The sequence below is a fragment of the Bacillus sp. RO2 genome (assembly GCF_012911845.1).
Lineage (GTDB): Bacteria > Bacillota > Bacilli > Bacillales > Bacillaceae_I > Sutcliffiella_A.
On the sequence record NZ_JAAXCU010000030.1, the window covers coordinates 1 to 57671 of the forward strand.

A 57671-nucleotide genomic window follows, 5' to 3' on the forward strand; every position below is an offset into this window, starting at 1 on the left:
CTAATAGAAGCGTTCTATACGCCCGAAACTCCGTCTGAAGAGGAGGAATTGTCTAATAGAAGTGTTCTATACGCCCGAAACTCCGTCTCAAGCGGAGGAACTGTCTAATAGAGGCGTTCTATACGCCTCGAAACTCCATCTGAAGCGGAGGAACTGTCTAATAGAGGCGTTCTATACGCCCGAACTCCCGTCTGAAAAGGAAGAACTGTCTAATAGAAATTCATAAGATGGGTACATTTTACTATTTATCCCTATTTCTGAAACTAATTAGCATCCCATCACGTATCAACAATAGGAAAACAAAGAGTTTATTAGAAAAATATAACTTTTTGTTAGTATTGTTATTTTTATCCTGTAAAGGGGTAAAAGAAAATAGTCTATATCACAACAGGGAACAGGAGAGGATTATGTGAAAGCTTTGAAAATGATGTTGGTGGGAATCCTGGCTGTCATGTTACTAACAGCTTGTGGCAACTCCTCCAATGGGGCCAGTGGGAATGTAGAGGGGAATGCAGAAGCGGAAGAGACGACTAGTGAGGAAACAACTAATGCGGCTACTGAGGTAGAGGAAGTGGATGCGACAGAAGAAACAGAAGAACAAGAAACGCTGACTGCAGAAGAAGTTCTACAAAAATCCACTGAAGCGATGGCTGGGCTTTCTAGCTACTCAATGGAAATGATCTCAGATCAGGAAATTTCTATGGCAAATGAAGAGACTATTAAAATGGTTACCACCACGACAACTGATATGTCTTTGAATCCAATGGCCATGTATCAGGTGACGTCCATTGAAGATGCCGATGGAATGATGGATGGCATGGAAAATGAATCGTATTTTTCTGAAGACGGTTTCTTCGTATACGATTCCATGGCAGGACAATGGTATAAAATGCCGGAAGAATTTACAGCCCAGTTAAACGCAATGTCCGAAATGCAAGGAAATCCGGCAGAACAGTTGGAGATGCTGAAAGACTACACCGATAAGATTACTATGACAGAAGAAGACGACCACTATGCATTGAATTTTGAAGGATCTGGTGAACAATTTAATGAAATGGCTGGAATGATCGGCGGTATGATGGGAGACGGCATGGGGGAAATGATGCAAGAAATGCTTTCCATGATGACAGTTAACCAATTAAGTTATTTGGTTCATATTGATAAAGAAAGCTTCTATCAAACAAAGGTTTTATTAAATATGGATATGGAAATGGAAGTTGACGGGGAAAAGGTGTCAAGCATACAGGTGATGGATTCAACATTAACGAACTTTGATGAAGTGGGAGAAATTACTGTCCCTCAAGAAGTTATTGACAGTGCACAGGAAATTACACAAGAAGATCTTGAACAAATGGAACAGCAAGGAAGCTAAAAAAAAAGAACAGGAGGAGCCAGTTTAAAGGTTCCTCCCTTTTTTACGTTATTCGCAATTTTACAGGTTGATAATCATAAAGTTTTCCTTCATAAATCCACTCTAGCCGGTCGCTTTGCCTAAAATCATCAGGGGTAACAAGGGAGGGGAGTTTATCCCATAACTTAATACCGGAGCGGTGAAGAACATCTGAGACGAACTGGGAACAGAAATAACTGGAATCAATTTCTACCGGCTCGTTTATAGAAACGCCGATCACGCCGAGCAAATTATAGAACCACTTTGTTTCTTTCTTTTGAAAGACCCCAATGATTCTCCGCATTTTTTCCACTTCCCGTTGAGTAACGGCCATTTTATATATTACACATGTTGTGCCGGGATACTTTCTATATGTTCCATTCTCTACATCTTCCCGAACAAAGCCGCCGTTAAAAGGGTTGCTTGGCCGTTTTCTGCCAAAGCTGTATAACTCTTTTAAATCACTGTCAAACGAAAGGGAGACATGATTATATGGTGCTTTCGTGTACTTCTTTATGGATTTGGTAAATAAGGTACCAGTATCAGTAAGTAATATGTATACATATGTATCTCCCAACATTCCCCACACCTTTGTAAGAATTATTTCTACTATTATATTATATAATTTCTCTTGACCAAAATTAACCATTAATTTCATAATAATAGGTAGATAGGGGGATTATTATGTTTATTTTCGAGAAAGAGGCAGTCATAACATTATTGGTTATTGCATTAGGATTAAGTGTGTTTAGTACGATCTTTTACATAGTAAAAAGGAATACAACTTCTAAGGATTTCTCAGATTTATCAGTGCGGGTAAAAACGTGGTGGGGAATGCTTGCAGTATTTAGCATTGCGACGTTGTTTCATCCAATGGTTTCTTTATTTGCCCTTATGTTCTTATGTTTTTTTTCATTAAAAGAGTATTTCTCGATCTTGCGAACCCGTAAGGTCGACAGGCAATTATTTTTATGGGCGTATCTCTCCATTCCCATTCAGTTTTATTGGATCTATATCGGATGGTACGGCATGTTCATCGTGTTCATTCCAGTCTATGTATTCCTCTTCTTGCCGCTTCCGAGGATACTTGGGAATGGAACAGTTGGTTTCCTTCGCTCCGTCTCCTCCACACAGTGGGGATTGATGCTCATGGTATTCGGCCTGAGTCACCTGGCATTTTATCAAGTTGCAACCCCAGAGTATGGTGCCAACCTTGTCTTATATTTGGTTGTGCTGACACAATTGCATGATGTGATTCAATATTTAATTTCGCTTTATATCGGAAAAAAGAAGGTTATCCCATCATCGAACCCTAACATCACGTGGGAGGGGTTTCTGATTTCCACTTTTGTGACAACAGGAGTTTCCTATAATCTATTTGCCTACTTAACTCCATTAAATGAATTGTTCGGGTTATTATCAGGTCTAATTATTAGTGTTGCATGTTTTGGAGGTAGTTTGGCAGTATCGGTTTTGAAGCGCGATCTGTTAGTAGGTGATGATGAGAAAGCATCTGTGCTGAAGAAAAGCTATCTAACGAGGGTGGATAGCCTTGCATACTCTGCTCCGATTTTCTTTCACGTTATCCGGTATTATTTTGATTTTATGTAGGTTTTTAGGCTTGTCTATAAAGGCGTAAAAGAAATACATCTTTTGAATCACATAATTTCACATCCCGCCTAATATTTTACAATAATAGGATATTGGGAGGATTGATGTATGAAGCTGCTTATTTTCTGTGATCCCGGAATTGATGATGCGCTAGCTTTAATCTATGCGCTACTTCATCCTGAAATAGAAGTACTTGGACTTGTATGCAGCTATGGAAATGTGGATAAGATCACTGCTGCCTATAATGCAGCCCATATTTTGCAATTGGCTGGCAGGATGGACATCCCAATATTCAATGGTGCGGAAATGCCGGTTTCTGGAGAACTTGCCAACTACTATCCTGAGATTCATGGAGAGGACGGTATTGGTCCTATAAAAGTGAAAAAAGGATCCTACCAATTTAGAATTCGTAACCTTGGTGAGGTATTTGAAATTATTAAGCGTAATAAAGATTTAGTCATTGCCGACCTAGGTAGATCGACCACTTTGGCTGCATGTTTTTTATTAAATAGGGCATTAATGGGAGAGGTTAAAGAGCTTCATATTATGGGCGGAGCTTTCATGGTCCCTGGAAATGTTACCCCTGTAGCCGAAGCAAATTTCTTTGGAGACCCGACCTCAGCCAATCTATTATTAGCTCACGGTAAAAAAGTTTTTCTTACTCCTTTAAATGTCACTCAAAAGGCAATACTTACGAATGATTATGCGGAGGCCCTTGAGTACTATACTAAAAATAAATTTAAAGAAATGTACATTCCGATTATTAAATATTATGCGAATGCCTATTCAAAACTGGTACCGGGAATAGAAGGTGCGCCATTTCATGATTTGTTAACGGTTTATTCTGCTGCTCATCCAGATAGGATGCAGTACTTGGCTAAAAAAGTGCATGTCGTTGTAGAAGGAAAAACACGTGGGAAATCATTTGCTGACTTCCGTCATATGGAAGTGGATAGTGAGAGTAACCATCACATCGCCTTAGGCTTCGACTATGAGCATTTTTTGCAAGAAGTTTTTCAAATATTAACAAGACCCTTATAATAAGAGAAGTTTCCACGATGGAAGGGGATAATAAAAGTGATTTCTGAAAAAGAAAAAATGCTCGCTGGCGAGTTGTACAAACCATGGGATTCAGAGTTAATGAAGGAAAGAGCCAATGCAAGAAGACTAAGTAGACTAATCAATGAAACTACAGAAACGCAAGTTGACCTGAGAGTAGAACTGCTTAAGGAGCTTTTCGGATCCACGGGAGAAAATGTCTTTCTCGAACCGAACTTCCGTTGTGACTATGGATATAATATTCATGTAGGGGAAAATTTTTTCGCCAACTTTGACTGCTGCATACTTGATGTGTGCAAAGTGGAGTTTGGTGATAATTGTATGCTTGCGCCAGGTGTACATATTTATACCGCAACTCATCCTATTGATCCAGTTGAAAGAAACAAAGGGCCTGAATACGGTATTCCAGTCAAAATAGGCAACAACGTTTGGATTGGCGGCAGTGCCGTCATTAATCCGGGAATCACAATCGGGGACAACGTGGTTGTCGCATCCGGCGCTGTTGTGACGAAAGATGTGCCTCCAAATGTAGTTGTCGGAGGAAATCCAGCCAGAATCATAAAAGAAATAGAAGTAAAATAAAGAATCTATCATTTTTCCTAGTAATCGTTGCATATAATGTAACGATTCTTCTTTTGTTTTTTATATTTGTATCATTGCTTTTAGTTTAGTTGCTGAACTGTACATACTAGTGTTTTTGGTAGGAGGGACGGTTTTGGAAAAAGAAGAGCATTCCTTATATGATCAACCAATAATAGCCTTTGGCTTGCCCATACTTATTATGCTGTTTGGAGTATTTTTGCTTGTGGAAGCACATAATTCAGGGAAACTGAAATATATCCCTGTGGTATTCATTCTGCTTGGGTTATCCGAAATTATCCGTGCTGTGATGAGACGGCATTACCGTCCGACGAAGAGGAAGCGAGCTGAAATTAATCAAAAAAGTGGACATGTTGCTTACATTCTTATGGCTACAAGTGTGGTATGTTCGGTGTTGCTTTTGATTATGGAGCGGATTTCGGTGGAGATGGTGTTGTATGTACAGTTGTCGATGGCGATAGTGGTATATCCGTTGTTAAAATTGATTTTACTAGTACGGCATTACTAAAGTGACGGGGAGTCCCGTCACTTTTTTAGTTGTTTGATGGAGTAAAATGTCCCTCTCCAGATGATGCCGCCTCTCTGAAAAGTGAGGATGGTTGCTCTCGCAATACTGTACATAAAAAGCAAGACAGTGATAGGGAAGACTGTTATATATATATTTGCCCCTTTTGCCATCTTGTTTGCTGTTTCGTTGTAAGCTAGAACTAACATTAAAATACTGAAAGCGTAAACCAGTTGAGTGGTTCCTGTCGTAATAAACAAGGCGATAAAAGGGAAGAGCTGTGATAAAAATAAACCGCTAAGGGCAAATAACACCATAAAGTAGCTGTAAAAGAGCCCTGCAAAGGTGTTCTTCTCCAATCCGATAAGTGCCGATCTCAGGTCAGGGTACCATTCTACTTGCAGGTGTTCCAGCGCCAGGGCCAAGTGTTGCTTCTTGCCGGCCGCCTTGATCTGCCTGCCAAGCATCAGGTCATCATCTGGTCTCATTTTAATATTTTTATGCGTCCCGATTTCCTCATAAGCATCTCTAGATAATAGGTTGAACGCTCCAATACCAATGGCAGACTTACTTTTAGGATCAGTGGATTTCCATGGCCTTTTAAAATAACCAAAACCAAAAAGGAAGAAGGAGACAAACGCATTTGTCCAGAAACTGCATCCTTTTAAATTTGGAGCAAGGGTTAAATGGTCGAGTTTCTTGTCTTGAAAGTATGTTAATGCTTTTGAGATGGTATCTCTTTTGAATAGAATGTCTGCGTCGGTAAAAAGGATATACTCGCCTTTACTTTGAAGGTATCCTTCATACAGTGCGTGATTTTTTCCGAGCCAACCATCTTCAAGTTGTTTAATATGAATACATTTCATTCTTGGTTCCGTTTTTGCCATTTGATCAATTATGGTGCCAGTCCGGTCAGAGGAGCGGTCGTTCACAACAATCCATTCTATATTGGAATACGTTTGCTGAAATTGAGACTGCAGACTTGCTTCGATATGCTTCTCTTCATCTTTTCCCGCAACGATGATGGAAAGAAGGGTACCGCTACTATGCAAACTTTCATCTACTTTTACATGTTCTAGTTTTGCAATTTTCTTCATACCTATCTTTGCATCCAGCCATACAGAAAACCAGAACAGAAAGGTAAATATAGCTAGATAGAGCATCACGGACCTCCAGTAGTTGATTATTGTATTTTACCAGAAGGGTAATAGAAAAAGCACCTCATGAGGTGCTTTAAGATGTTATACTGTTTGTTTGTTAACTGTCCATGGAAAAGGATCAGGAAGTGAAGACCAATCTTGTTCGAATTCTTGTGGAGTCAATAGACAGCTGTCCAGCTCTCTTGTCAGCTCCCCACGGTCCATATCCAAACCAATCAGGACAAGCTTTGTCATTCTATCACCGAATTCAGGATCCCATTCCTCTAACAAGTGTGGATTCTCCTTTATCACGACTTCTTGTTCCAATTTTGGAAGCGATGCTACCCAATAGGATACCGGTTGTAGTTGAACAGATGGCCCTGCTTGGGAAAAGAGAAGCGCTACATTGTTTCTAGTAGCACACCACACAATCCCTTTGGCCCTTACAACTTCTTCAGGAAGAGCCGCATACCACTCACTGAAACGCTGGGAATGGAAAGGTAGCCTACGCTGATAAAGAAAGGAGGAGATTCCGTACTCTTCTGTCTCTGGACTGTGCTGTTGGTGACCAGCTTGAAGCTCCTTCAACCAGCCAGCAGATGCACTCGCTTTGTAGAAATCGAATTTTCTAGTGTTCAATATAGAAGATGGAGGAACATTGGAATTTGTAGATCTAATAATAGTTGCCTCAGGTTGGAGTGTTTTTAGAACTTTCTCCAATTTTTCCAACTCTTCTTCTGATACAAGGTCACATTTGTTTAAAATAAGTACATCACAAAACTCAATTTGGTCAATTAATAAATCTGCAATCTCCCTTGTATCTTCCTCACTCATTGCCTCTTTTCTGTCTAAAAGGCTGTCTCCAGACTCAAAATCATGCCAGAAACGATAAGCATCCACAACCGTCACCATCGTATCCAGCCTGCAAAACTTGGTTAAATCAATGCCAAGCTCTTCATCAATATAAGAAAAAGTTTGGGCAACCGGTACCGGTTCACTTATTCCTGTTGATTCAATTAAAATGTAATCAATATCACCGGCAGTAGCCAGTTTTTCCACTTCTACAAGCAAGTCCTCTCGAAGTGTACAGCATATGCAACCATTGGACATCTCCACCAGTTTTTCGTCTGTGCGAGAAAGGCTCCCACCCTGCCGTACCAACCCAGCATCAATGTTCACTTCACTCATGTCATTCACGATGACCGCCACTTTCAATCCATCTCTATTATGTAATATATGATTTAAGAGGGTCGTTTTACCGGCTCCTAAATAACCGCTTAGAACAGTGACAGGTATTTTATTTATCGTCATTTTAGCTATCTCCTTTAATTTGTAAATAGTAATGATTACGATTTATATATTATCTTAGTATCATTGCGATGTAAAGAGATTATGGTTCTTAAGCTTTGATAAGGTAGAATATAGTAAAAAAAGGTTGTGATAGGGATGATCTGGTTATTTTTTATCAGCTTTACCGTTCTTGTCGCTATTTTCTTCTATTTTCTAAATCTATCATTAAAAAAACATCATGAAATCTATGGCAGCAAGTTCGTGCGTCCCTCCATGTGTGTATCATGCGGCAGGGAATTCCTTAATAATGCTTCTAATTTCTGCGATGGTTGTAAAAGTAGAGGATGATTCTAGAAATAGAATCATCTTTTTATATTGCCCTTCTAATTTCTATCAATAAGGCATACAAATTAGATAGAAAGGAGGGGGGAAAGATAGAAACAACTAAGCGTTCTGGATTTTTTCTATTTATAAATAACACCGTCCTATTCATGTTGATCTTATTCATTGTTATTTCTACCATTACAAGCCTTTTATCTACTAAACTCTCCTCTGAGTATATTGGCAATATATTAAGAAAGGTACAGTCTACTGAACTTTACCTAAATGCCATTCAATCACAAAATCATTATCTGACAGGTAAGGATGTTGAAGTTCCCAAGCTCCCGATTTTGGAGTTAACGTTTGAACTCGCAACCAATTTAAAGCCTTATGATATCAGAAGTTTTCTAGGAAATGAGATTCCTGGTTTTTATGCTTATGACACCCAGTTCTACGTAGCAGGAAAAGGGACTGATTATACAGATATCCCGTTTGAATCAGTAGCACCAATGGAAGTATTGTTAAAGGAGAGAGAGATTGCGGAGGAAATGCTTCTTGTTGATGAAAAAGAGGATGAGCCAACCCCTGCACCGGAAAAGTCTATGGATGAAACCGTTGTGCATATCTATCAGTCTCATAGTTGGGAATCTTTCCTCCCGCTATTAAGGGGAGTAAGTGAACCGGATGATGCAACGAGTAATAATCCTGAGGCCAATGTTATAGCAGTTGGAAAAATGCTCAAAAACGAACTTGCTGATAAAGGAATAAAAGCGAATCAGGATACAAGAAATGTTCCAAAGGACCTTGCTGCAAGAGGATGGAATTACAACCACTCCTATCAATATTCTAGAGAAACTGTGAAAGCTGCAATGACATTTAATAGTGATGTGGAATTTTTAATTGATATTCACCGTGACGCTTTACGAAAAGACAAGACAACCGAAATGATAGATGGAAAAAGCTATGCTAGACTTTTGTTTGTGGTGGGGACAGCTCATAAAGGATATGAAAAAAATTTAGAATTTGCAGAACGAATCCATAATGCTATTGAGAAAAAGTATCCGGGTCTGAGCAGAGGAGTCATTCCTAAAGGGAAATCAACTGGAAATGGTTTATATAATCAGGATCTCTCCAACAGGGCCATTCTTTTAGAAGTTGGCGGGGTGGACAATAACCTGGAAGAGGCGCGTAACTCCATTAAGGCATTTGCAGATATTTATAGTGAAATTGTATGGGAGGAAAGGGAAGCAGGAGAGTTTTGATAAAGGAGTGAGTGGAATCAAATATGCATTTTTTTGGCTAGTAGTTATGTTTGTGGCTATTGTCATTTCGTTTAATTATTTTCACTGGATTGCTACATTAGCGTCTTTTTTGGCCGGTGTAATCGTTATTTCTATATCATTGTTTGAGGATTTTTATATGGCAAAATAAAGGGGCGGATACTGTTCTGCTCTTTTTTGATTTTCAACGAGTTTGAGGTTTGGTTTTACCAAAAGCGGGGTTGGGTAATAAGATTTGTCTTTTTTGTGCAGCACAGATTATGCTTCTACACTTTAATCTCTACCTTCTACCTCGAATTTTCGACCTTCTACATTTCCCGGACTAGCTTCTACATTTCCCAGCCGTACTTCTACCATAAATATCAAATTTTATACAATCAGGCTAATTTCTCTTAACTAACTTAAGATTCATATACGCTATTCCATCTCTGTTAAAGGAATTTACATATTTTTGTAGAAATAAAAATACAACAACCAGTTAGGAGATGATTTATTATGTGTGGGATTTTTAACTAAACATGAACAAAGAGATGTTTGCTTGCCGACAGAACGGCAGAAATTGAGAGAGGCGATATACAAGGACTTAGTTCAAGACGCAAACATTCTAGCATTTTTCTACGGAGGTTCTCTTGCTAAAGGCAATGAAGACTTGTACTCCGATTTAGATCTTCGTATTGTTGTGGAGGACTCTGTCTATGAAACTTATCGTTCCAATAAAAAAGAACGCGCAACAAACTGGGGTGATGTGTTATATTATGAAGATTTTCCGTGGGCAACATATTCCATCGCTCATTTTCGTTCTTTTATAAAAGTGGACACATTTTATTACCGGCAATCTGATTTGCAACCTTCTCCTTATTTGAAGTACCTTTTGATTGAATATGATCCTAATAAGATTATCTCTCAGATAAGAGACAAGTCCCAATCAATAGACTATCAATTTTCAGAAGAAGAATTTGAAGTATGGCGAGGCAAGTTCTTTGCTTATCTGCATGAAGTATATCGAGGGGTTCAACGTGGTGAGTATAATTATGCTTTTCAGATGGTTAATTCCTTAAGCTATTCCATTGTAATCGGTTGGTATGTAGAAGCAGGTGAAGTTCCTAACTCATTTGGGGACTGGTCTAAAGTTGAAGGCCCGAGAAGTCCACTGAGTGGAGGGCAGCTGAGCCTACTAGAACAATGGGATACTAAATTGCGAGATGCGAAAGAATTGATTACTATTGCAAGGAGTCAGACAGAAGAGTTTATTCGAATCCATTGTGTTCTTGCTGAGAGAGTAGGTGCTCCAGTAAATCTAGACTTGCTACAAGAAATTATAGACAAAGTTTTATAAAAATAATAGCCACCAAATTGCAGCATGTGCTATAGCATGTTGCTTTTCTTACGTTTTAGGGAATAGTATCTGTGAGCAATTCATTTGCTATCCATTTATGCATTTGCAATAATGCACACAAAAGTAAGGGAGAGTGTTATCGATGAAAGTAACTGTAGTTGGAGCTAACGGACAGATTGGAAAACAACTCGTGCATTTTTTAAAAAAGGAAGATGGATACACTCCTATCGCGATGGTACGGAAAGAAGAGCAAGCAGATAATTTTGCAAAAGAAGGTATTGAATCAGTATTGGCTGATTTGGAAGGTCCAGTAGATGATCTTGTGAAGGCTTTTAGTGGCAGTGATGCGGTGGTATTCACTGCAGGTTCTGGAGGAAGTACAGGATCAGATATGACATTATTGATTGACTTGGATGGAGCGGCGAAAACGGTGGAAGCAGCTGAAAAAGCTGGCATTTCCCGTTATGTAATGGTAAGTGCATTTCAAGCTGACAATCGGGAAAACTGGAATGATGAGCTTCGTCCCTATTATGTCGCCAAACATTATGCGGATAAAGTGTTAATGGCGAGTGGCTTGGACTACACTATTGTACGACCAGGTGGTTTAGTCAATGATTCAGGTACTGGCAAGGTGGAAATTGGGGATAATATTGAACCTGGTTCCATCGGTAGAGAAGATGTGGCGAAAGTATTGCTTGCGGTATTGGGTGCAAAAAACACATATGGCGCTTCCTTTGACGTTGTTGGTGGTGACAAAAGTATAAAGGATGCTGTGAGTGGCGTTTAATTAAGTAAAAGACTGTCTCAATGGATGAGGCAGTCTTTTGTGTGCTACATAGCGCATCGAGTTAGAGGGTGAAAAATAATACGGGTTCATATTGTCAAACAGATGGGGCAACATACTCCTTTATACCACATTATCATTCTTTAATTTTTCCTAAAAAAGCCTACCAGCCATATCAATAAAGGAAAGCCTAATCCGAAAATTAACGTATACAATTCAAAAACCGGTGTAAATTCAATTAAGTATGAAGAGTTTGGAAAAATAATTAAAGATAAGACAAAGAGGATGATTCCTATGGGAAAGGTCAAGCGTTTGTAATCTCTAATTTGTAATGTCTGAGCAAGCCCTGACGTGCAAACATAAGTAAGAATGGTTAGCTTAATAAAAACAGTTATAAACCAAATTAATGCCATCATTGCTTCAATCCGCTGAAAGAATTCACCGATATTTATTCCTTTTGTCAAGTCATAGCTTGGGTAGACACTTCTTGTTGTTTCATTCACTCCCATCACTAGCACAGAAAGCATGGATACAATAATTAGTATTCCCCCTCCTATCAACGTTCCGAGTAAAAATCCACTTTTCCTATTTTCAGGTTTATTCGTATAAGGAATGATCATTAAGAAGACAATCAATTCCAAGAAAGGAAAGGTGAGCAGTGAAATAGATGCTCTAAAGATAGGTATAAACCCAAATTCATATACAGGCTGTATGTTTTGAATTTCCATCTTAGGAGAAATAGTGAAAAATAGAACCAAAAACAGGATGATGAGGAATGGCAGAAACACTTCCGATGCTCGTGCAAAAACCTCTAGGCCTAGTCGAACAGCATAGAGTACTACTGCCAGAAAAAGAATAAGAATAGCATCAATCGGTGTTTCCACTATCATTACAGTTGTCATAAAATCTCCGATATCTCTTAATACAAAACTAGCCAATAATAAGGTGAAACAGGTAAAAAATATAAGAGACACCGTTTTTCCAAGCCACTTTCCCAATAGTACCTCTAAGTATTGTGCTAGGTTTAACCCATTAAATCTTTGCGCAATCGAGCAGTAAAGCAATACAGTCAGAAGACCCATTCCCAAACCAAGGATTCCTGCAATCCAACTGTCTTGTTTTGCGCTAGATGCTAAAATGGAAGGGATTATTAATATAGCGGTACCAATAGTATATAGGGCGACTAAAATCGTAAATTGTCTATTGCTTATTTTCCCTCTTTCCATTGAATCCCTCTTTAATTTAGATTATATTCATTCACGAAAATAGTACGAATCTCAACTTAATAACATTCAAAAATTTAATATTTTTTTACTTAATGGTTCTAGTAACACTTTTATCAAGTCCAACGGGGTGGGAATTTGGTAATTCAGTCCATATATAATCCACAATGAAAAACCGATACTTAACAGAATAACAAATATCCAGAATTCCTTTTTGTTCTGTTTCCTTTTTTTCCACAATATTTTTCCGTCTAAGCTGATTATAAGAAGGGTTGATGCTATTGCAATAATGATGCTCCACATTATTTTCACCCCTCTAATTCATTAATAAAGGAATTCGTTCTTTTGCCAAATTTTCTGATGGACACTTCCACTTCGATATTTACTCTCATATCTGAAAAATGTTCATCCCAATTGTTTTTCACGGTTTTCCAGTATTTCGGATCCGACCGATGCATGTCTAGTCCAAAACCGAATATATCTAGGGCATAACCTTTTTGTGCAACGTGGATTGACTGCATCATGACGTCTTTTATATCTTTTTCCGTTAGCTTTTCGAGGTCTTTAATAGTTTTTTGTTTGGTTAAATCCACAGGACAACTTATTTCACCAATGTTGCCCTCCGCTTTTAAAGTAAGATTCATTTCTGGATGGTTTGCTTTTACGTTGCTCTTTCTTTTTTGGCTTGTCCGAAGTAACTCAATGGAAACGTGACCATTTTCTCCACCAGGGCAGGGAACTACCACGATTGTACTTTTTACGTTGCCATTTATATAATTAACTCCTTTGCTTTCATCTTCGCTTAACCACCCTTGTAGTTTGTCTTTGTCAAAGATAGAAAAGCTTGTAAAACGTAAGCGGGCAGGAGGGTCGCTTGATTGTACATTTTCCATCAATTTTCCTGACTGGTAGTCTCCTATAATTTCAATGCCTGTAATGACAGGTTGTTTGCCTGGAACAACCAACTCTTCAATCAACTCTCCAAGTGTAACTGCCAAGGTTGGAGCCCAAACATCTTGTGAAGTTTCTAACTTGATAAACATGTTTTGAGCAGGTATTTTTTCTACTGGTGGCATAACAGATAATATGTCTGCAGCTTTCGAATTTTTCGCTATCAATATATAAAAATCTGAACGCATTTCTTGATCTCGCACTAAAAGATCGAGTGATTTGCTGAATCCTTCTTTTGCTAACTCTTCTCCTATTACGAGAACACGTAGGTGAGGATAGAAGGTTTTACGTGGTGCTGTCGTTGTTAGTTTTCTAATCGCTTCAAAAATTGTTGCTCCTTTTTCTCGATATACCACAACAGGAGCCCTTGTACCACTGCCTTGGAGATTAGAGATTTCTGCAGGATTTACTAATTGTACCGTTGCAACGAATTGTTCCCCCTCTTTATCTATCCCCATTGCGACAGCTATCCCAAGTTCACCTAATTCCCTGTTATTCCAACACCCTGATGAGAAAAGAAGAAAAGGAATGGAAAATAGAATAAAAAAAACACTTTTTTTCATTAACCTTCACTCCTTTGTCCAAGTTGACTATTCTTCTTGGTAACTTCATTTTCTCTGATGGAATTTTGTTTACTGACAAGTCTAGGCCTGGTATACCTTTTCCAAGTTGGCATTCTCCATAATGTATCTTTTTGATCTTCCTTTACAAACGGAGCAATTGGAGTCAGGAAAGGTACTCCAAAAGACCGAAGACTGCATAGGTGGAGGGTAAGGAAAAACAATCCTATCGTAATACCGTATAATCCGAAAGTAGCGGCAAATATGATAAAACCAAAACGGAGAATCCTAATGGATATACCCATGCTAAAAGAAGGTAGGATGAAATTGGATATGGCAGTGATAGAGACGACAATAACCATGGTCGCAGAAACAATTCCTGCTTCTACGGCGGTTTGTCCTATAACCAATGCACCTACAATAGATACAGTCTGGCCAATTGCTTTTGGTAGTCTTAGACCTGCCTCCCTAAGTATTTCTAGGGTGACCTCCATCAATAGTGCCTCAATAACAGCAGGAAAAGGCACTCCTTCTCGTTGTGCGGCCAAATCAATCAATAACGTAGTAGGAAGCATTTCCTGATGAAAATTTATTAATGCAATATAAAGTGATGGACCTAGCAACGAAACAAAGAAAGCTAACACCCGGAGCATCCTTAACAGTGTTGCAATATCCCATCTCTGATAGTAGTCTTCTGCCGATTGAAAAAATTGAGTAAACAAAGCAGGTGCCAATAAAACAAAGGGTGTGCCGTCTACAAAAATTGCTACTCTCCCTTCTAGTAGTCCTGCAGCGATAACATCGGGACGTTCCGTATTATAGAGAGTGGGAAAAGGGGTGTATGTTTCATCCTCAATCAGCTCTTCTATATAGCTGCTTTCCAAAATGGAATCTATCTCAATTCGTTTGATCCGACTTCGAACTTCTTCCACAATTTTCTCATTTGTAATTCCTTCTATATGAACAATAGCAATATCAGTTTTTGTTATCTTGCCAACTTGGAGTTCTTCAATTCTTAGGGAGGAATCCTTTATCTTTCTGCGAACAAGTGAAGTGTTTGTGCGTAAGGTTTCGGTAAATGATTCTTTCGGTCCTCTTACCACATTTTCTGTGGAAGACTCGGTGACCCCTCTTTCCTTCCAACCACTGACATTTATTTTGAGCCCAGAAGTTACCCCATCTATTAGCAGTATTGCCCCTCCACAAAGAATGGCACTTTCCATATCCTGAAGCTGATACAATTCTGTTGTTTCTGCAATGGGAATGGATGTGTTTTTTAAAAGTGTTGCAACATCGTCCTTGTCTAATGAATCTAAAGTTACTTGGCTGTCTTTCATCTGAAACATGAAGGCATCCAAAAGATCATCCATCATTTGTCTATCTACAAGTCCATCTAAATAAATCATACCTATTTGAAGCTTTTTATCTTCTCCAAATTTAATTTTTCTAATGACCAAATCAGAACTATTTCCATATAAATCCTTAAAAGTAGCCAGATTCCGCTCTAAATTTTCATGTAACGCTGAAGAGTCGAGGTTTTTTTGCGGTAATTCCATTTGGTCATTTATAGATGTTGATTTTCTGGATTTTTTCTTGAAGAAGGACATAGAAATCGCTCCAGGGTTTTTTTTGTAGTTTGCCAAAATCCTACCGAATTATTCATAGAAATTAGCAAGTTTCATTTTCTGTGTTCATGGAAATTCCACAAAATTTATGACCACACATTAAATGCTTTTTGAATTGAATTATTAATTCTCCAAAAATAGTAAACATAATCTATCACTATTCCGTCTAATATATAGATGACGATAAAAGAAAAAGGAATAATGAAGATGAAAACAAAAAAGAGAGTGACATTTGTGTTGAAAATGGTTGCTGTTGCCCTGGCAATTTACGTCATCATCGTCCATTCCCTTATCTATCAAACTGCTAAGCAAGAACCCCCAAAAGGTGTAGATTACCTGATTGTCCTTGGCGCAAGAGTGAAGGGAGAAATGATGACGAAGGCCCTATTGTTCAGAGTGGAAGCAGCGCTTGAGTACCTTGATGAAAATCCAAACACGAAAGTCATTGCATCAGGCGGTCAGGGACCTGGAGAGGATATTACAGAAGCTGAGGCAATGAGGAGATTTTTTGTTGCTAATGGGATTGAAGAGGATAGGATCATTTTGGAAGACCGATCGACCACCACTTTTGAAAATTTATCTTTTTCGAAAGCACTGTTGGAAGAAGGGGCTTCTGTTGCCATTGTAAGCAATGATTTTCATATGTATCGGGCATCCGTTATAGGAAAAAGACTGGGCTATCCTGAGGTACACACACTTGCTGGGAAGACTCCTACCATTGCAATTTTTAAGTTATGGTCACGGGAGTATTTTGCAGTAGCAAAGACGTGGTTGGTTGATAAGTAGTAGAAGATGTAATGGACCATAAACTTGTAGTAAGTAAAGCAATCATAAATCCCTGCTGAAACCTCCATAAAAGGAGGTTTTTTCTATGTACACTTTCCTATATAATAAGCAGTACTAGAAATAATGAGGTGACAGCATGCTATATATACTTTCACAATTGGGATTCAGCTTTATAGCAGCGGCAGGTTTTGGAGTTCTTTTTAATGCACCTAGAAGGGCTTTGGTCCATTGCGGCACGGTTGGGATGATTGGCTGGATTTTTTACATAGTTTTGGCCGATGCCGGGGTGGATCCGGTGGTGGCTTCGTTTGTTGGGTCGTTTATGGTGGCGCTTGTGGGTCATATTATGGCGAAGCGGTTCCGGATGCCCATGATAATATTCAGTGTTGCTGGGATCATTCCGCTTGTACCAGGTGGCTTGGCGTACAATACAATGCGGCAAATTGCGGAAAATGATTACCTTGGAGCAATTCCTTTAGCGGCAAAGGCATTTATGATTTCAGGTGCTATTGCAATGGGGCTTGTGTTTGCTGAGGTCATCATGCAGGTTATCATGAATATCGTAAAACGAGTATCTGTGAATACAAAACGTGAGGTGAGCTAGGTGACGAAGGAAATGACAGAGCGGGAAACGGAGAGAATTCTGGAAGTCTGTCTGCTTGCCGGAAGAATTATGATGGAAGGGGGAGCAGAGACGTACCGGGTAGAGGATACAATGACAAGGATTGCTGCTGCATACGGTATTACAGAAACGCACAGTTTCGTTACACCTACCGGTATCATTGTATCGCTTCAAGGAGACAATCCTACTCGATTAGTAAGAATAAATTCTAGAACCACAGACTTAGAAAAGGTCGCACAAGTGAACCAGATTTCTCGTAAAATTGCTGCTGGACAGCTGTCTGTCAAAGAGGCTCATCAATCGCTAATCCAATTAGAGGAATCACATCTGCTTTTTCCAATAAGTTATCAGATCCTCGCTGCGGCCTTTGTAAGCGGCTCTTTCCTAATAATGTTCAAGGGAGTATGGACGGATTTCCTACCCGCAATGCTAGCGGGTGGTTTGGGTTATTCTGGTTTATTATTGATACAACATTACACGAGGGTTAAGTTTTTTGCAGAGTTTTTCGCTTCACTGATTATTGGGCTTGTTGCACTGGGGATGGTTACGTTTGGATATGGGATGGAGTTAGACAAAATTATCATTGGTTCTGTTATGCCATTGGTTCCTGGCCTCCTTATCACCAATGCTGTTCGTGACCTGATGGTGGGGCATTTCGTTTCAGGATTATCTAAAGGAGCAGAGGCGCTTTTTACAGCCTTTGCTATTGGTGCAGGTGTGGCGGTAGTATTCCTCTGAGCCGCCAATCAAACCTCCTCCAAAACAATGGAATATATTTCTCATTACAGACATGACAAGCAATTAACAGTATATTTCGTTATTTTACAATAATTACTTGTTTTCAAAGAGCGGAAAACATATTAGATTAATAGTATGAAAACTTTACAGAAAGTCCTCATAACTTTGTCGGTTGTCGCACTAGTCTTAGGTGGAAATTCAGCTGCCTTCGCAGCTACTACTCACACGGTTCAATCCGGTGATACGATGTGGAAGATTGCGGTGAAATATCAAGTTGGAGTATCCGAACTGATCGCTGCGAATTCTTCTATTAACAATCCTGACCTAATCTACCCAGGTCAAAGAATTACTATTCCAGAAAAAGGGGAGGGGCAAACGCAAGAAGAGCAAGTTGCTAAATTAGTAAACCAGGAACGTGCTAAGTATGGGTTAAAGCCTTTGAAACTTAACTGGGAGTTATCCAGAGTCGCAAGATATAAATCTCAAGATATGATTGATAAAAGATATTTCAGCCACACATCACCAACATATGGATCTCCATTCGATATGATTCGTAACTTTGGTATTTCTTACCGATCAGCAGGTGAAAATATTGCTGCTGGGCAAAAAACACCACAAGAGGTCATGAATGCTTGGATGAACAGTGAAGGGCATCGTAAAAATATCTTATCCAGCCAATATACGGAAATAGGAGTGGGCTATGCGAAAGGTGGCCAATATGGTCATTACTGGACGCAAATGTTCATCTCTAGATAAATCGAAAGGCGGTACTCCACAAGATGGTACCGCCTTTTCCTATGAAAATTTTAATTCCGCTCCATCTTAATCTGAAACTTATAACGGTCTCCTCTATAAACGGATTTGACTAGTTCAAGGGGTGTTCCATCATGAAGAAAAGTGTTCCGTTGAATATATAGCATTGGATGATCTTTCACAATATTCAATAGTTTCACATGTTCTTCTGAAGCCTTAACTGACTCTATCACTTGTTCAGCATGTGTTATTCGAAGTCCCAGCTTATCTTCTACATAAGAATATATAGAGGCCTTAACCTCCTCCTCTGTGAGGCCTTTTACCAAGTTTGCAGACAGATAGTTTGTTTCAAGGGCCATTGGTTCCCCGTCTGCAAGACGAATTCTCTTTATTTCATATACAGGTGCATATTCGCTAATCTTTAGTTCATTTGAAATAAAACTATTTGCAGGTATTAATTCAAAATGAATAAGTTTACTAGTTGGCTCCATGCCGCGTTTCTTCATATCTTCTGTAAAGCTTGTCAAACCTTGAAGGGGCTGTTCGATTTTTTTTTCAGAAACAAAAGTGCCACTTCCTTTTTTTCGATAAAGAAGACCTTCATTAACAAGGGAATTGATTGCCTGTCTTACCGTCATTCTACTGATTCCATAGCTCTCAGCGTATTCCCTTTCTGATGGAATGGTTTCACCAGGCAAGATGAATCCAGCTTCAATCTGGTTTTTGATATGTGATTCTAATTGATAGTAAATGGGAATAGGCGATGTTTTATCTATCATTTAGGATATTTCGCTCCTTTCAAGCAATGATACTGGAAGTGTCCAGGACCGATTGGTCTGCTAGGATCTTCACACTTGGGTGCTTCTTCAGAATAGAAGCGGGGAAGTTCTCCGAAATCTCTCCGTACAACAGTTGCTCAAATGCTTCTCTTTTGTTGGCTCCGGCTACAAGAAGAAGGATTTCCTTGGCATCCATGATAGAGTCGATTCCCATTGTGATGGCATGTGTCGGTACATTTTCTATATCCTTAAAGAACCTAGAGTTAGCCTTTCGAGTAGAGTCAGTCAACTCCACAACATGAGTCCTGCTCTCAAATGAAGTACCTGGCTCGTTAAAACCAATATGTCCGTTTGCGCCAAGACCTAAAATTTGAAGGTCAATTCGCCCGTGTTTCTGTAATTTCTCTTCATATAAACTACATTCTATTTCTGGATGAGCGCTCATTCCATTCGGGATAAACGTTAATTCATGTTGAATGTCAATATGCTGAAAAAGATGTTTCTCCATAAAGGCATAGTAGCTGTTAGGATTTTTACTGCTCATCCCCACATATTCATCCAAATTAAAAGTGGTTACTTGACGGTAGCTTGTACCCATCGTTATATGGTCCTTTATTAAATGCTCATACATGCCAGTTGGAGTGCTGCCTGTGGCAAGGCCAAGCACAGTATAAGGATTTTCTCTAACTTTCTTTGACACATAAGATGCGGCTTCCATACTTAACGCCTCATAAGAAGGTGTGGTGATGATATCCATGCTTTTACTCTCCTTTATATGAAAGATTCCCTTTACAAAAGGTCATTTTTACTTGCATTTCTTCATCTAAAATAACAATGTCTGCATCCTTTCCGATCGCGATGCTACCTTTTCTATCCCACACCTTCAGTCGTTTGGCAGGGTTAGCGGATGCCATTTGGATCGCTTCCTGGATCGTGCAATCGGAGAATTTTTTCATGTTCCTAACAGCGTCATTCATTTTCAGGACACTTCCAGCTAGGGTTCCATCTTCAAGAAGGGCAGTATGATTCTCCACAAACACTTTTTGGCCTCCAAGCTCATACTCTCCATCTTCCAACCATTTTGCCCTCATCGAATCTGTTATCAATAGGATGTTATCCACTCCTTTTGCAAGAAACGTTGCTTTTACCATGGCAGGATGAATATGAATGCCGTCTGCAATCATTTCCAAAAAAAGTTTAGGATGAGCCAAGCCGGCACCAGCGACGCCTGGTTCACGATGATGACTTCCCCGCATTCCATTAAAGAAATGAGTAATATGCTCGGCTCCAGCTTCCATTGCTTTTACTACCTCGGTATATAAAGCGTCGGAATGTCCGATGGAGGAGATGACTCCGGTATCGGAAAGGTATTTGACCAGTTCCAAACCATCTCTTCCCTCAGGTGCCAACGTAACAACTTTAATATGATTCCCAGACTCTGACTGAAAATGACGAAATATTTCTACAGAGGGCTCTAATATATGGGCAGGTGGCTGAGCACCTGCACGTTTTTCATTGATAAAAGGTCCTTCAAAATGTACACCCAATACTTCGCTCCCAACATGATTCAAGTGTTGACTAGAGATGAAACTATTCACATTCTGTAAAGCTTTCTCTAGAGCCGATTTTTCTTGCGTAATGGTGGTCCCTAAAAAACTAGTGGTTCCCTCTTTTGGTAGAGTCTTTGCCATGGTCATAATACTATCCCTTGTTGCATCCATCACATCTGCACCATTTAGGCCGTGGATGTGGATGTCAATAAAGCCAGGTGAGGCATATAAGTTTTCCGCTAAATGAATTTCTGGCAAATTTTCATCATTAGAATAATGGTTGATGGAACCAAAGTCAGTGATTTTCCCTTCTTTGATGATCAAATATCCATTCTTGATTATTTCCTCTCCCGTAACTATCTTCATAGAGAGGAGGGAATAACTATTTGGTTGAAAAGCCATGTCAGTGTCCTCTTTTCCTACATATTATATGTTTAGCTTAGCAAAAAAATGTCTAGTTGTATATACCAATTTTCGTATTGGTATATACAATTCTTATCACCTAAATTCCAAAATAATTCTATCCATTTTACTTATGAAATAATATACTATTAACAGAATAAAAGCATAGAATACTAGAAAGGTGAATCATCATGAATAACTTGTCTATCCATATAAGAGATGCTGTTTTAGAAGACCTACCAATAATAGTTTCCATCTATAATTCAACCATCGAAAGCAGGATGGTGACGGCAGATACTTCTCCTGTCACAGTGGAAAGTAGAAAGGAATGGTTTGATAAACATAATGAAAAAAGACCATTAAAAGTAGTGGAAATAAACAATCAGATCTGCGCCTGGATCAGTTTTCAAAATTTTTACGGTCGTCCAGCCTATCAGGCAACAGCAGAGGTAAGTATCTATCTTAGCGAAGAAATCAGAGGGAAGGGACTAGGGGAAAAAATATTACAAATAGCAATGGAAGAGTGTCCAGCTCTCCAGATTGAGAATCTATTGGCATTCATTTTTGCGCATAATGTCCCAAGTATAAGATTGTTTGAAAAGTATGGATTTGAAAAGTGGGGATACCTCCCTGGTGTCGCGGAACTTGATTCTGTAAAAAGGGATTTGGTGATTATGGGGAGAAGAATAGTAAAGTAGGGGGAAGTAGAATGAAATGGAAATGGGTGCTCGTCATTTTCACAGGCATACTACTAGTCACAGGAACACTTCTTGCATTTAATGAAGAAGTAAGGGGAGCGGTGAAATTAGCATTGACCGGTTCACCAATTGTAACTCTTACCTCAGCAGAAGATTCCACAACAGTCATGGCGAAAATGGATAATGGTGCAGGGCTTCAGGATGTTCTCGCCCATGTTGAAGAAGATGGCTGGGAATTTGAAGAACAACTAGGTTCTACCTTTCTTTTTTCAAAAGGGGATGAGAGCCTCGTGATTATGTTGAAAATGTGGACAAACCAATATATCGTAGCAGAGATGACAGAAGGGTAGGGAGATCATGCTAAAGCCGGTACCAATGCTCAGAACGGAACGTCTTCAATTAAGAAGTCTAACATTAAGAGATTCAGATGTTATTTTTTCTTATTTTTCCCAACCGGAAATGACGAAATTCTATGGTATGGAACCTTTCCAGACAAAAATAGAGGCAGATAAATTTATTAAAGATTTCATTGATGATTATACAACTCTTTATAGATGGGGAATCGTCGAGAAGGAAACTAATAGCCTCATAGGAACATGTGGTTTTCATGCAATTTCGGAAAAGCATCAACGTGCAGAAATAGGCTATGAAATAGATATTCCTTATTGGGGAAAAGGTTACGCAACAGAGGCCATAGGAGCACTGGTTCATTTCGGGTTCGAGGGGATGAATTTCCACCGTATCGGTGCAAACGTCTATCCCGAAAATGTCGGCTCTAGAAAGGTTTTAGAAAAAGTAGGGTTTACTCATGAGGGTCTTTTAAGGGGATATCTATATCAAGGTGGCAAATTTCATGATGCAAATGTATTTTCCATCCTTAAGGAAGATTATGAACAATAAAACTGAAAGAATTACAGGTCGGAAAAACAACTTTCCAACCTGTAATTTTTTTTTAAAAGATTAAAAAAAATTTTTTAATCCTTTGATTTCCGTTCCAGGCGCTTCGCTTGACTGCGGGCGGTCCGTGAGCCTCCATCCGCCTGAGGGGTCTCACCTGCCCCTTCCTCCCACGGGCGACTACGCGCCTTCCACTCCAATCAACAAGGTAATATCATCCACCGTGAAAATATTTCCATTAAGTCCTTGAAATTTTTAGCTGTGGATTGGAGCAAATGGCGGAGACTCCTGAGGGAGATAGCGCTAGGTGGAGACCCCGCAGGCTTGCCGAGGAGGCTCCAGCAGTGCCCCTAGGAACGCGAAGCCATTTGCGGAATGGAACAGCGGCGATGAACCAATCAACACAGGTTTTAAGGATTTGACGGAATACCGAAAATAAATTTCTGAAAAATCTATTTGTTAGAATATACTGTAAGTTTTTCTGTTATTATTATAAGATAGTAATTAGGTTGGCTTGGCATGCATTTAGGAACAAAGGGGGCATGTATATGTATCAAATAAAACGTTTGAGTGAGTGTACATTGAATCAAGCACTTGAGGCTTGGAACAAGGGTTTTGAAGGTTATTTTTTTGATGCAACCATGGATGTGGACCGATTTGCTGCTAGATTGGGTCAAGAAAATATATCCGCAAGCTTATCCATTATTGCGTTTGACGGTTTGGAACCTGTAGGGCTTTTATTAAGTGGGTACAAAAAGATTGGGGAAGAACTTGTTGCTTGGAACGGAGGTACAGGGGTAGCTTCGACTCATCGTAGAAAAGGGATTGGGAAGCTGTTAGTAGAAAAAGCCTGTGAATTGTATAACGAAAAAGGGATACATGCAGCAACTTTGGAAGCTATCTCAAAAAACAGACAAGCAATCGCACTGTACGAATCAAAAGGTTATCAGATTGTAGATCATGTGGTACACCTGTCCCAAGAGACGTCACTTGAATTTAATGACTCATTGGAATATTACCCTGTATATACATCGGCACATGATGCTCAGTATCTATCAAGTTATCATCATGATACACCATGGCAAAGTCAATGGTGGTGCATGAAAGATGGTTTGACGTTGCAAATACTGGGTACTGATGGCGAAACTGCTGCATATGCAATGTTCAAAAGGCAATATAGCCCTGATGGGACCTTAAAGGCCATTGTAGTCACCCATTGCTTTTTAAAAGAAGAACAGAAAGAACCAGAAAGAGTATTGGAAGCTTTATTCTTTCATCTTTTTCCACCGACTGTTGCCCCTTACCAGTGTACGGTAGCATTTTTTCAAACGTCCAATAACATGGTGTATGACTATCTTATCGACAAAGGTTTTTCGATGAAGGTAGAGCAAGTTTGGATGAAGAAGACAATAGCAGCTGCTGTGGACACAGGGCATAAAAGTTAAGAAGATAGAGTCGAATTTTACATATTGTTTTAATTTTGGAGGGAACATTATGATGGTTGAAAAGTTTTTAGATGAACAAAATGAACAGTTTCAGAAACTATTAAAAAAATCCACCCACGCTGGCTGGATGGCACAAACGACTGGAGAAAAGAAATGGGCAGAGGAAGCCGGTAAAGCTTCCAGTGAATTCAGCCTTTTTTATGCCAACCAAGATCGTTACAATCAGTTGAAATCATACCTGCAAGATCCAGAACTTTCATTGGAACAAAGAAGACAGTTAGAAATCCTCGAGTATGGAATGAAAGAAAATCAATTGGACAAGGAAACAATTGAAGAAATGTCTTCTATGTCCTCTGAACTAAATTACCTTTTTAATACGTACTTGCCTGAAGTGAATGGAAAAAAGTTATCCGCCAATGATATCAGAAATATTTTATTGAATAGTACAGACAGCAAGGAGCGGGAAGACGCTTGGAAGGCAAGCAAAGAAGTAGGTCAAGTTGTGTCGGAAAAGCTGTTGGCACTAGTGAAAAAGCGAAATGAAGCGTCAAGGAAATTAGGCTATGATAACTATTATGAAATGTCGTTTGCCAATCAGGAACTAGATTAAGAAGAAGTTTTTTCTATGTTTGAAAATCTAGTAGAACAATCGGATTCTACTTATCGTAGTTTGAAATGTGATTTAGATAACGAACTAGCCAAAAAATTTGGAGTGAAAGCGGAAGAATTACGACCATGGCATTATGTGGATCCATTCTTCCAGGAAGCGCCGGCAAACGAACAAACGAATCTGGATCAATTTTTCAAAGGGCAAGATCTAGAAAAATTGACTGCAGACACGTTTGATTCCATGGATATGCCAATTGAAGGACTGTATGCTTCTTCTGACTTAAATCCTCGTGAAGGAAAGAACCCTACTGCGTTTTGTATGGATATGAACCGTGAGGGGGATATTCGGGTACTATGCAACAATCTAGATAATACGTATTGGATGGGGACCATGCTTCATGAGTTTGGACATGCAGCGTACAATAAATATGTAAATCGCGATCTTCCCTATTTATTAAGAAGCTTCGCGCATATCTTAACAACAGAGGCCATTGCCATGTTATTTGGAAAAATGACGGAAAATAGAGAGTGGCTATCAAAGTTCTTGAAATTAGACGATGCAAAGCTTGATACATTAATGCCGTCCCTTGAAGAGCATGAACAATTGAAAATGCTTATATCCGCAAGATGGATTATCACATTTGTTTTCTTTGAAAGAAAGCTATATGAAAATCCTGATCAGGACCTTAACGCTCTTTGGTGGGAAACAGTGGAAAAGATTCAATTGCTTCATCCACCTGAAGACCGTAGCAATCCGGATTGGGCGGCAAAGATTCATTTCACACTGGCACCTGTTTATTATCAGAACTACTTGTTGGGGGAATTGACTGCTGCACAACTCTATCAGCATATCAAAAACAATGTATCTGATGAGTTCTTCTCCCTTAAGGTAGGAGCATTTATCCGTGATGAATTCCTGGCACCAGGAGCAACCTTCCATTGGAATGAAAAAATTGAAAAAGTGACGGGCGAGCCACTAAACCCAGACCACTTCATAAAAGCCTATTGTCACTATGAAAAAGTGAATAACTGATCGTTTAGGGTAAGTAGATATCTCCTCTACTTACCCTATTTTTTGTTAAGCTTTTATGACTTTTCTAACAAATCCTTAATTTTGCATGAAAATCCAATGAAATTAATATAAACTAGTAGATAGTGAGATTTTTCGAGTTTTTATGACATAACACTACACCGACAATAGAGAAACTAGAAAGGTATGTCTTCTTTTATGATAAAAAAATTACAACTATGTGTCATCTTCCCATTACTTTTTATGATTTTTGGGAATACGGTAGCAGTCCAAGCAGAAGAACCTGGAGACTTATTTAGTGAGTCCGTTATATTAATAGATGCAAAATCTGGTCATATTCTTTATGAAAAAGACAGTAAACGTGAAATGTATCCGGCCAGCATCACAAAAATCGTGACTGCTATCATTGCAATAGAAGAGGGGAACCTTCAGGATATAGTCACGGTAAGTAAGAATGCAAGGGACCAAGACGGATCAAGAGTATATTTACTTGAAGGGGAAAAGGTAACCCTGAAGAAGCTAGTTCAAGGATTGATGATCAATTCTGGTAACGATGCAGGTACTGCCATAGCAGAACATTTTGATGGCAGTGAAAAAGCTTTTGCAAAAAGAATGAATACATTTTTGAAGGAAAAAGTAGGCGTTGAGGATACAAATTTTACCAACCCCCATGGATTGTTTCACCCTGAACATGTGACAACTGCACAGGATATGGCAAAGATTGCCCAATATGCAATGAAGAATGAAACATTTAGAGAGATTGTCGGGACAAAAGAAATGGAGTGGATTGGTGAAGGATGGGAGACCACATTGTACAATCATCACCGATTATTATGGGATTACAAGGGAACAACTGGAGTGAAAAATGGATATGTGCCTGAATCAGGTCATACATTGGTTACTTCAGCCCAAAGGGATGGAATGGATCTCATTGTGGTAACCATGAAGGCAGCTTCAAAATATTACATCTACAAAGATACCATGACTTTAATGGATTATGGTTTTGCAAATTTTATTACAGATGAAATCAATAAAGGTGAAATGGTCAAAGATGCTGCTGGCAGAGAGTACATGCTTGCGAAAAATGTGCATGTAGCAAAAAGGGATGATGAAACGGTTAGCTTGCGTGTAAACAAGGACAAGGATTTGGTTGTGAAAATCGGCAACCGTAAACACGTGGAAGAAAACGTGTTGGTTGAACAAGAAAGAAATGATTTGACTCCTGTTCCTACTGCTTCTTCATCAAATTCCACCGATCAATCAGGTGGAAAATCAAGTACAAAGAGCAGTGTGGGTTCTACTATTTTTATTTTCGTTGCACTATTAATCTTCTTTTTTGTTATGAATGGGCTGCAAAGAAGAAGAAGGAGAAAGAAAATGCAACAACGTTACTCTGATTCTCTCGTTTATTCTAGAAGAAGCAGTTATTATAGGTAATCGAAACAGCGGAGCATCCTGAAAGAATATCAGGTTGTTCCGCTGTTTTGTATTAGAAAGAGGGTAGAGTATGAATAAGGGTTTGGCGAGTTGTCCAAAGATTGTATATAATGGAGATATGTAGATAATAGGAGGGATAGATCATGCCGAGAAAAGAGAATGCGCTTAATAAAGAACTGGTTGAATTATTGCAAGGGGAGAAAATTGTGTCCTTGATTACAACAGACAAGGATAGCAACAAACCTAATTTAAGCATCGTGTCATGGTTGGTCGCACATGAAGATGGTAAGACGATTAAATTTGCTTTAGGCCACAAGGCAGAGAGTGCATTCAACATTCAAGAGAACCCGGAATTGATTTTAGGTGTTGTAGGAGCCGGAAGCTGTTATTCCATTAACGGTAAGGGATCTGTATCTGAAGTTATTGATAAAACAATGAAGTATCGCGTTGTGACCGTTGAAGTTGAGTCTGTGGAAGATGTCATTTTTTATGGCGGAAAAATAACGCAAGAACCCGACTATGTGAAAACATACGACGAAGACCTTGCCAAAAAGTTAGATGAAGAAGTTTATGCGCTTTTGAAAGGCTGATGTAAGGCTTGATGGGGCTGTCCATATTATGAGGGCAGCCTTTTCTATTTGCCTTAAAAAATCTTTCAAAGTTAATAGAAACATAGAAAAGTCATTCATTTCCATATATAATAATAGAATACTAAATTTTTCTAAATGAAAGGGGTTTCTATGAAAAGTTGGTTTAAATCGAACAAACGCAAACTCCTTCCCTTTGTGGCTGTTTTTCTTTTAGCCGGAGCACTAATAACTTACTATGTGTACACGTCCCCATTCCAGCAAACAGGATCGGCAGGGGGACATGAGAACCCAGGGACATTATCAACATCAAACAAGATTTCAGTTGAACAAGAAAATCCATTCAATCACAAGAAGAAACTGAATGAAGTCCATGTTGCTAATTACATTCATTGGATGTCTCATCAAAAGGTTAAAGCGGAAAGTAAATGGACCCACTATAAGATGACCCCTGAAAGAATTGATTGGCTATTAGAAAAAGTCCAAGAAGCCGAGTATAAACATGAAGAAGTGTATGTGGAAATTCTAACAAAATGGCAGAACGGTGATTTTTCCACTGCAGACCTAGATCATAATAGGGTCTGGTCCTTGCTTAATGGGACGATTGGTAAAGCAACTGGCGTAATGACGGAAGAAGAAGAAAAAGAATACTTAAAAAACCCAACTATCAACTTTAAATAATGGCTACAACATCACCTTATGGTAAAATGATGGGGAATTCACATGAGCCCACTGAAAAACTGATAACGGAAAGTTTTTAATGATTCCTAGCTGGTGATTGGAGCAAAAGGCGAAGACTCCTCGAAAATGCTATGCATTTTCTTCGTGCGATGTTTCGCTGCCGAAGCCATTTCCGGAAAACAGCGGTGTCTAAACACAGTTTTAATGACTTTTTCAGTGGCCTCATTCGCATAGGGGTGGTTATTTCAGATGAATGGAATAAGAAGTTTTGCAAGAACACAAGAGCAAGAGCTGATGGTAAAAAAAGCATCTTCTTTGGCTTCGGACTTTTATACCCGCGCTGGCCTGTATGATCAGAATGCTGAATTTCCTTTTGAAAATTTTCAAGCACTTAAGGATGCGGGTTTACTGGATCTTACCATACCAAAGGAATACGGTGGAAAAGGTGCAGGGTTGTATGAGTTTGTATTACTGCAGGAAACCATTGCACAAGGTGATGGACCAACGGCTCTGAGTCTTGGATGGCACTTGGGTATCATGATGAACGAAGGGATAAATCAATCATGGCCGAAGGAAATTTATTATAAGATTTGTGGGGATATTATACAACACAAAAAATTGATTAACAGTGCGCATAGTGAAAGAAAGACTGGCAGCCCTGCAAGAGGAGGGAAGCCTGAAACAGTTGCCAAAAAGCTCTCCGGAGGCGGTTGGCAGATTAACGGAAGAAAAAATTTCACTTCCCTAGCTCCTGTTTTGGATTATTTCATTATCTCAGCAAGCATAGAAGGAACGGATGATGTAGGAGAGTTTCTACTTCCGCGCGAACTGAAGGGAATCTCTATAGAAGAAACGTGGAACTCTATGAGTATGAGAGCTACAAGAAGTGATGATTTGGTGTTAACGGATGTAATCGCAGATGAACAGGTACTTTTATATATAAAAAAGAAAAAAACACCGAAACCACAAGGATGGCTTCTTCATATACCTGCATGTTATTTAGGCATAGCCATTGCAGCACGAAATGAGGCTGTATCATTTGCCGATTCCTACCATCCAAACAGCCTACCTCATCCGATAAAAGAAGTACCTAAAGTAAGGGAAAGGGTAGCCAGGATGGATACGGAATTGATGACAGCACGTCATTTGTTATACAGCGTGGCTAGATTATGGGATGAAGAGCCTGATAAACGCAATGATCTGATTGGTGAACTAGCGACAGCCAAGCTGGTTGCAACAAACAGTGCCATCTCTATTGTAGATGAAGCGATGAGGATTGTTGGCGCACAAAGTCTACATGCAGAACATCCTCTTCAACGCCATTACCGTGATGTCCGGGCAGGATTACATAACCCTCCTGCAGATGAGATTACAATGGAAATGCTTGCAAAACAGGCGTTTTTAGAGAATACAGACTGAAATAAAAGAGAGTGATTTTATGCACGAAAAAGCTAACAAAGGTAAAGGTGACTGGCGCTATCCCATTGCACATAAAGAAGCATGGATTGGGGTTGCGCTGGTTCTTTTCCATTTTGCTTGGTGGTACGGATTTGCTTATGGTTTTGGATCAAAGCCGGTTGACACCTATACATATATTTTAGGTTTTCCCGCATGGTTTTTTTATAGTTGTATACTAGGTTTCATTATCATCATAATACTCGTCATTCTAGTGGTCAGGTTTTTGTTTTTGGATCTTCCTTTAGAGACAGATGAAGAAGGAGATCGTTGATGAACATACAAGTGATTATTCCTTTGTTAATATTTCTGATTATTATTTTCCTGATTGGAGTGTTTGCCTCCAGGAAATTAGCTAATTCCTCTTCATTTGTACAGGATTATTTCCTTGGAGGAAGAGAGCTTGGAGGACTGTTACTTGCGATGACCATGGTCGCGACGTATGGAAGTGCCTCCAGCTTCATTGGAGGACCTGGAATTGCTTACCATACAGGTCTCGGTTGGGTGCTATTGGCCATGATACAGGTGGTGACAGGATATTTTGTTTTAACGATCTTAGGAAAGAAATTCGCTATTGTAGCACGGAAAATGAAAGCCATCACACTGATCGATTTTTTAAAAGAAAGGTATCAGAGTAAATGGGTCGTGTTATTATCGGCCTGCAGCATCATTCTTTTCCTTTTTTCCGCCATGGCAGCACAGTGGATTGGAGGAGCAAGGCTCATCGAGTCGATAACCGGTCTTTCTTATACCTCTGCGTTGTTTGTATTTGCTGCTTCCGTACTGGTATATGTAATCATCGGTGGCTTCCGTGCGGTGGCCATTACTGACGGTGTGCAGGGAATTATCATGGTCATCGGGACGATAGTCATATTGGCAGGTACCGTCATTGCCGGTGGAGGCATACCGGCAATTATGAGCGATCTCTTGAAGGAGAATCCTAATCTTATCACTCCTTTTGGAGCGGATGGGTCATTAACGCCATTATATGTATCATCTTTTTGGATCTTAGTAGGGGTTGGAGTAGTTGGACTTCCTCAGGTGGCTGTCAGAGCCATGTCATATAAAAATTCCAAAGCTATGCATGCAGCATTGATAATTGGTACAGTCGTTGTTGGGTTCATCATGCTAGGGATGCACTTGGCAGGTGTGTTTGGAAGAGCGGTATTACCTGGCTTAGATACACCAGATACAGTTATGCCTCTATTGGCCCTCCATGTCTTGCCAGGATGGTTGGCAGGGATTGTCTTGGCAGCTCCTATGGCTGCCATTATGTCGACGGTGGATTCTCTATTGTTGATAGTGAGTTCTTCCATTGTAAAAGACGTATACTTAAATTATATGCGTCCTGACGCACCAGAAAAAAATATCAAGCGTATAAGTATAGGAGTAACAGCGGTCGTAGGTGTACTTGTGTTCTTTATGGCGATTGATCCACCTGCATTTCTCATTACCTTAAACCTATTTGCATTCGGTGGGTTGGAAGCAGCCTTTATTTGGCCGGTTGTATTGGGGCTTTATTGGAAAGGTGGCAATGCGGTTGGTGCCCTGGCATCTATACTTGTAGGGGTAATTTCCTACATTTATATTACTTTATATTTTCCAGATGCATTTGGGATGCACAGCGTTGTAGTACCAGTCATACTTTCTCTTGCGGCCTATATTTTATGTAGCATTATAGGTAGTGATAGAAAGAAGCAGGAACACCAAGAAATTATTAATAAATACTTGCTTTAATAAAAGAGTAGGAGTTTAAAATGAACAAGCTAAAAAAGCTTTATATTAACAGTATAGACAAAGCTAGTAGCTTCATGAGGGAAAGCAAAAGGCAGCTGGTGATCAGTCTCCTTCTTTATATCTCCGTTTTTGTTGTCGTATTAAGTTATTTTTTCTTTACGGGTGCAGGAAAGTGGTTTGATATACTTTTGATTACAGGTACTGCTGCATTGGCATTAGTCTTAGGGATAGGGATTACGCTGATCCTCTTTAATATATTAAGAAGTTTACCTAGATTTCTTGTGTCAGTCATCATAGCTTGCATAGCTGTAATATACAGTGTTGGCGCTTTTATGGGCCCATTCTTCAGATTAATGGGTTTTGCCGTAATGGTACTCGCCTTACTATTAGGAATCACCGTATTTCTTTATCGTAAACGGAAAAAAGCACTTTTTCTCTTTTTTAGTTTCCTTACGATAGGCTTGCACGTAGCCGCTATTTATCTTGCAGTTACAGATGGAAAAGAAGGCCCTTGGTCACTTGAGGTAGGAGAAGTCACCACTACTTTAACAAATCCAGCCGAGAGTGGAAGTGCCAAGGTTCAATTTTTTACATATGGCAGTGGCAAGGATGAACGAAGGGAAGAGTATAAAGATGTTAAATATGAAACCCAAACTGTCAATATGACATCGTTTGTTTCACAACCTAAAGGATTGAATAAATGGTATAGAGAATGGTTTTGGGGCTTTGATTTATACAATGCTCCGTTGAATGGGCGAGTGTGGATGCCTAAAAAAGAAGAGGAAGGTGCATATCCTCTTGTATTAATCGTTCATGGTAACCATAATATGGCTGATTTTTCAGATGGAGGTTACGCTTATCTGGGAGAAATGCTGGCAAGTAAAGGGTATATCGTTGCGTCGGTCGACCAAAATTTCATCAACTCTGGGAAAACAGGTCATATCGGCTGGGATAATGCTGGGAGGGCATGGCTGTTATTAAAGCACTTGGAACTTTGGCAGTCCTGGAACGAAGACAAAACACATGCGCTTTACAATAGAGTAGACATGGGCAATATCGCTCTCATCGGCCACTCCAGGGGTGGAGAAGCTGTCAGTATTGCGGCTCTTTTTAATGAACTTGACAGGTTTCCGAACAACGCAAAAGTGAGTTTGAACTTTGATTTTTCCATAAAATCATTGATTGGTTTATCGCCTGGTGATGGTCGATTCAAACCGGGAGATCAGCCAGTCAGTCTGCAAGATGTGAACTATCTTACTCTCCAAGGAGGAAATGATACCGACCATACAAATTACCTTGGAATGAGGCAATTTCAGCGTGTTTCTTTTTCAGAAGACTTTGACGGGTTCAAAAGCAGTGTGTATATCTATGGGGCCAACCATGGCCAATTTAATTCAGATTGGGAAGTGGATCAGCCAAGCCCATATTGGTGGTTTATGAACCGAAAAGAAATAATGGAGCCTGAAACTCAACGAGAAATCACCAAGGTATATGTTTCTGCTTTTCTTGACGCCACGCTAAAAGGAAAACGTGATTACCGCGGAGTCTTCTCAGATAAGGAAATTGCTTCGACGTGGATTCCAACCGATCCTCTTCGTGTGCGTTATGAGGATCGTGATTTTCAACCTATTGCCACATTCGAAGAGGACGTGGATGTCACAAAGACAACCCAAAATGGCGGACAGCTACAAGGGTACAATCTTCGCATCTGGAAAGAAATTAATTTACTTCAAAGAAACAAAGAACAGCAAAATAATCAAGTAGTAAAGTTGGGTTGGACGAATAAAAATAGTCGATTTACCATCAAATTGCCTGAAGATGTTGCAAACAATTTTTCAGAACAGACAGTATTAAAGTTTGATGCAGTTCAGGCCCATCCATCAAGGTATGAATTTTATCATATTGACCTACCCGAGGGATATAAAAATAAACCGATTCCTGTATCAGTAAGTGTCAAAGCAAAAGGGACGGGTAATTTCGATGGCAGAGTAAGAAAAACCATTTATATCGAACCTACTTATACGACTACTTTGTACCGTTTTGATTGGTGGAACGAGCGGTACGGTAATCAGTTTGAACATATGCTTCAAACATACGGTATCCCATTGAATTATCTACAAGAGAACTTTCCAGACATAGATTACACTCAGATAGAAGAGGTTATTTTTGAATTTAATCAGACCGACAGTGGTTTAGTTTTCATAGATAACATCGGCTTTAACAACTAATTAATGAATAAAAATACCCACTCTCCCTCATAGTAATTAAAGAATCATTACACAAGGGGGAGAGTAGATTGAACTTGAAAAAAATCATCATACTGCTACTTCTCTCCATTCTTCTTCAACCTCAAAATATATTCGAGTCAAGTACTCTGACACCACTTTCCATTAATCAAACAGACGCGCCAACATTTCTTTATGAAATAGAAAAACCTAAGAATACTAACATTGTTTCGCTGCCATTACTTGTTCATTTCATTGATGTCGGACAAGGGGACGCGATCCTATTGCAAACCCCCAATGGATCAAACGTACTTGTAGATACTGGCCCAAAGGATTCCTCTAAAAAGCTGCTTGCTTATTTGAAAAAAGTAAACGTGAAGTCCATTGATTTATTAGTTATCACTCATCCTGATTTTGATCATATCGGAGGAATACCGTCTTTATTAGAAAAGTTACCTGTCAAGAAAATATTAGACAGCGGTAAGGCGCATACAACATTAACTTTTATTCAATACAAACAATATGTCTGGAACAATATTGTCCCCGTACAATATGCCAAGGAAAAAATGAAATTGGACATTGATCCAGAGTTGAAAATCAAAGTGTTAAACAGTGGGTCGGAAGAAAAAGAAACCAACAATGCGTCCATCGTCCTTCATATAAAATATGGGGAGATGAAATTTCTTTTGATGGGTGATACGGAGGAGCAAGAAGAAAAGCGAATGAGTAGGAAGTACAACCTGCAATCGACAATATTGAAAGTCGCACATCATGGTTCTAATAGCTCATCAACAGCTTCATTTTTGAAGGATGTTCAACCTAAAATAGCCGTAATATCCGCCGGAAAAGATAATGATTTTCACCACCCCCATTTGCCAGTCTTAAACAGATTGATTGAGAGCGGGTCGGATATATATAATACTGCAGAATCTGGGAGCATCGTATTTTCAACAGATGGAAAGTTATTATTCGTCAATAATCGTCCCTGGCTTTATGCCAATCAGCAAAAGCAAGAATCTAAAAAATCAATTGTCATCACTGATTTGGATGTTAAAGAAGAAATGGTCACATTAGAAAATAAAAGTGCAGAAACAGTTGACATGTCCTTTTGGAAATTAGTAAGCAAAAAAGGTTATCAAACGTATGATTTCCCTGAAAATTATAAGCTCCAACCAGGAGAAACCATTTACATTGCTTCTGGCGCACATAAACAACATTTCAAAAAATATATCCATTGGCTGAGTGACCATTTATGGAATAATAATGGAGATAAAGCCCAGCTATATGATGATCAAGGAGATTTAGTGGATGAATATGAAGCAGGAGTGAAGGACGAATAGGTTTCAATAGCTTCGAATTGTGTTATGTAAGTAAAAAAGATATTATTTTCAAAGAACACAATGCGAGGAGCCTTACAATTGAAAAAATTAAAAAAACCAGTACGTCTTACACTAGCACTTATCATAAGCCTATTCTTATTTATGCTCTATATTCACACTACAAAGGAAGAAGTTATAGCCTCAGCAGTAAAGGAAACAAATCAAAATGGCGTATCATTAAGCCTGCAAAACCCTTATGTCATGCCCATTAAAGTTTACAGGGCCTCCATGATGGACAGCAAAGAAAACGAGTTGCCCATCACGGCTTATAGCATCAAACTTAATGGAGTGTATTCTGGTAGTGACTCTAACGTGGATCAGGCATTCATGTCTACTCAAACAGAGGAGTTTGAAGAATTGAAGGAGGTTACCATTCCAAGTGACACTTCCAAAAAAGAAGAAATTTATAGCATATATATCACTGACCCAAAAAGTAAAGGAAGTGTAGAAGCAGCAGAAAAAGTCGAAATCACCTTCAAAATATTCTCCTTCCTCCCAATAACGACAACGATATCACTCTAAACACTGCTTAATCTGCAGTGTTTTTTGTTTGGAGTTGAAATCATAAAATCCGTTGATCTCCTTTCCAGGCGCTTTGCTTGCCCAGTGGAAAGCGCAGCCATTCCCGGAAAGGAACAGCGCCGTTTATTGAAAAAACCTGGCACATTGCAGTGTTTTTTGTTTGTACATTAAAGCACTGAGTAAATTAAGGGCAGTAGGGGAAAATAAAACAACTTATGACTGTTTTTAAAGGTGTTTAACGTAATAAAGAGAGGGAATGTACATAATGGAGATTGCCAATTATAACTACCTATACAACTGGATGGTTTTAAGTTCAATCGCCGATCCCCGCTGGTGGTTATTGTTCACATCTATATTTCTCCCATGGCTAATATGGTGGTGGATAGTAGATAAAAAAAGGATGTTCGAAATTCTTGCTTATGGTCTCTGTTGGGCTACAATGGCAACGTGGCTTGATTTACTTGGTACCGAATATGGCAAGTGGAGCTACCCCTTTAAATTAAACACAGACATTCAAACGTTGCTTCCAGCAGATATAGCTGTTATACCGGTTATGTATATGCTTCTATATCAGTATGCGTCTACTTGGAAAACATTTGTCATAGGAAGTGTGCTTTGTGCAGCAATTTTGTCTTTTATTTTCGAACCACTGTTTTTGATGCTAGACATGTTGGAATTAAAAGAATGGTCACACACGAAGTCTTTTTTCGCCTTTATTTCTTTAGCAATAGCGACTAGATCACTTTTCTATTTAATAAAAAAGAAGCAGACTACTTTTTAGTTGACTAACATGTATATACAAGTTAAACTTAATACCGCTAGCATGTATATACAAGTTGTTTAGTGAATGTAAGCGTTTTTTCGTTGAATTAATAAAGTTAAACCCATAAAATACTAATTATTTTGGAGGGATTATCATGTTCAAAAAGCTTTTCGGAATGAAAGATACCACACAGACTCAAACAGAGGAAACTATCTTTGCTCCTTTAAGCGGAAAAGTGACGGAGCTAAGCGATGTTCCAGATCCTACGTTTTCTCAAAAAATGATGGGAGATGGGCTGGCAATCATTCCAACGGAAGGTGAGGTAGTTTCGCCTGTCGATGGAGAAATCGTACAGTTCTTCCATACAGGACATGCAATTGGCATTCGTTCGCTGACAGGTGCGGAAATATTAATTCATGTAGGACTGGAAACGGTGTCCATGAATGGGGAAGGTTTTGAAGGGCATGTAAAAGAAGGAGATAAGGTGAAAGCGGGTGACAAGCTGATTACTTTTAATATCGACCTTATCAAAGAAAAAGCTTCTGATATCATTACTCCAGTTGTCATCACAAATGGAGAAAATGTGGAGATACTCGAAAAGATAGCAAGTGCAGAGGCAGTGAAAGGACAAACGGAATTTTTAAAAATTAAAATGAAAAATTAAATGAAGTAGAATCTTAATATAAAAAGAGAAGGCATACAGGAGGAAACAGATATGGACGTAAGAAAACAGGCGGAAGAAATTGTCCAAGCCTTAGGGGGAAAGGAAAACGTAAGTGCAGCCACACACTGTGTGACTCGTCTCCGTTTGGCTTTGCATGACGAAAGTAAGGTAGACCAAGAGGCATTAGAAAGCATAGATGTGGTGAAGGGTTCTTTCTCCACAAATGGTCAGTTTCAAGTTGTTATCGGACAAGGAACTGTCAATAAGGTTTATAAAGAATTTGTAGACATTACTGGTGTTGGAGAAGCTTCTAAAGATGAAGTGAAGAAGGCAGCCGAATCCAATTTAAATCCGCTCCAGCGTGCAATAAAAACATTGGCCGATATTTTTATTCCAATTCTACCCGCTATCGTTACAGCAGGGCTACTAATGGGGATAAATAATTTATTAACAGGTCCGGGTATTTTCTATAATGAGCAATCTGTCATTGATGTTCATACCGAATGGGCCGATATTGCAAGTATCATTAACCTGATAGCGAATACTGCATTTGTCTTTTTGCCGGGTCTAATTGGTTGGTCGGCAGCAAAACGATTTGGCGGAAGCGAGCTTTTAGGGATTGTGCTCGGACTTATGCTTGTGCATCCCGATTTACTTAATGCGTGGGGGTATGCAGAAGCACAGGAAGATGGAGCAGTTGAAACGTGGAAATTCTTCGGATTAGAAATTGAAAAAGTCGGATACCAAGGACAAGTATTACCTGTTCTTGTAGCAGCATTTGTACTGGCTAAAGTGGAACAATTTTTATCCAAACGTGTAAGTGACGCGTTTCATATGCTAATTGTCCCACCAATTACCTTATTATTGACTGGTTTTGTAACGTTTGTCGCAATCGGACCTGTTACATTCGCGATCGGTAACTTCCTGACGAACGGATTTGTCGGAATCTTTGATGCTGTTCCCGTGTTAGGTGGACTTATATATGGTGGTTTATATGCACCTTTAGTTATTACAGGGATGCATCACACGTTCCTTGCCGTAGATTTCCAACTGATTGCAACAATTGGTGGAACATTCTTATGGCCTATGGTTGCCCTGTCTAATATCGCACAAGGGTCAGCTGCCTTTGCGATGATGCTTGCGACGAAAGATGAGAAGTTGAAAGGTTTGGCATTAACATCTTCCATTTCTGCTTGGTTGGGGATTACGGAACCAGCAATGTTTGGTGTTAACTTACGTTTCCGCTACCCATTCTTTGCGGCAATGATTGGATCTGCCATTGCGGGTATCATCATTACTATCGCAGGTGTAAAGGCTCCTTCTATCGGGGTAGGCGGAATACCAGCATTCTTCTCCATTATGGCGGAATTCTGGCCAATCTTCTTCCTTGGTATGGGTATTGTATTAGTCGTACCATTTGTCATTACTTTTTTAGTTGCAAAAGTGAAAATGAGAAAAGAAGCGTAAAGATTGTAAAAAGGGGTCTGACCCCCTTTTTGCAATTTTTTCAATTATGAAGGGAGAGCTTGATAGATGAACCATTCTTGGTGGAAAGAAAGTGTCGTGTATCAAATTTATCCTCGTAGTTTTATGGATTCTAATGGTGATGGGATAGGAGATATTCAAGGAATAATCATGAAGCTTGATTATCTAAAGGAACTTGGTATCGATACCATATGGCTTTCTCCTGTTTATGAATCTCCTAATGATGATAACGGTTATGATATTAGTGACTACATGAAAATAATGGATGAGTTCGGAACAATGGATGATTGGGATGAGTTGTTACAAGAGGTACATATTAGAGATATGAAATTGATCATAGATCTTGTGGTCAATCATACTTCTGATGAGCACGAGTGGTTTGTGCATGCGAAAACATCCAGAGAGAATCCATATCGTGATTATTATATTTGGAGGGACCCTAAAGTAGACGGCAGCGAGCCGAACAACTGGGCATCTAATTTTGGTGGATCTGCTTGGGAATACAACGAAGAAACAAAAGATTATTACCTGCACTTATTTTCCAAAAAGCAGCCAGATCTCAACTGGGAAAACGAAAAGCTTCGGGAAGAAGTGTATCGTATGATGAAATGGTGGCTGGATAAAGGAATCGACGGTTTTAGAATGGATGTCATCAACTTCATTTCCAAGGTAGATAGCATGCCTGATGGAGAGATGGTACCCGGGAAAAAATATGTTTCGGGAAGCAAGTTCTACCGTAATGGCCCGAAGATTCATGATTATTTAAAAGAAATGAATGAAAAAGTTTTATCTCACTATGATGTCATGACCGTCGGAGAGATGCCAGGTGTCACTCCAGATCAGGCTAAAGATTATACAAGTGAAGAAAGAAATGAATTGAACATGGTATTTCAATTCGAACATATGGGATTGGATAACGGTTCTAATGGAAAGTGGGACGTGCAGGAACTGAATTTGATTGAACTTAAACAGAGTTTATCAAGGTGGCAGTACACTTTAGCAGAAAGTGGCTGGAACAGTCTCTATTTTAATAATCATGATCAACCAAGGTCCGTTTCGAGATTTGGAAATGACGAAAAATACAGAGTAGAATCTGCTAAAATGCTGGCTACGCTTCTTCATATGATGAAAGGTACTCCATATGTCTACCAAGGTGAAGAAATTGGCATGACAAATGTTAGGTTTGATTCGATAGATTCTTATAAGGATATTGAAACGCTGCAGGCTTATTCTGACCTGAAAAAACAAGGGTGGAGTGAACAGGAAGTGATGGAAAGCCTATCTAAGAAAAGTAGGGACAATGCCAGAACGCCAATGCACTGGAGTGATGAGGAGAATGCTGGCTTCACTGCCGGAAAGCCATGGTTAGCCGTTAATCCTAATTACAAATCTATCAACGTAGAAGCTGAAAGAAATAATGAACATTCTATCTTTAACTATTACAAACGTCTGATTCAATTAAGAAGGCAGAATGAACTGATTGTATACGGAGATTTTCAATTGATACTTGAGGACGATCCTTCGATCTTCTCTTATGTTAGAACCTTTCAAGACAAAAAGCTACTTGTGATTTGCAATTTTTATGACAAGGAGCCTATTTTCAAGTTGCCAAAAGGTATTAACTTTATGACCAAACAACTTTTACTCAGCAACTATACGGTGAAAGAACAAAGTAATATAGCTGAATTTACTATGCAGCCATATGAAGCAAGAGTTTATTTATTGAACTAACGTTAAAATATATCGAATAAAGAGGTGTATGAAAATGAGTAAAATAGAACAAGAACCATGGTGGAAGAGGTCTGTTGTTTATCAGATCTATCCAAAAAGCTTCAATGATACAACTGGAAACGGTGTAGGAGACATCCAAGGAATTATTGAGAAGCTTGATTATTTAAAAGAACTCGGAGTGGATGTTATTTGGTTGACTCCCATTTACAAATCACCGCAGAAAGATAATGGCTACGATATCAGCGACTATTTTTCCATTCATGAAGAATATGGAACAATGGAAGATTTCGACCAGCTTTTATCGGAATCTCATGATAGAGGAATCAAAGTTATCATGGATATTGTCGTGAATCATACTTCCACAGAGCATGAGTGGTTCCAGAAATCTAAAGAACAGAAAGATAACAACCCCTATCGCGACTTTTATATTTGGAAGGACGGCAAGCAAGATGGAAGAGAACCGACAAATTGGGAATCCAAGTTTGGTGGGAACGCCTGGAAATATGATGACAAAACTGGTCAGTGGTACTTGCACCTATTTGATGTGACGCAAGCAGACTTGAATTGGGAGAATGAAGAAGTTCGGAAACAAGTCTACGATATGATGACCTTTTGGTTTGAAAAGGGAGTGGATGGTTTTAGGTTAGATGTGATCAACCTTATTTCCAAAGACCAAAGTTTCCCTGATGATGACGGATCGGTGCCCCCAGGTGATGGCCGTAAATTTTACACGGACGGACCAAGAGTTCACGAATATATGAACGAAATGTACGATAAAGTATTTTCTAAATATGACAGTATGACAGTAGGGGAAATGTCGTCGACGACAATCGACCATTGTATTAAATACACTCGACCTGATCGAAATGAGCTCAGTATGACATTTAACTTTCACCATTTAAAAGTAGATTACCCTAATGGAGAAAAGTGGTCTGTTGCGGATTTTGATTTCCAACAGTTGAAGGATATTTTGTCTACATGGCAAATTGAGATGGAAAAAGGCGGCGGTTGGAATGCCTTGTTCTGGTGTAACCATGATCAACCTCGTGTCGTTTCCCGATATGGTGATGATGGCAAATTTCACAACAAGTCAGCAAAAATGCTTGCTACAAGCATGCATATGATGAGAGGTACCCCTTATATTTATCAGGGGGAAGAGTTCGGAATGACTAACCCCGGATTTGTTAAAATAAGTGATTATCGTGATGTGGAATCCTTAAATATCTTCAATTTGAAAAAAGAAGCTGGAAAGAGCGAGGAGGATATCCTTGAGATCCTTCGCCATAAGTCTCGCGATAATTCCAGAACGCCGGTTCAGTGGAATAATGAAGAAAATGCTGGGTTTACAAAGGGTACACCTTGGATAGGAGTGGCCAAAAACTACAAAGAAATAAATGCAGAGACGGCGTTGAATGATAAAGATTCAGTTTTCTATCATTATAAGAAGTTAATTGAATTACGCAAGAACTATGATGTTATCACACATGGAGATTTCCAATTGATTTCAGGAGACCATCCGCAAATATTTGCCTATATCCGCAATAGTGAAAATGAGAAACTCCTTGTAATAAGCAATTATTATGGCAAGGAAAGTTCCTTTGTGTTACCAGAGGATGTTGATGTGGACGGCTATAAATCAGAAGTGCTACTAAGCAACTATGAGGATTCTAGCAGCCAATATAATGAAATTACTCTTCGTCCATACGAATCCATCGTTTATCACCTGAAAAAGTAATGCTACAATAACTGTAGGTGGTAGAAAATGAAAAATAATAAATATCAAGTAATTTATCAGCAGTTGATAAGGAAGATAGAAAAACAGGATTTTAAGGCAGGAGATAAACTTCCTTCTGAACATGAGCTAATGGAACTTTTCACAACATCAAGAGAAACGGTAAGAAAAGCGTTGAATCAACTTGCTCATAACGGCTATATTCAAAAAGTCCGAGGCAAAGGATCGATTGTCCTAGCCCGTGATAAATTTGATTTTCCCATTTCAGGCTTGGTAAGTTTCAAGGAATTAGCAGAGAAAATGGGAAAACCTTGGGAAACAGTGGTACACGAACTAGACATCGTTGATGACTCTTCTGAATTACTGGCTAAGTTGGGAGAGAGCGAGCTGTGGAAGGTGGTCCGTTCTCGCAGGGTGGATGATGAAAGTATTATATTGGATAAAGACTACTTCATTAAAAGTCAAGTCCCTTATCTAGACACAGAAATATGCAAGAACTCCATCTATGATTACTTGGAGTCGGAAAAAGGATTGCAAATAGCTTTTGCCGATAAAGAGGTAACAGTTGAGGAAGCAACGGATGAGGATAGGCAGCTATTGGACTTAAATGGACTAACCCATGTGGTAGTGGTGAAAAGTATCGTCCATCTTGATGATGCAAGCCCGTTTCAATTCACAGAATCGCGCCATCGGTTGGACAAATTCCGATTTGTTGACTTTGCAAGAAGAATGAAATAAATGAAGGAAGACTTAAAGGCACTCCCGGTAGGTGGGAGTGTCTTTTTTTAAAAAGATAAGAAAGTATAAAATCCTGTTGATTGGAGCAAATGGCGTAGACTCCTGAAGGAGATAGCGCTTGGTGGAGACCCTGCAGGCTTGCAAGGAGGCTCCAGCAGCGTCCCTAGGAAAGCGAAGCCATTTGCGGAAATCAACAACGGAGAATAACCGGCAAATTAAAAAAAAGACCGGACAGTTTTTTATTTCTTCTTAAATATTGTAATTTTCAAAAATATCATTTAAATTGCTCGGGTCTTCTTATATAATGGTTATATTAAAGATTCGATTATCGAAATAAATGGAGGGGAAGTTAATGGCAAAGGTTATGAATAAAGCATTAAAAAGGGAGGAAGTCCCAGTTGAGCAAACTTGGAACCTCGAAGATTTATTTGTTTCCCAAGAAGCTTGGGAACAGGAGTTGCAAGACGTACAACAAGATCTATCAACTGTCACTTGTTATAAAGGAAAAGTTGGAAAGGATGCTAAATCATTGCTTGGTTGTTTAAAGGACAAGGATGCCTTAACAGAAAGAGTTATGAGAGTAATGACTTTCGCATCCCTAAAACAATCCGAAGATGGAACCAATCCTGAAAATCAAGCAAATTCGACACGTGTTGGGGGGATGATCTCGAACTTTAGCGCCAGCACATCCTTTATCCATTCTGAAATCCTTCAATTAGATGTAGTAACATTAAATGAATTTATAGCCGAAGAACCGGAGTTGGAAGAATATAAAAAAAGCTTGATGGATGTGTTAGAATCAAAGCCTCATAAGCTATCCCCGGATGCGGAAGAAGTACTTTCTGCCTTTGGAGAAGTGCATAATGCACCATATACTATCTATCAAAGGAGCTTAATATCTGATATGAGATTTCCATCTATCTTAACAGATGATGGTCAGGAACATCCTTTATCCTTTAATTCTTTTCCTAATTATGAAGGGTCTTCCAATTCAGAATTACGTAGAAAAGCGTACCAAACTTATATTGATACACTAAAACAATACAAGCATACATATGCGGCTACTTATGCAACAGAAGTGAAAAAGCAGGTGGTAGAAGCGCGTCTACGAAACTATGAATCCGTCACAGATATGCTGCTTCACGATCAACAGGTGACAAAAGAGATGTATCATAATCAATTGGATACTATACAAAACGAGTTGGCACCGCATATGCGCAGATATGCGAAACTGAAAAAGCGGGTGCTAGGTTTAGAAACGATGCAATTCTGTGATTTAAAAGCTCCACTAGATCCAGATTTTAACCCTGAGATTACTTATGAGGAAGCATCTGAATTAATTCTAGAGTCATTAGAAGTGATGGGACCTGAATATATGGAAATAATGGAAGAGGGACTTAATAATCGTTGGGTTGACCTGGCTGATAACGTAGGAAAGGGTTCAGGTGCCTTCTGTTCCAGTCCTTATGGTGTCCATCCTTATATCCTGATGACATGGAGTGACTCTATGAGAAATGCCTATACGCTTGCCCATGAATTAGGGCATGCAGGGCACTTCCGCTTAGCAGGCAGATACCAGAAGCTTTCTAACACACGTCCCTCCAGATATTTTGTAGAAGCGCCTTCCACGATGAATGAAATGCTGTTAAGTCAGCATATTCTATCAAAGCCAAATGATGAGAGAATGCGCAGATGGGTAATCTTACAATCATTAGGGACTTATTATCATAATTTTGTAACACATATACTCGAAGGGGAGCTTCAGCGTAGGGTCTACGATCTAGCAGACAAGGGAACTCCTATCACTGCCAATGTTTTATGTGAACAAAAGACTGCCTTGCTTTCTGAATTCTGGGGAGATGCAGTGGATATGGATGAAGGAGCTGGGTTGACCTGGATGCGTCAGCCACATTATTATATGGGGCTCTATCCATATACGTATTCCGCTGGACTTACTGCTTCTACAGCAGCAGCCAAACAGATTCAAGAAGAAGGTCAGCCTGCAGTGGATCGTTGGCTTTCTGCATTAAAAGCAGGGGGCACGTTGAAACCGCTAGAATTAATGCAATTGGGCGGAGTAGATATGACAACAACTGAACCTATTAAGACAGCTGTCGCGTATGTAGGCTCCTTAATAGACGAACTAGAAAAAAGCTTTTCCTAAACCACCCCAACACCTTATCTCCATACAGATAAGGTGTTTTTTTATAGAAATGAAACAGCGTAGTCTATCAACATTTCTTTATATAATCCGATAAAAAAGGAAAGAACCATATAGTCAAGAACGGAAGGGCGTATCAATGATGGAAAAGAGAAATGGAATACTACTAGATTCTGGTACCAACGAAGTGGAATTTCTTGAATTTCATATAGGAAGTACCAGCTTTGGCATAAATGTCTTAAAAGTAAGAGAAATAATCAAACCAGTTGCAGTGACCAAAATCCCTCATTCCCATAAAAATGTCGAAGGAATCATCGAATTAAGGGGAGAAGTGCTGCCAATAATAAACCTCAGAAAAGCTTTGAATATCGAAGAACAGAGTAACTACTCAGAAGAGAAATTTATCGTGACTGAATTCAACGGCATGAAAGTGATACTAAGGGTAGATCATGTAACACAAATTCATCGACTTACATGGGCTGAGATGGAAAAACCAGCTTCGTTGCAAAATGGATTTGAAGACCACATAACAGGAATTATTAAACAACCATCTCAGATGATTCTCCTTTTGGATGTAGAGAAAATCATGTTTGATATATATCCAAACCTGGATAATAGAGCGTCATATCTTCATGAAAACCTAAACCCTGCCCGCAGTGAGAAAAAGATTATGATTGCAGAAGATTCCCCAATGCTTAGAAAACTTCTAGAAGAGACGTTGCTCGAAGCGGGATTTGAACATATTCAATTCTTTGAGAATGGGAAAAGTGCTTGGGAGTATATGGAGACTGTGGTGAAAAACGGAGAGCAAAGTGTAGACTTGTTAATTACGGATATCGAGATGCCTCAAATGGATGGTCATCACCTGACAAAGAAAATTAAAGAAGATAGCTTCCTCTCCAATATACCTGTTATCATATTTTCTTCCCTGATAACAGATCACCTTAGACATAAAGGCGACCAAGTAGGAGCGAATGCTCAAATTAGCAAACCACAATTGACAAAGTTGGTAGAACTACTAGATGAACAACTATTGAATAAATGACATTTTAAAAAGACGAAAGCCCAGCTACTTGTAGGTGGGCTTTCGTCTTTTCTTTATCATAGATAGCTTTCCCCTAGTTTTTTAAATACGGGCTTTTGATACTGTCTTTTAGGTTGATGTTTTTGCCCATCTGTTGGATGGAAATTTGTGTACCGTTGAAGTAAGTTCTTCGCTACAGATAAGGACATATTAGCTTTTGGATTTCGATAATAATCATTTAACTCTCCAAGATGAGGTAATTCTGTAAAATCATCTTTTGTAGGAGGGAGATGGAAGTAATATTCTCCTGCTAATACAAGGACGTCAGATTGTTGACGGCTGTTCTTTGGGTTTCTTGAAAAATGCAAACCTTTTTTTGTAGCTTTGCCTTCGGTGATAAGTTTCTCTAAAGCTTTTCTTTTTAACGAATAGAGAAACTTTGGATCCGGCGCGGTTTTTGCATGCCGATTAACAGTAAAGATGGCACGAGAGAGGTTTTCAATAGAAGATTCAATAGGGGAATCGGTTTTTCTTTGGTTTGTATAACTTTTATTATGCATAATTGGCTCCTTTCCTTTCCCTTATTATACTGTGCCTTCACTCAAAATGGAAGGGTAGCTCCAACTTCCTCCATTTTTAGGCTGAAGTTAGAGCATGCTCCTGCTCTTTTTCCATAAGTGTGATGAAGATATCGACAAACTCAGGATCCCATTGGGTTCCTCTTCCGCTTTCTAATATAGACAAAGCTTTCTCCTTTTTCATTCCCTTACGATATGGGCGATCGGAAGTCATGGCATCAAATGCGTCCGCTACTGCGATGATTCTGCCGAAAAGAGGAATATCATGACCAATTAACATATCGGGGTACCCATATCCATCAAATCGTTCATGATGGTTTCTGACACCTGGTATTAATGGAGCCATAGCCTCTTTAGGTTGCACTTGACTTAAGATGGTGGCGCCAAGCAACGGGTGTCTTTTAATTTCTTCAAATTCCATATCTGAAAGCTTTCCATCCTTTAATAATATCTCATCCTTCACTCCAATCTTCCCAATGTCATGAAGGAGAGCGGCATTTTTTAGCAATTCAAGTTGCTGTGGGGGCAGTCCAGCTTTTTGGCCGATCAATACAGAGTATCTGCTTACTCTTAATGAATGTCCTGCTGTATATGGATCTCGCGCGTCAAGGGTGGTGGAGAGGGTTTGATAAAAACTTTCCATTAACAGCCTATTTGTTTCATTTCTTTCTTCCAACCCCTGCACCATGGAGTTAAATCCTTGAATAACTTGAGAAAATTCATCTGAATATAATTCCTTAGCAGGAGCTAGGTGATTATTTTCTACATCTTGCATCCCTTTTAACAGTTCAGTGATAGGTTGTAAAATGTCCTTAAATAACAAGAAAGCTCCAAAAGAAGAAAACACGGCAGCAATGAAAAGGATTAATATTCCCCAATTCCAGAAATCTACTTCTAAGGTAAGGGTTTCAAAGCGAACTTCGGTTGCCAGACTGAATAAAAGAACAGGAAAAATTCCGATAAATAATGCGCTTACTAGAAACTTCGTACGTAAAGAAACGATTATATCCCCGTGTATAGATAATGAATGGTGATAGATGTTCTGTGTGGCTTCTTGTAAACAATCCAAAACGGGCCTTATCGCTCTGACTGTAAGAAAGTATTCGATAAACGCATGCATGCCAGCAATTAACACGGCACCAAGTGAAGCAAGAAGTACATATCTAAAAGGCATGTTAAGCAAGCCGATCCGTATACAGATGATCGCAAGGGTAATGGCAGGAACAGAGAGTCCAAGTAGGTGGGGGCCAATTATTCTTTTAACTGTTAAAATTGGAAACCGTTGTATATGTAAAAAAGCTTTCTGATAGTCAGCATATGTATGATCTGTTTTAGTAAGAATAATTTTGATCGGTTGCAGTTGTTTATGAAAAGCGAACAATTCACAAAGTACCATAATGAAAGCAGAAGTTAATAAAATACTAATCATTATATTAATCTCTGTAAGGGATAGGTTTAAAGTAGAGAATATGAGTATGCCGCCTACCCCTAGCACTGCTATGGATGAACCAAGTATATAATTTATGACAAGCTGTTTCACAAAACGAGTATATGTTTGCTGATGCAAGAAATCCCTTCCTTTATCACTAAATATTTCTAGTTCAATTATAATCAATCTTATCAGTATGTTCTAGTAAATTTGGTGTATTTGGAAAGTAAATGTTATTGAGGGCGAATTACCACACGTGTCCCGTTAGGTACGATAGATGCAAGCTGAAGGACATCTTGGTTATACATACGCACACATCCACGAGAGACAGCTTTTCCGATAGAGCTGGGATCGTTTGTTCCATGAATTCCATAGGATAATTTGGAGAGGGAAAGCCACATTACGCCAAATGGGCCACCAGGGTTAGGTTGTCGGTTTACGATAATATAGTTGCCAACAGGAGTTTCAAAGAGCATCCTGCCTACTGCAATGGGATATGTTTTGACGATAACCCCATTTTCTTTCAGTACGAGTTTCCTATTTGCGATGGATATTTCAATGGAATAGGGGATTGTATCAGCATTAGGAAGTCCTGGGATGATAATTTGCTGACCGGGATAGATGACATTGGGATTTGAAATGGCATTGACAGCCAAAAGTTCTGCTATTGGCCTCCGATAATCCAACGATATAGAACTAAGTGTCTCTCCTCGTCTCACTACATGTACAGCCATCCTACTCACCTCTTTCATAATGATGATAAAAAAGCCGTGCAAAGAGTGCAGCGGCTTTAGGGTTCAATCAGTCCATTATCTATAATTAGGATAAGGTGGGTACGGTCTTGGGTACGGCCCAGGGTAAGGTCCAGGGTACGGCCCAGGGTAAGGTCCAGGGTACGGTCCATAATAAGGGTATGGTGGGTAATAAGGTCTAGGAGCTAAGAGAGTACCTACTGCCAATCCCCCTAAAAACGGAAAAAAAGGAAAACCGAAACCAAATCCTCCGATCAATCTGTTATTTTGATAGTTTCGATACATAGACATATGCCTCCTTTATAGGGTCACTATAATGTATGGCAATGTTAATAGGTATGCGCTTGTACGCGGTAGCCCATTTATTGGCGTTCAAGGGTGAAAAATGCAATTTCTGGCGGCGCTAAAAAGCGGTAAGGTTCTCTAGTGGTGCCTAAACCCTTATTCACATATAAGGTCAAATCATCCAAATGATAAAAACCTTCATAAAATTTAGACCCGAGCGGTGGAGTAATTAATGGGCCGACAAAAGGAATCTGCACTTGTCCCCCATGAGAATGTCCAGACAGCTGTAGATTTACGTGAAACTGCTCTGCTATAGAGTCAGCTGCATCCCCTTCATGGGCTAATAATATCGTATAAGCGTCTTCAGGAATACCACGTAGCGTTTCGTTGAAATCAGGTCTTCCTAGCATCAAATCATCCACTCCAGCAATGAATATTTGACTTTTATCTATTAATTCAATCTTAGTATTTTCATTTTTCAACACGGTGAAATCAGAAGATTCCATGATTTCCTCGTAAGTCTCCGTCCCGTAGCCACCATGGTCGTGGTTACCGTAAATCGCAAATTTCCCAAGTGGAGCATGGATCTTTTTTAAAATATTTATTAGGTTATATGACCCATCGTATTCTAATGGATTGTCCATCAGATCTCCTGTGAAAAAAACGATATCGGGTTCCTCTTCATTAATTAGACGAATCACTTTTTCCAATTCTGCTTGCCCAAAATGGTGACCAATATGGGTATCAGAGAATTGAGCAATCTTTATTCCGGAAAAGCTTTTTGGGATACTTGGATGTTTGATGGTATGTTTTAATTTATTCATTTGCTTTGGTTCTATATATCTAGCATAGAAATAACCTGCACCACTTGTAAGTAAAGCAGTGAAAACTATTGTAAAGATTCGTTTGAAAAAGGCTCTTCTTGTTAATTTAATCATAGTTATACCAACCTAACCTATCATAATATCACTCATTATAGCACCAATTAGAGATGAATTTCTCTTTCTATCATTCTACTTTTAATGGAAACTTTTTGAATAAATTTTATAAAACATTTTGACTATTTTGAACATTAGGTTAGAATAGTATAGAGACATAGGATTGGGGGAGATTTTATGGGAGAAAAGAAAGTTGCCATCATTACCGGTGGCTCTAGCGGTATGGGGAAATATATGGCGATGAAGTTTGCTCAAGAAGGTTATAATGTGGTCATTACCGGACGTGATCTTGATCGACTTGCGCAAGCTAAAAAGGAGATGGAGGGCCACGATGGCGAGGTTTTGACTGTGCAGATGGATGTTAGAGATCCTGAGCATGTGGAAAGAATGGTCAAGTTGACGGATGAAGCCTTTGGAAGAATTGATGTGCTGGTCAACAATGCAGCAGGTAATTTTATCTGTCCAGCCGAAAAACTATCTGTGAATGGCTGGAAGTCTGTCATTGACATCGTCTTAAATGGAACCTTTTATTGTAGCTCTGCAGTAGGTAATTATTGGATGGAAAGAAAAGTTAAGGGCAGTATGATCAACATGGTTGCCACATATGCCTGGAATGCAGGGGCAGGTGTGGTCCACTCTGCTGCGGCCAAAGCAGGAGTCCTATCCCTTACAAGAACACTTGCAGTGGAGTGGGGGACAAAATATGGAATTCGAGTGAACGCTATCGCTCCAGGTCCAATCGAAAGAACTGGCGGTGCAGACAAATTGATGCAATCAGAGGAAGAGGCTAAAAAAGTTGCGGCAAGTGTACCATTGAAGCGTTTTGGAACACCTGAAGAAATTGCTGAATTAGCATTTTTCCTAAGCTCAGAAAAAGCCGCATACATAAACGGAGAATGTGTAACAATGGACGGCGGCCAATGGCTCCAACCATTCCCGTTTTAAATAATAGGGATTTTTAGCAGTTAATTGGAGCAAAAGGCGAAGACTCCTGAGGGGGATAGCGCTAGGTGGAGACCCCACAGGCGCAGCCCAGGAGGCTCCACCAGCGCCCCTAGGAAAGCGAAGCCATTTGCGGAAATTAACAGCGGTTGTTAAAGCGATAATTTAAAAGCCCGGTAAAGCAATTTTTATTTTGCTTTACCGGGCTTTTTTTCATACTTGTATACCGCTTTTGCTCATACTAAGCAAAAGCAACAAGGAGGAAACCTAATGAGTATCTATTACAAGTATGACTGGGACGAACAAAATAAAGAACTGACAGTGTATATCAACCCTACAGAAGCGTTCTATGAGTTCTCTGTTGAATACGCTGGCAACCATGAAAAATTATCAAAAAGAAGAAATCTACTGGAATCAGCAAGAAGATTAGCCTCAGAAGTATTGCCTAAAGGAACGGTTGTAAACAGCTATCGCGTCAAATTCCAACAATTTCTCATAGCTGTTCTGGATGAAAAGAATGGAGTTACTAGAGAACTTTTGGAAGGTCAAGCTTGTGGAAATTACAAAGTAAAACATAATGAAACGTTAAAAGATATATCACAAATGTTTTCTGTTGACGAAAACAGCTTGAAAAAGGTTAATCACCTTGAAAGTGATACCATTTTCACTGGGATGAATCTTAGAGTGCCCTGCTATCTACACACGGTGGTCACATCAGACAGTTTGTTAAAAATAGCTCAGAGATATGACATATCACGTGAGTCAGTCCGGCAATTAAACAATTTAGATACTGATTGTTTGAAAACTGGCCAAGAATTAAAAATTCCTAAACGATTGCAATAAAAATCCTAGCACCTCACTATTTCCACGTCATAATTTGCCCTATAACATGATATAATCGTTCCAAACAAGACAAAGGGGAGAACGAGATGGATCCACTTGATATTATGACGAATATCGAAAAGGTCACCCCTTATTTTCAAGCAATTTTTAGTGCAGATGCCCAAGAAGTAATTGGATATGAAGTGCTAGGAAGGTTTCAGTTGGAAAACGGTGATGTGAAAAGTTTAGGGTCATTTTTTCGTGACGATACAGTGCCTGGGGAATACCAGCTAGAAGTAGATAAGGTAATTATCAATAAAGCCTTAACTTACTATACTGAACAAGATTGTACGTTAAAGTTATTCTTCAATCAAAACGCAGACCTTCTATTGGAAGATCAGGGAGAATCATTGCTTGAACTTTTTCTGTCGTATGTTCCAAAAGGATTAAAGCTAGAAAATATCGTGATTGAAATAGACGAACATTCTTCTAAAGAAGGAGAAGAATTTCTTCAGCACCTCTTTAGTTACTATAGAACCTATGGTATTCAACTTTCCGTAGCAAATATCGGGGACACGGGTGCAAACATGGATCGAATTGGACGCTTGAATCCGAATATATTAAAAGTTAATTTAGAAATTCTTCGTCAATCACATGAAGTCGCAGCTCATCAAGATATCTTGCACTCTTTATCCATTTTATCTAGAAAAATAGGTGCTGCATTAATGTATGAGAACATGGAAGCATCTTTTCAATTGCAATATGCTTGGAGAAATGGTGGGAGGTTTTATCAGGGTTACTATCTACATAGACCTAGTTCAGCTTTTATTGAGATTAACCATGCAAAGAAAATGCTTGTTGATAAGTTCCAACAATTTATTCGTTATGAAAAAAGAAAATTACGGGCTATTCATCAGTTTACCGGAATGCTCCAAGCTAGACTTCAGCCTCTCCTAATAAAAGGGCATAACCTAGAAGATTATGATGATTGGCTACACTCTATTGCAGGGGAACTTAACAATATAAGTTTCCGTATGTATATTTGTGACGAGAATGGATTCCAGCTTTCTCCCAATCTCTTCAGAGAAAATGGTAAGTGGACAGCAGACAGCCAATATAGAGGGAAGAATTGGAGTTGGAGGCCTTATTTTCTAGAACATATTATGAAAATGAGCATGGAGAAAAAAGGAATATTATCGGACTTGTACAGTGATATTGAATCTGGTGAAAGTGTTCGCACCTATTCCTGTCTTATTACGAAAAACCGCTTCTTATATGTCGATATATCTTATGAGTATCTATATGAAAACCAGGATCTTTTATAAGCAGTGAATAGAATTTATCCGTTTGTTTACCTTAAGAGTATAGATTGCTCGGTGAGGTGATTAAAATGGGTTCTTTTGATTTTATTTTGGCTATTTTAGCATTGATTATTGTTGCTGGCGCTTTGGTCTACACGTATAAATTAGGGCGTCAGGAAAGTACACAGGCAACAACCCAGGATTCATCCATAAGTGAAAAAGTTCAAGATCATTATGTATTGAAAAACCCTGTTTTTGTAGCTTTATTAATAGCAACGGTATTAATATTGTTGTATATCGTATATGCTGCACTTAATTCTAATTGGTAGTAGTAGTACTAGGAGCCCTTACAGAAATTGTAAGGGTTATTTGTGTTTGGAGTTGAGTCAGAAGGGTAGAGATAAAGATAGTAAATAATTTGTCAGTTTTCAACGTAATTTTACGAACGTTTATAAACCCTTGTCCGCTCTGTTCTTGATACAATTAGAACACATCATCTGAGGAGGAGAATGGATTGCTTAAAAATATGACAGGAATTATTGCCATCATAACCATACTATTTTTCGGCTCAAACTATGCTAGTGCAGAACAATCGCCTGTAGACCATGAAGTTTATTCCTTTTTGAAAGATGCGTTTCAATCACAGATTTCACTGGGTGAAAAACATCATTCGTTAGAAGAAATCGATCAGCTACTAAATCCCTATTTTACAAAAGAGTACCAGGAATCTTTCCTTAAAGAGCATTTATTTAAAGAAGAAGCAGGCTATATAACATACGGTACTGATTTTCCGGCATATTACATTCCTTTCTTTAGCTATGATGAAGAAACAAAAGTGATAAAAGGGCAAGATGGAGAGCTTATTGTTTATGAATTCTTTGCTTCCGAAGAGGATATGCCAAGCCTTTATGATGATCACTATGAGTATGTAAAAATACAAGAAACATCCTCTGGCTGGAAAGTGATGGACTATGGTTTTGAATATGAGACGCCAGAATTTGTGAAAAGCAATGAAAAGGAACAAGAGGCAAACTTAGTCAAAACATTTTCCAGCTCAAATGTTAGTGTAAACAAAATTTATTCCTTTGGCATGTTAACCAATCCTTTTTTTCATTCCTTTCCAAATACCATTCCGGTGATGGTTTCTCATATATTTCATGATTTTGATAAAAATAGCTTCCTCGTAACAAGATGACATACTAAAAAAAGAGCGTAAACATACGCTCTTTTTTGGTGAAAGCAAATAAAAAGCTTTCTTCTATCATCCTATTAGTGGTATGATGTATTCTCTTGCGACATTCACTTTGGAGCCTATTCCTCTATGCCTAATAAACTTTGCAGCTTTGACAGGTCAAATCCTTTTACAACCTGCTCATCGACTGTTACAGTAGGAGTGGAATATGACTGTAATTCATGTACTAAATAATCTCTTGCTTGAAGATCTTCAGAGATGTCAATCACCTTATAGGAGATATTATGGTGTGTTAAAAATTGTTTTACCACCTGACACGGGGGACAATCAGGTTGAGTATAGACGGTTATATTCATGGATACAGCTCCTCGTAAGAAAAATTTCACAACTTCGCATGTTTTATTCGTCATTTTAGACTACAATAAAAGGGAAGTTATGTTCGAACACTATAATATTAATATTCCTACCTTTATTTTACCGGATATTGAAAGGTTTTGTACAAAAATACGAATGGCCTTACAAAACAAGGTGAATGATATAGGTAGGAAGGAATAGAAGGAGAGTTGTTACATGTCACTATTAGTAGGGATTGTAAAAAGATTAAATGATTTAAAAGAAACATCAGAAGCTGGAAATGAACCAGCACAGCGCTTTTTCGAAGTAAATGGAGAAAAAGTGTGCAGCGTGAAGTTCTTCGATAAGACCAATACATATGAATTGGAAGTATTTCTAAAAGGGGAAAACCCTAAAACGTATCAATTTGACAATATTGATATGATTGCCATTGAAATATTTGACTTGATCCACTAAGAAAAACAGGGAAACCTGAATTTCATCATGGAGGGATCTAAGATGGGGAAAAACATTGATGATTATATAGATAGAGGGTTAAAGGGAACACCTGAAACAAAGCCAAGTGAGAGAAGGGAATACCTCTCTCAGCTACGAGAACGGATTATTCTTGCATTAACAAACGGCCAAGTGATCCAACAGAAGCCTTATAAACCCATTTCGGATTTGATGAAGAGGTATCCTTCCTCTAAGCTGTATCTGGATGGAGATCTGGATTATATGCATCTTTCTAAATATATCCGGATTGCTAATGAAAATAATATCCCATTTACCATTGTCGACGATAAAGCTTCTTCAACCAATATCGGACTAGTGCTTGCAAATCCAACAGCAATTGATAAAGATGATATTTTTATCTCAAGGGAAGAATTTCAACGTCATTTATAGTAGGAGTGGTTTACATGATGCCAACGGTTCACTGTCCTAAGTGCAATCGGGAAGAAGAGATGGATAAAGTACTTACTGCCCATTCAAATCAAAATGTCATGTATCGATGCCCGCATTGTGCGTATTCGAAGTCACAGATCCAAACAAGTAAAGGTTAACCAGGCTGTCCATCCACAGCCTGGTTTTTTTATGCCGTTTTGTCCATATAACAACTGAAAAATCATCGAAATTCACGTATAATTTTTTGATAATCGCGACAATAATGTAGATATATTTGTCATCCAACGCTAAACGTAAGAAAACACTACTTTTTTGGGAGAAAGGAACATATAAGTATAAGGGAAAGTACGGAAAAGGAAGTGGATAAATGGATAACCCCAGCAAATTTATTAATATTACCCACGGCTACCTTACTTTTGAACAAGCTTATGAGAAAATCCTTTTGTTTATCCAAAAAGACGTGAGGGCCCCATACTTACTATCGATCGGTACAGATTCACATGTTTATCAACAAGAGACAAAATTCATGACAGCGGTGCATCTCCATCGCGTTGGTAAAGGAGCATGGGGGTGTGTAAGGCCATACATCGTTAATAGAGCCATTAGAAGCCTGCATGAAAAAATATCACTTGAGACTGCATTAAGTCAAGAAATTGCGATGTTATTTACAATGGAAAAATTAGAAAAGATACAAAATCTGTTGCTGCCACACTTGGAGCATGGCGCGGATTTCCATTTTGAAATTCATCTCGATATTGGACAAAAAGGTGCTACAAAAGATTTCATACAGGAAATGACAGGAAGGATTACTGCCATGGGCTTGGATGCCAAAATAAAACCGGATGCATACACTGCCTTTTGTTATGCAAACCGCTATACAAAGTAAAACCAATCATGGAAAGGAGTGAAAATGTTGCAATGGAGACTTTAACTCAGGAAGAAAAAGATCTGCTGTTAACCTTATTGATATCAACTGATGTAGCCAAGGAATTGGTAATCAGTGAAATAAATGATATAGAGGTGGGGGAAAAAGAACTTGAGAAAATAACATACCAAAAACTGATAGAACTGTATGACAAAATCTCCTAGTGATTTTCTTCCTGTAGCTGCCTTGTAAAGGGCAGTTTTTTTATTTCACTTTAAAATCTTCGTATCATAAGTCTATATTTGTCGAAGAAAGAAGATTATTTTATTAAGGTTAAAATTCGAGTCCAAGTCATATTTGTGCTACAATGATATTGGTCAATTACACAAAGTGGCATATAGTATAAGAGAGTAAATAAAGAGAGGAAGAACATTTATGATCAGCCTCCAAAGTAGTAAAGTATTAGGAGCAACTATCAAAGATTTAATTATCCCAGCCGAACGTGTGGCACATGTACAAGTAAAAAACAATTTAGAACACGCATTATTGGTTCTGACTAAAACAGGTTATACAGCTGTGCCTGTTCTTGATCCTAAATATAGGTTGCATGGACTTGTCAGCACTACCCACATTATGGATTCTATCCTTGGTTTAGAGCGAATTGAATTTGATAAACTTGAACATATGATTGTCGAAGATGTTATGAATAAAGAGCTTCCTTGTTTAAATGTAACGGACACTGTGGAAAAAGGTTTGGAGCTATTAGTTGACCATCCTTTTGTTTGTGTGCAGGATGAAAACGATGTGTTTGAAGGTATCCTCACACGCCGTACAATCCTAGACAGATTGAATACACATTTTCAAACAAATGAAATGGAAAAAGACCCGGAAGCATAGGGTCTTTTTTTATTACAGTCTAAGGTTGCATTAAAGTTGTTAAAGGGTACAATTTACATAGAGTCACGAAATATATATTCATTTAAAGAAATTTATATTGCCAAACATGAGAGAGAGAAGGGAAAGA

The 57671-nt window shown here is 38.9% G+C and carries 63 protein-coding genes; 47 read left to right on the plus strand and 16 right to left on the minus strand.

What is annotated here, in order from left to right; translation table 11 throughout:
* The first annotated feature begins 409 nt into the window (after positions 1–409).
* A complete protein-coding gene (locus tag HF078_RS05855; RefSeq protein ID WP_169290292.1) occupies positions 410–1372 on the plus strand; it encodes a DUF6612 family protein in 963 nt (320 codons plus the stop codon).
* 43 nt (positions 1373–1415) lie between these two features.
* Here HF078_RS05855 and HF078_RS05860 read toward each other — a convergent pair whose 3' ends face one another.
* Positions 1416–1970, minus strand: a complete 555-nt coding sequence (locus tag HF078_RS05860) for a C40 family peptidase (protein WP_169290293.1) — start codon at positions 1968–1970, stop codon at positions 1416–1418.
* 104 nt (positions 1971–2074) lie between these two features.
* On the opposite strand from HF078_RS05860, the gene HF078_RS05865 reads away from it, so the two are divergent.
* The 5 genes from HF078_RS05865 to HF078_RS05880 all read left to right on the plus strand — a co-directional run bounded on the left by HF078_RS05865 (position 2075) and on the right by HF078_RS05880 (position 5168).
* A complete protein-coding gene (locus HF078_RS05865) occupies positions 2075–3001 on the plus strand; it encodes a phosphatidate cytidylyltransferase (RefSeq protein WP_169290294.1) in 927 nt (308 codons plus the stop codon).
* Positions 3002–3109: 108 nt separating this feature from the next.
* On the plus strand, positions 3110–4042 hold the full coding sequence (locus HF078_RS05870; protein ID WP_169290295.1) for a nucleoside hydrolase: 933 nt from the start codon (positions 3110–3112) through the stop codon (positions 4040–4042).
* A gap of 36 nt (positions 4043–4078) precedes the next feature.
* Positions 4079–4642 carry a maltose acetyltransferase domain-containing protein gene (locus HF078_RS05875; RefSeq protein ID WP_169290296.1) on the plus strand — a complete coding sequence of 188 codons (564 nt, stop codon included), beginning with the start codon at positions 4079–4081 and terminating at the stop codon, positions 4640–4642.
* Positions 4639–4731, plus strand: a complete 93-nt coding sequence (locus tag HF078_RS21255; protein ID WP_481748002.1) for a hypothetical protein — start codon at positions 4639–4641, stop codon at positions 4729–4731. The genes HF078_RS05875 and HF078_RS21255 overlap by 4 nt, the downstream gene beginning before the upstream one ends.
* 44 nt (positions 4732–4775) lie before the next feature.
* Positions 4776–5168: a hypothetical protein gene (locus HF078_RS05880; RefSeq protein WP_169290297.1), complete on the plus strand. Its 393-nt coding sequence runs from the start codon at positions 4776–4778 to the stop codon at positions 5166–5168.
* A gap of 17 nt (positions 5169–5185) precedes the next feature.
* Here HF078_RS05880 and HF078_RS05885 read toward each other — a convergent pair whose 3' ends face one another.
* Positions 5186–6328 carry a glycosyltransferase family 2 protein gene (locus tag HF078_RS05885; RefSeq protein WP_169290298.1) on the minus strand — a complete coding sequence of 381 codons (1143 nt, stop codon included), beginning with the start codon at positions 6326–6328 and terminating at the stop codon, positions 5186–5188.
* Positions 6329–6406: 78 nt separating this feature from the next.
* Positions 6407–7609 (minus strand): GTP-binding protein, encoded by a 1203-nt coding sequence (locus HF078_RS05890; protein WP_169290396.1) that lies wholly within the window; start codon positions 7607–7609, stop codon positions 6407–6409.
* Between the two features lie 329 nt (positions 7610–7938).
* Between HF078_RS05890 and spoIIP the strand changes: the two genes are divergently transcribed.
* From spoIIP to HF078_RS05905, 3 genes are all read left to right on the plus strand, one after another.
* The gene (gene spoIIP, locus HF078_RS05895; protein ID WP_240951681.1) at positions 7939–9177 is read left to right on the plus strand and encodes a stage II sporulation protein P; all 1239 of its coding nucleotides are present in this window, start codon (positions 7939–7941) and stop codon (positions 9175–9177) included.
* Positions 9178–9694: 517 nt separating this feature from the next.
* On the plus strand, positions 9695–10531 hold the full coding sequence (locus HF078_RS05900) for a nucleotidyltransferase family protein (RefSeq protein ID WP_169290299.1): 837 nt from the start codon (positions 9695–9697) through the stop codon (positions 10529–10531).
* A gap of 142 nt (positions 10532–10673) precedes the next feature.
* Positions 10674–11318 (plus strand): SDR family oxidoreductase, encoded by a 645-nt coding sequence (locus HF078_RS05905; protein ID WP_169290300.1) that lies wholly within the window; start codon positions 10674–10676, stop codon positions 11316–11318.
* 140 nt (positions 11319–11458) lie between these two features.
* Here HF078_RS05905 and HF078_RS05910 read toward each other — a convergent pair whose 3' ends face one another.
* The 4 genes from HF078_RS05910 to HF078_RS05925 form a co-directional block, all read right to left on the minus strand.
* A complete protein-coding gene (locus tag HF078_RS05910; RefSeq protein WP_169290301.1) occupies positions 11459–12541 on the minus strand; it encodes a GerAB/ArcD/ProY family transporter in 1083 nt (360 codons plus the stop codon).
* An 85-nt stretch (positions 12542–12626) separates the two neighbouring features.
* Positions 12627–12839, minus strand: coding sequence for a hypothetical protein (locus tag HF078_RS05915; RefSeq protein WP_169290302.1), 213 nt, complete (start codon positions 12837–12839; stop codon positions 12627–12629).
* 7 nt (positions 12840–12846) lie between these two features.
* The gene (locus HF078_RS05920) at positions 12847–14052 is read right to left on the minus strand and encodes a Ger(x)C family spore germination protein (protein WP_169290303.1); all 1206 of its coding nucleotides are present in this window, start codon (positions 14050–14052) and stop codon (positions 12847–12849) included.
* On the minus strand, positions 14052–15656 hold the full coding sequence (locus HF078_RS05925) for a spore germination protein (protein WP_169290304.1): 1605 nt from the start codon (positions 15654–15656) through the stop codon (positions 14052–14054). The genes HF078_RS05920 and HF078_RS05925 overlap by 1 nt, the downstream gene beginning before the upstream one ends.
* Positions 15657–15881: 225 nt before the next feature.
* Between HF078_RS05925 and HF078_RS05930 the strand changes: the two genes are divergently transcribed.
* From HF078_RS05930 to safA, 4 genes are all read left to right on the plus strand, one after another.
* Positions 15882–16460 (plus strand): YdcF family protein, encoded by a 579-nt coding sequence (locus HF078_RS05930; RefSeq protein WP_169290305.1) that lies wholly within the window; start codon positions 15882–15884, stop codon positions 16458–16460.
* Positions 16461–16596: 136 nt separating this feature from the next.
* Positions 16597–17064, plus strand: a complete 468-nt coding sequence (locus HF078_RS05935) for a threonine/serine exporter family protein (RefSeq protein WP_169290306.1) — start codon at positions 16597–16599, stop codon at positions 17062–17064.
* Positions 17065–17820, plus strand: coding sequence for a threonine/serine exporter family protein (locus HF078_RS05940; protein WP_346775317.1), 756 nt, complete (start codon positions 17065–17067; stop codon positions 17818–17820).
* Positions 17821–17955: 135 nt separating this feature from the next.
* Positions 17956–18576, plus strand: coding sequence for a SafA/ExsA family spore coat assembly protein (safA, locus tag HF078_RS05945; protein ID WP_082380889.1), 621 nt, complete (start codon positions 17956–17958; stop codon positions 18574–18576).
* Between the two features lie 50 nt (positions 18577–18626).
* Here safA and HF078_RS05950 read toward each other — a convergent pair whose 3' ends face one another.
* From HF078_RS05950 to nagA, 3 genes are read right to left on the minus strand one after another with little or no spacing between them, the layout of a single operon-like run.
* A complete protein-coding gene (locus tag HF078_RS05950; protein ID WP_169290307.1) occupies positions 18627–19352 on the minus strand; it encodes a GntR family transcriptional regulator in 726 nt (241 codons plus the stop codon).
* A gap of 19 nt (positions 19353–19371) precedes the next feature.
* Positions 19372–20109 (minus strand): glucosamine-6-phosphate deaminase, encoded by a 738-nt coding sequence (gene nagB / locus HF078_RS05955; protein WP_169290308.1) that lies wholly within the window; start codon positions 20107–20109, stop codon positions 19372–19374.
* Between the two features lie 4 nt (positions 20110–20113).
* On the minus strand, positions 20114–21304 hold the full coding sequence (gene nagA / locus HF078_RS05960) for an N-acetylglucosamine-6-phosphate deacetylase (RefSeq protein ID WP_169290309.1): 1191 nt from the start codon (positions 21302–21304) through the stop codon (positions 20114–20116).
* A 191-nt stretch (positions 21305–21495) separates the two neighbouring features.
* Here nagA and HF078_RS05965 point away from each other — a divergent pair, with 191 nt between their 5' ends.
* The 23 genes from HF078_RS05965 (at position 21496) to HF078_RS06070 (ending at position 46325) form a co-directional block, all read left to right on the plus strand.
* Positions 21496–22002: a GNAT family N-acetyltransferase gene (locus tag HF078_RS05965; protein ID WP_169290310.1), complete on the plus strand. Its 507-nt coding sequence runs from the start codon at positions 21496–21498 to the stop codon at positions 22000–22002.
* Positions 22003–22013: 11 nt separating this feature from the next.
* Positions 22014–22352, plus strand: a complete 339-nt coding sequence (locus tag HF078_RS05970; protein WP_169290311.1) for a hypothetical protein — start codon at positions 22014–22016, stop codon at positions 22350–22352.
* A 7-nt stretch (positions 22353–22359) separates the two neighbouring features.
* Positions 22360–22902 carry a GNAT family N-acetyltransferase gene (locus HF078_RS05975; protein WP_169290312.1) on the plus strand — a complete coding sequence of 181 codons (543 nt, stop codon included), beginning with the start codon at positions 22360–22362 and terminating at the stop codon, positions 22900–22902.
* Positions 22903–23447: 545 nt separating this feature from the next.
* A complete protein-coding gene (locus tag HF078_RS05980) occupies positions 23448–24344 on the plus strand; it encodes a GNAT family N-acetyltransferase (protein ID WP_169290313.1) in 897 nt (298 codons plus the stop codon).
* A gap of 49 nt (positions 24345–24393) precedes the next feature.
* Positions 24394–24954 carry a M2 family metallopeptidase gene (locus tag HF078_RS20860; protein ID WP_240951682.1) on the plus strand — a complete coding sequence of 187 codons (561 nt, stop codon included), beginning with the start codon at positions 24394–24396 and terminating at the stop codon, positions 24952–24954.
* A gap of 15 nt (positions 24955–24969) precedes the next feature.
* Entirely contained in the window at positions 24970–25986 is a 1017-nt protein-coding gene (locus HF078_RS20865) for a M2 family metallopeptidase (RefSeq protein WP_240951683.1), read from the plus strand.
* Positions 25987–26181: 195 nt separating this feature from the next.
* The gene (locus HF078_RS05990; protein ID WP_169290314.1) at positions 26182–27420 is read left to right on the plus strand and encodes a D-alanyl-D-alanine carboxypeptidase family protein; all 1239 of its coding nucleotides are present in this window, start codon (positions 26182–26184) and stop codon (positions 27418–27420) included.
* A gap of 143 nt (positions 27421–27563) precedes the next feature.
* Positions 27564–28010 (plus strand): pyridoxamine 5'-phosphate oxidase family protein, encoded by a 447-nt coding sequence (locus HF078_RS05995; protein ID WP_169290315.1) that lies wholly within the window; start codon positions 27564–27566, stop codon positions 28008–28010.
* A gap of 150 nt (positions 28011–28160) precedes the next feature.
* Positions 28161–28688 carry a DUF6241 domain-containing protein gene (locus tag HF078_RS06000; protein WP_169290316.1) on the plus strand — a complete coding sequence of 176 codons (528 nt, stop codon included), beginning with the start codon at positions 28161–28163 and terminating at the stop codon, positions 28686–28688.
* 249 nt (positions 28689–28937) lie between these two features.
* Entirely contained in the window at positions 28938–30107 is a 1170-nt protein-coding gene (locus HF078_RS06005; RefSeq protein ID WP_169290317.1) for an acyl-CoA dehydrogenase family protein, read from the plus strand.
* Between the two features lie 19 nt (positions 30108–30126).
* Positions 30127–30417, plus strand: coding sequence for a YhdT family protein (locus HF078_RS06010; protein WP_169290318.1), 291 nt, complete (start codon positions 30127–30129; stop codon positions 30415–30417).
* A complete protein-coding gene (gene panF / locus HF078_RS06015) occupies positions 30417–31880 on the plus strand; it encodes a sodium/pantothenate symporter (protein WP_169290319.1) in 1464 nt (487 codons plus the stop codon). The genes HF078_RS06010 and panF overlap by 1 nt, the downstream gene beginning before the upstream one ends.
* Before the next feature lie 20 nt (positions 31881–31900).
* Positions 31901–34108, plus strand: a complete 2208-nt coding sequence (locus HF078_RS06020; RefSeq protein ID WP_169290320.1) for a poly(ethylene terephthalate) hydrolase family protein — start codon at positions 31901–31903, stop codon at positions 34106–34108.
* A 68-nt stretch (positions 34109–34176) separates the two neighbouring features.
* The gene (locus tag HF078_RS06025) at positions 34177–35445 is read left to right on the plus strand and encodes an MBL fold metallo-hydrolase (RefSeq protein WP_169290321.1); all 1269 of its coding nucleotides are present in this window, start codon (positions 34177–34179) and stop codon (positions 35443–35445) included.
* Between the two features lie 78 nt (positions 35446–35523).
* On the plus strand, positions 35524–36006 hold the full coding sequence (locus tag HF078_RS06030; protein ID WP_169290322.1) for a hypothetical protein: 483 nt from the start codon (positions 35524–35526) through the stop codon (positions 36004–36006).
* A 265-nt stretch (positions 36007–36271) separates the two neighbouring features.
* Positions 36272–36787 carry a CBO0543 family protein gene (locus HF078_RS06035; protein ID WP_169290323.1) on the plus strand — a complete coding sequence of 172 codons (516 nt, stop codon included), beginning with the start codon at positions 36272–36274 and terminating at the stop codon, positions 36785–36787.
* 136 nt (positions 36788–36923) lie between these two features.
* Positions 36924–37433, plus strand: a complete 510-nt coding sequence (locus tag HF078_RS06040; protein ID WP_169290324.1) for a PTS sugar transporter subunit IIA — start codon at positions 36924–36926, stop codon at positions 37431–37433.
* Positions 37434–37484: 51 nt separating this feature from the next.
* Positions 37485–38900: a PTS system trehalose-specific EIIBC component gene (treP, locus tag HF078_RS06045; protein ID WP_169290325.1), complete on the plus strand. Its 1416-nt coding sequence runs from the start codon at positions 37485–37487 to the stop codon at positions 38898–38900.
* 66 nt (positions 38901–38966) lie between these two features.
* On the plus strand, positions 38967–40649 hold the full coding sequence (locus tag HF078_RS06050) for a glycoside hydrolase family 13 protein (protein ID WP_169290326.1): 1683 nt from the start codon (positions 38967–38969) through the stop codon (positions 40647–40649).
* Positions 40650–40683: 34 nt separating this feature from the next.
* A complete protein-coding gene (treC, locus tag HF078_RS06055; RefSeq protein ID WP_169290327.1) occupies positions 40684–42384 on the plus strand; it encodes an alpha,alpha-phosphotrehalase in 1701 nt (566 codons plus the stop codon).
* Positions 42385–42411: 27 nt separating this feature from the next.
* Positions 42412–43119, plus strand: a complete 708-nt coding sequence (treR, locus tag HF078_RS06060; RefSeq protein WP_169290328.1) for a trehalose operon repressor — start codon at positions 42412–42414, stop codon at positions 43117–43119.
* A 352-nt stretch (positions 43120–43471) separates the two neighbouring features.
* Positions 43472–45283 (plus strand): oligoendopeptidase F, encoded by a 1812-nt coding sequence (gene pepF / locus HF078_RS06065; protein ID WP_169290329.1) that lies wholly within the window; start codon positions 43472–43474, stop codon positions 45281–45283.
* A gap of 139 nt (positions 45284–45422) precedes the next feature.
* The gene (locus HF078_RS06070; RefSeq protein ID WP_169290399.1) at positions 45423–46325 is read left to right on the plus strand and encodes a chemotaxis protein; all 903 of its coding nucleotides are present in this window, start codon (positions 45423–45425) and stop codon (positions 46323–46325) included.
* A gap of 56 nt (positions 46326–46381) precedes the next feature.
* On the opposite strand, the gene HF078_RS06075 is transcribed toward HF078_RS06070, so the two are convergent.
* From HF078_RS06075 to HF078_RS06095, 5 genes are all read right to left on the minus strand, one after another.
* Positions 46382–46864, minus strand: a complete 483-nt coding sequence (locus tag HF078_RS06075) for a YkyB family protein (protein ID WP_169290330.1) — start codon at positions 46862–46864, stop codon at positions 46382–46384.
* A gap of 76 nt (positions 46865–46940) precedes the next feature.
* On the minus strand, positions 46941–48449 hold the full coding sequence (locus tag HF078_RS06080) for an HD domain-containing phosphohydrolase (RefSeq protein WP_169290331.1): 1509 nt from the start codon (positions 48447–48449) through the stop codon (positions 46941–46943).
* A gap of 95 nt (positions 48450–48544) precedes the next feature.
* Entirely contained in the window at positions 48545–49045 is a 501-nt protein-coding gene (locus tag HF078_RS06085; protein WP_169290332.1) for a L,D-transpeptidase family protein, read from the minus strand.
* Positions 49046–49120: 75 nt separating this feature from the next.
* On the minus strand, positions 49121–49348 hold the full coding sequence (locus HF078_RS06090; RefSeq protein WP_169290290.1) for a hypothetical protein: 228 nt from the start codon (positions 49346–49348) through the stop codon (positions 49121–49123).
* 77 nt (positions 49349–49425) lie between these two features.
* Positions 49426–50286, minus strand: coding sequence for a metallophosphoesterase (locus HF078_RS06095; protein WP_169290333.1), 861 nt, complete (start codon positions 50284–50286; stop codon positions 49426–49428).
* Between the two features lie 177 nt (positions 50287–50463).
* Between HF078_RS06095 and fadH the strand changes: the two genes are divergently transcribed.
* The 5 genes from fadH to HF078_RS06120 all read left to right on the plus strand — a co-directional run bounded on the left by fadH (position 50464) and on the right by HF078_RS06120 (position 54546).
* Positions 50464–51231 (plus strand): 2,4-dienoyl-CoA reductase, encoded by a 768-nt coding sequence (gene fadH, locus HF078_RS06100; RefSeq protein WP_169290334.1) that lies wholly within the window; start codon positions 50464–50466, stop codon positions 51229–51231.
* 267 nt (positions 51232–51498) lie between these two features.
* Positions 51499–52071, plus strand: coding sequence for a LysM peptidoglycan-binding domain-containing protein (locus HF078_RS06105; protein ID WP_169290335.1), 573 nt, complete (start codon positions 51499–51501; stop codon positions 52069–52071).
* 86 nt (positions 52072–52157) lie between these two features.
* Positions 52158–53375: an EAL domain-containing protein gene (locus HF078_RS06110; RefSeq protein WP_169290336.1), complete on the plus strand. Its 1218-nt coding sequence runs from the start codon at positions 52158–52160 to the stop codon at positions 53373–53375.
* Positions 53376–53440: 65 nt separating this feature from the next.
* On the plus strand, positions 53441–53680 hold the full coding sequence (locus HF078_RS06115) for a hypothetical protein (protein WP_169290337.1): 240 nt from the start codon (positions 53441–53443) through the stop codon (positions 53678–53680).
* A 185-nt stretch (positions 53681–53865) separates the two neighbouring features.
* Positions 53866–54546 (plus strand): DUF3993 domain-containing protein, encoded by a 681-nt coding sequence (locus HF078_RS06120; protein WP_169290338.1) that lies wholly within the window; start codon positions 53866–53868, stop codon positions 54544–54546.
* A gap of 116 nt (positions 54547–54662) precedes the next feature.
* On the opposite strand, the gene HF078_RS06125 is transcribed toward HF078_RS06120, so the two are convergent.
* Entirely contained in the window at positions 54663–54899 is a 237-nt protein-coding gene (locus HF078_RS06125) for a glutaredoxin domain-containing protein (RefSeq protein WP_148986694.1), read from the minus strand.
* A 214-nt stretch (positions 54900–55113) separates the two neighbouring features.
* Between HF078_RS06125 and HF078_RS06130 the strand changes: the two genes are divergently transcribed.
* The 6 genes from HF078_RS06130 (at position 55114) to cbpB (ending at position 57544) form a co-directional block, all read left to right on the plus strand.
* Positions 55114–55353 (plus strand): YkuJ family protein, encoded by a 240-nt coding sequence (locus HF078_RS06130; protein WP_010192712.1) that lies wholly within the window; start codon positions 55114–55116, stop codon positions 55351–55353.
* A 42-nt stretch (positions 55354–55395) separates the two neighbouring features.
* Complete coding sequence (locus HF078_RS06135) at positions 55396–55782, plus strand: YueI family protein (RefSeq protein ID WP_169290339.1); 387 nt, start codon at positions 55396–55398, stop codon at positions 55780–55782.
* Between the two features lie 14 nt (positions 55783–55796).
* On the plus strand, positions 55797–55940 hold the full coding sequence (locus HF078_RS06140) for a hypothetical protein (protein ID WP_168864073.1): 144 nt from the start codon (positions 55797–55799) through the stop codon (positions 55938–55940).
* Between the two features lie 209 nt (positions 55941–56149).
* Complete coding sequence (locus HF078_RS06145) at positions 56150–56668, plus strand: ribonuclease H-like YkuK family protein (protein ID WP_148986692.1); 519 nt, start codon at positions 56150–56152, stop codon at positions 56666–56668.
* Between the two features lie 32 nt (positions 56669–56700).
* On the plus strand, positions 56701–56871 hold the full coding sequence (gene abbA, locus HF078_RS06150) for an antirepressor AbbA (RefSeq protein WP_169290340.1): 171 nt from the start codon (positions 56701–56703) through the stop codon (positions 56869–56871).
* A 211-nt stretch (positions 56872–57082) separates the two neighbouring features.
* Positions 57083–57544 carry a cyclic-di-AMP-binding protein CbpB gene (cbpB, locus tag HF078_RS06155; protein WP_169290341.1) on the plus strand — a complete coding sequence of 154 codons (462 nt, stop codon included), beginning with the start codon at positions 57083–57085 and terminating at the stop codon, positions 57542–57544.
* The last annotated feature ends 127 nt before the right edge of the window (positions 57545–57671 follow it).

Bases quoted from the DNA above. Each gene is read 5' to 3' on its own strand.
- spoIIP (WP_240951681.1), top strand. From the start codon at position 7,939: ATGATTCTAGAAATAGAATCATCTTTTTATATTGCCCTTCTAATTTCT.
- HF078_RS06005 (WP_169290317.1), top strand. From the start codon at position 28,938: ATGAATGGAATAAGAAGTTTTGCAAGAACACAAGAGCAAGAGCTGATG.
- fadH (WP_169290334.1), top strand. From the start codon at position 50,464: ATGGGAGAAAAGAAAGTTGCCATCATTACCGGTGGCTCTAGCGGTATG.
- HF078_RS05975 (WP_169290312.1), top strand. From the start codon at position 22,360: ATGCTAAAGCCGGTACCAATGCTCAGAACGGAACGTCTTCAATTAAGA.
- HF078_RS06145 (WP_148986692.1), top strand. From the start codon at position 56,150: ATGGATAACCCCAGCAAATTTATTAATATTACCCACGGCTACCTTACT.
- HF078_RS06125 (WP_148986694.1), bottom strand. From the start codon at position 54,899: ATGAATATAACCGTCTATACTCAACCTGATTGTCCCCCGTGTCAGGTG.
- HF078_RS05970 (WP_169290311.1), top strand. From the start codon at position 22,014: ATGAAATGGAAATGGGTGCTCGTCATTTTCACAGGCATACTACTAGTC.
- HF078_RS05885 (WP_169290298.1), bottom strand. From the start codon at position 6,328: ATGCTCTATCTAGCTATATTTACCTTTCTGTTCTGGTTTTCTGTATGG.
- HF078_RS05910 (WP_169290301.1), bottom strand. From the start codon at position 12,541: ATGGAAAGAGGGAAAATAAGCAATAGACAATTTACGATTTTAGTCGCC.
- HF078_RS05965 (WP_169290310.1), top strand. From the start codon at position 21,496: ATGAATAACTTGTCTATCCATATAAGAGATGCTGTTTTAGAAGACCTA.
- HF078_RS06010 (WP_169290318.1), top strand. From the start codon at position 30,127: ATGCACGAAAAAGCTAACAAAGGTAAAGGTGACTGGCGCTATCCCATT.
- treR (WP_169290328.1), top strand. From the start codon at position 42,412: ATGAAAAATAATAAATATCAAGTAATTTATCAGCAGTTGATAAGGAAG.
- abbA (WP_169290340.1), top strand. From the start codon at position 56,701: ATGGAGACTTTAACTCAGGAAGAAAAAGATCTGCTGTTAACCTTATTG.
- HF078_RS06075 (WP_169290330.1), bottom strand. From the start codon at position 46,864: ATGCATAATAAAAGTTATACAAACCAAAGAAAAACCGATTCCCCTATT.
- HF078_RS06085 (WP_169290332.1), bottom strand. From the start codon at position 49,045: ATGGCTGTACATGTAGTGAGACGAGGAGAGACACTTAGTTCTATATCG.
- treC (WP_169290327.1), top strand. From the start codon at position 40,684: ATGAGTAAAATAGAACAAGAACCATGGTGGAAGAGGTCTGTTGTTTAT.
- HF078_RS05930 (WP_169290305.1), top strand. From the start codon at position 15,882: ATGAAAACAAAAAAGAGAGTGACATTTGTGTTGAAAATGGTTGCTGTT.
- safA (WP_082380889.1), top strand. From the start codon at position 17,956: ATGAAAACTTTACAGAAAGTCCTCATAACTTTGTCGGTTGTCGCACTA.
- HF078_RS06130 (WP_010192712.1), top strand. From the start codon at position 55,114: ATGTCACTATTAGTAGGGATTGTAAAAAGATTAAATGATTTAAAAGAA.
- HF078_RS06140 (WP_168864073.1), top strand. From the start codon at position 55,797: ATGATGCCAACGGTTCACTGTCCTAAGTGCAATCGGGAAGAAGAGATG.
- HF078_RS05935 (WP_169290306.1), top strand. From the start codon at position 16,597: ATGCTATATATACTTTCACAATTGGGATTCAGCTTTATAGCAGCGGCA.
- HF078_RS06105 (WP_169290335.1), top strand. From the start codon at position 51,499: ATGAGTATCTATTACAAGTATGACTGGGACGAACAAAATAAAGAACTG.
- HF078_RS05870 (WP_169290295.1), top strand. From the start codon at position 3,110: ATGAAGCTGCTTATTTTCTGTGATCCCGGAATTGATGATGCGCTAGCT.
- HF078_RS06095 (WP_169290333.1), bottom strand. From the start codon at position 50,286: ATGATTAAATTAACAAGAAGAGCCTTTTTCAAACGAATCTTTACAATA.
- HF078_RS06000 (WP_169290316.1), top strand. From the start codon at position 28,161: ATGAAAAGTTGGTTTAAATCGAACAAACGCAAACTCCTTCCCTTTGTG.
- HF078_RS06090 (WP_169290290.1), bottom strand. From the start codon at position 49,348: ATGTATCGAAACTATCAAAATAACAGATTGATCGGAGGATTTGGTTTC.
- HF078_RS06035 (WP_169290323.1), top strand. From the start codon at position 36,272: ATGGAGATTGCCAATTATAACTACCTATACAACTGGATGGTTTTAAGT.
- HF078_RS20865 (WP_240951683.1), top strand. From the start codon at position 24,970: ATGTTTGAAAATCTAGTAGAACAATCGGATTCTACTTATCGTAGTTTG.
- HF078_RS20860 (WP_240951682.1), top strand. From the start codon at position 24,394: ATGATGGTTGAAAAGTTTTTAGATGAACAAAATGAACAGTTTCAGAAA.
- treP (WP_169290325.1), top strand. From the start codon at position 37,485: ATGGACGTAAGAAAACAGGCGGAAGAAATTGTCCAAGCCTTAGGGGGA.
- nagA (WP_169290309.1), bottom strand. From the start codon at position 21,304: ATGGCTTTTCAACCAAATAGTTATTCCCTCCTCTCTATGAAGATAGTT.
- HF078_RS06110 (WP_169290336.1), top strand. From the start codon at position 52,158: ATGGATCCACTTGATATTATGACGAATATCGAAAAGGTCACCCCTTAT.
- HF078_RS05865 (WP_169290294.1), top strand. From the start codon at position 2,075: ATGTTTATTTTCGAGAAAGAGGCAGTCATAACATTATTGGTTATTGCA.
- HF078_RS05995 (WP_169290315.1), top strand. From the start codon at position 27,564: ATGCCGAGAAAAGAGAATGCGCTTAATAAAGAACTGGTTGAATTATTG.
- HF078_RS06135 (WP_169290339.1), top strand. From the start codon at position 55,396: ATGGGGAAAAACATTGATGATTATATAGATAGAGGGTTAAAGGGAACA.
- HF078_RS05950 (WP_169290307.1), bottom strand. From the start codon at position 19,352: ATGATAGATAAAACATCGCCTATTCCCATTTACTATCAATTAGAATCA.
- HF078_RS05980 (WP_169290313.1), top strand. From the start codon at position 23,448: ATGTATCAAATAAAACGTTTGAGTGAGTGTACATTGAATCAAGCACTT.
- panF (WP_169290319.1), top strand. From the start codon at position 30,417: ATGAACATACAAGTGATTATTCCTTTGTTAATATTTCTGATTATTATT.
- HF078_RS05860 (WP_169290293.1), bottom strand. From the start codon at position 1,970: ATGTTGGGAGATACATATGTATACATATTACTTACTGATACTGGTACC.
- HF078_RS05905 (WP_169290300.1), top strand. From the start codon at position 10,674: ATGAAAGTAACTGTAGTTGGAGCTAACGGACAGATTGGAAAACAACTC.
- HF078_RS06070 (WP_169290399.1), top strand. From the start codon at position 45,423: ATGGAAAAGAGAAATGGAATACTACTAGATTCTGGTACCAACGAAGTG.
- pepF (WP_169290329.1), top strand. From the start codon at position 43,472: ATGGCAAAGGTTATGAATAAAGCATTAAAAAGGGAGGAAGTCCCAGTT.
- HF078_RS05920 (WP_169290303.1), bottom strand. From the start codon at position 14,052: ATGAAAAAAAGTGTTTTTTTTATTCTATTTTCCATTCCTTTTCTTCTT.
- cbpB (WP_169290341.1), top strand. From the start codon at position 57,083: ATGATCAGCCTCCAAAGTAGTAAAGTATTAGGAGCAACTATCAAAGAT.
- HF078_RS05990 (WP_169290314.1), top strand. From the start codon at position 26,182: ATGATAAAAAAATTACAACTATGTGTCATCTTCCCATTACTTTTTATG.
- HF078_RS06115 (WP_169290337.1), top strand. From the start codon at position 53,441: ATGGGTTCTTTTGATTTTATTTTGGCTATTTTAGCATTGATTATTGTT.
- HF078_RS06050 (WP_169290326.1), top strand. From the start codon at position 38,967: ATGAACCATTCTTGGTGGAAAGAAAGTGTCGTGTATCAAATTTATCCT.
- HF078_RS05925 (WP_169290304.1), bottom strand. From the start codon at position 15,656: ATGTCCTTCTTCAAGAAAAAATCCAGAAAATCAACATCTATAAATGAC.
- HF078_RS06040 (WP_169290324.1), top strand. From the start codon at position 36,924: ATGTTCAAAAAGCTTTTCGGAATGAAAGATACCACACAGACTCAAACA.
- HF078_RS06020 (WP_169290320.1), top strand. From the start codon at position 31,901: ATGAACAAGCTAAAAAAGCTTTATATTAACAGTATAGACAAAGCTAGT.
- nagB (WP_169290308.1), bottom strand. From the start codon at position 20,109: ATGGATATCATCACCACACCTTCTTATGAGGCGTTAAGTATGGAAGCC.